Annotated in this window: 54 protein-coding genes and 1 riboswitch (1 of these 55 running past the window's edge); of the genes, 26 read left to right on the top strand and 28 right to left on the bottom strand. The window is 66.2% G+C overall.

The window, feature by feature from the left end; genetic code table 11:
• Nucleotides 1-583 carry the 5' portion of a TonB family protein gene (locus tag D7T59_RS04330; RefSeq protein ID WP_180851055.1) on the bottom strand. The gene continues 485 nt to the left of window position 1, outside the view, so 583 of the gene's 1,068 nt are visible here — the first part of the coding sequence; the start codon lies at nt 581-583; its stop codon lies beyond the left edge, outside the window.
• Nucleotides 584-682: 99 nt separating this feature from the next.
• Nucleotides 683-1,570 (bottom strand): hypothetical protein, encoded by an 888-nt coding sequence (locus D7T59_RS04325; RefSeq protein WP_106548723.1) that lies wholly within the window; start codon nt 1,568-1,570, stop codon nt 683-685.
• A 93-nt stretch (nt 1,571-1,663) separates the two neighbouring features.
• Here D7T59_RS04325 and D7T59_RS04320 point away from each other — a divergent pair, with 93 nt between their 5' ends.
• The gene (locus D7T59_RS04320; protein WP_099551602.1) at nt 1,664-2,959 is read left to right on the top strand and encodes an acetyl-CoA C-acetyltransferase; all 1,296 of its coding nucleotides are present in this window, start codon (nt 1,664-1,666) and stop codon (nt 2,957-2,959) included.
• 118 nt (nt 2,960-3,077) lie between these two features.
• Here D7T59_RS04320 and D7T59_RS04315 read toward each other — a convergent pair whose 3' ends face one another.
• From D7T59_RS04315 to D7T59_RS04305, 3 genes are all read right to left on the bottom strand, one after another.
• Nucleotides 3,078-4,373, bottom strand: a complete 1,296-nt coding sequence (locus D7T59_RS04315) for a heme biosynthesis HemY N-terminal domain-containing protein (protein ID WP_180851056.1) — start codon at nt 4,371-4,373, stop codon at nt 3,078-3,080.
• A 6-nt stretch (nt 4,374-4,379) separates the two neighbouring features.
• Nucleotides 4,380-5,357 carry a uroporphyrinogen-III C-methyltransferase gene (locus D7T59_RS04310; protein ID WP_164137342.1) on the bottom strand — a complete coding sequence of 326 codons (978 nt, stop codon included), beginning with the start codon at nt 5,355-5,357 and terminating at the stop codon, nt 4,380-4,382.
• Nucleotides 5,358-5,460: 103 nt separating this feature from the next.
• Nucleotides 5,461-6,270: a uroporphyrinogen-III synthase gene (locus D7T59_RS04305; protein WP_180851057.1), complete on the bottom strand. Its 810-nt coding sequence runs from the start codon at nt 6,268-6,270 to the stop codon at nt 5,461-5,463.
• Nucleotides 6,271-6,305: 35 nt separating this feature from the next.
• Between D7T59_RS04305 and D7T59_RS04300 the strand changes: the two genes are divergently transcribed.
• From D7T59_RS04300 to D7T59_RS04280, 5 genes are all read left to right on the top strand, one after another.
• Entirely contained in the window at nt 6,306-6,773 is a 468-nt protein-coding gene (locus tag D7T59_RS04300; RefSeq protein ID WP_008266702.1) for a YiiD C-terminal domain-containing protein, read from the top strand.
• 32 nt (nt 6,774-6,805) lie between these two features.
• The gene (locus tag D7T59_RS04295) at nt 6,806-7,231 is read left to right on the top strand and encodes a hypothetical protein (RefSeq protein ID WP_049429838.1); all 426 of its coding nucleotides are present in this window, start codon (nt 6,806-6,808) and stop codon (nt 7,229-7,231) included.
• 57 nt (nt 7,232-7,288) lie between these two features.
• Nucleotides 7,289-7,726, top strand: coding sequence for a rhodanese-like domain-containing protein (locus D7T59_RS04290; protein ID WP_004153552.1), 438 nt, complete (start codon nt 7,289-7,291; stop codon nt 7,724-7,726).
• 99 nt (nt 7,727-7,825) lie between these two features.
• Entirely contained in the window at nt 7,826-8,344 is a 519-nt protein-coding gene (secB, locus tag D7T59_RS04285) for a protein-export chaperone SecB (RefSeq protein WP_004153553.1), read from the top strand.
• A gap of 20 nt (nt 8,345-8,364) precedes the next feature.
• The gene (locus D7T59_RS04280; protein ID WP_164137340.1) at nt 8,365-9,390 is read left to right on the top strand and encodes an NAD(P)H-dependent glycerol-3-phosphate dehydrogenase; all 1,026 of its coding nucleotides are present in this window, start codon (nt 8,365-8,367) and stop codon (nt 9,388-9,390) included.
• 67 nt (nt 9,391-9,457) lie between these two features.
• On the opposite strand, the gene D7T59_RS04275 is transcribed toward D7T59_RS04280, so the two are convergent.
• Nucleotides 9,458-9,913, bottom strand: a complete 456-nt coding sequence (locus tag D7T59_RS04275) for a YybH family protein (protein WP_180851099.1) — start codon at nt 9,911-9,913, stop codon at nt 9,458-9,460.
• A gap of 135 nt (nt 9,914-10,048) precedes the next feature.
• Here D7T59_RS04275 and D7T59_RS04270 point away from each other — a divergent pair, with 135 nt between their 5' ends.
• Nucleotides 10,049-10,723, top strand: coding sequence for an Ivy family c-type lysozyme inhibitor (locus tag D7T59_RS04270; protein ID WP_180851058.1), 675 nt, complete (start codon nt 10,049-10,051; stop codon nt 10,721-10,723).
• Between the two features lie 60 nt (nt 10,724-10,783).
• On the opposite strand, the gene D7T59_RS04265 is transcribed toward D7T59_RS04270, so the two are convergent.
• A complete protein-coding gene (locus tag D7T59_RS04265) occupies nt 10,784-11,158 on the bottom strand; it encodes a hypothetical protein (protein WP_180851059.1) in 375 nt (124 codons plus the stop codon).
• Between the two features lie 1,416 nt (nt 11,159-12,574).
• On the opposite strand from D7T59_RS04265, the gene D7T59_RS21245 reads away from it, so the two are divergent.
• Nucleotides 12,575-12,826, top strand: coding sequence for a helix-turn-helix domain-containing protein (locus tag D7T59_RS21245; protein ID WP_343203072.1), 252 nt, complete (start codon nt 12,575-12,577; stop codon nt 12,824-12,826).
• Here D7T59_RS21245 and D7T59_RS04255 read toward each other — a convergent pair.
• Nucleotides 12,812-13,501, bottom strand: a complete 690-nt coding sequence (locus D7T59_RS04255; protein WP_180851060.1) for a DUF2306 domain-containing protein — start codon at nt 13,499-13,501, stop codon at nt 12,812-12,814. The genes D7T59_RS21245 and D7T59_RS04255 overlap by 15 nt on opposite strands.
• Nucleotides 13,502-13,569: 68 nt before the next feature.
• Between D7T59_RS04255 and D7T59_RS21240 the strand changes: the two genes are divergently transcribed.
• From D7T59_RS21240 to D7T59_RS04240, 4 genes are all read left to right on the top strand, one after another.
• Complete coding sequence (locus tag D7T59_RS21240; RefSeq protein ID WP_258012920.1) at nt 13,570-13,698, top strand: hypothetical protein; 129 nt, start codon at nt 13,570-13,572, stop codon at nt 13,696-13,698.
• Nucleotides 13,699-13,754: 56 nt separating this feature from the next.
• The gene (locus tag D7T59_RS04250; RefSeq protein WP_180851061.1) at nt 13,755-14,126 is read left to right on the top strand and encodes a VOC family protein; all 372 of its coding nucleotides are present in this window, start codon (nt 13,755-13,757) and stop codon (nt 14,124-14,126) included.
• 102 nt (nt 14,127-14,228) lie between these two features.
• Nucleotides 14,229-15,191 carry a GlxA family transcriptional regulator gene (locus D7T59_RS04245; protein WP_180851062.1) on the top strand — a complete coding sequence of 321 codons (963 nt, stop codon included), beginning with the start codon at nt 14,229-14,231 and terminating at the stop codon, nt 15,189-15,191.
• A 171-nt stretch (nt 15,192-15,362) separates the two neighbouring features.
• Complete coding sequence (locus D7T59_RS04240) at nt 15,363-16,541, top strand: M23 family metallopeptidase (RefSeq protein WP_180851063.1); 1,179 nt, start codon at nt 15,363-15,365, stop codon at nt 16,539-16,541.
• A gap of 115 nt (nt 16,542-16,656) precedes the next feature.
• Here the strand turns inward: D7T59_RS04240 and arsB are convergent, their stop codons facing one another.
• The 3 genes from arsB to D7T59_RS04225 are packed head-to-tail and all read right to left on the bottom strand — an operon-like array spanning nt 16,657 to nt 18,572.
• Nucleotides 16,657-17,688, bottom strand: coding sequence for an ACR3 family arsenite efflux transporter (gene arsB, locus D7T59_RS04235; RefSeq protein WP_180851064.1), 1,032 nt, complete (start codon nt 17,686-17,688; stop codon nt 16,657-16,659).
• A gap of 13 nt (nt 17,689-17,701) precedes the next feature.
• A complete protein-coding gene (locus D7T59_RS04230; RefSeq protein WP_180851065.1) occupies nt 17,702-18,205 on the bottom strand; it encodes an arsenate reductase ArsC in 504 nt (167 codons plus the stop codon).
• Nucleotides 18,206-18,242: 37 nt separating this feature from the next.
• A complete protein-coding gene (locus tag D7T59_RS04225) occupies nt 18,243-18,572 on the bottom strand; it encodes an ArsR/SmtB family transcription factor (RefSeq protein ID WP_180851066.1) in 330 nt (109 codons plus the stop codon).
• A gap of 17 nt (nt 18,573-18,589) precedes the next feature.
• Here D7T59_RS04225 and arsH point away from each other — a divergent pair, with 17 nt between their 5' ends.
• Entirely contained in the window at nt 18,590-19,318 is a 729-nt protein-coding gene (gene arsH, locus D7T59_RS04220) for an arsenical resistance protein ArsH (RefSeq protein WP_180851067.1), read from the top strand.
• A gap of 23 nt (nt 19,319-19,341) precedes the next feature.
• Here the strand turns inward: arsH and D7T59_RS04215 are convergent, their stop codons facing one another.
• The 3 genes from D7T59_RS04215 to D7T59_RS04205 form a co-directional block, all read right to left on the bottom strand.
• On the bottom strand, nt 19,342-20,028 hold the full coding sequence (locus D7T59_RS04215) for a L,D-transpeptidase family protein (RefSeq protein WP_106548737.1): 687 nt from the start codon (nt 20,026-20,028) through the stop codon (nt 19,342-19,344).
• A gap of 166 nt (nt 20,029-20,194) precedes the next feature.
• Entirely contained in the window at nt 20,195-20,467 is a 273-nt protein-coding gene (locus tag D7T59_RS04210) for a hypothetical protein (protein ID WP_010487149.1), read from the bottom strand.
• 289 nt (nt 20,468-20,756) lie between these two features.
• The gene (locus D7T59_RS04205; protein WP_258012921.1) at nt 20,757-21,827 is read right to left on the bottom strand and encodes a serine hydrolase domain-containing protein; all 1,071 of its coding nucleotides are present in this window, start codon (nt 21,825-21,827) and stop codon (nt 20,757-20,759) included.
• 200 nt (nt 21,828-22,027) lie between these two features.
• Here D7T59_RS04205 and D7T59_RS04200 point away from each other — a divergent pair, with 200 nt between their 5' ends.
• From D7T59_RS04200 to D7T59_RS04185, 4 genes are all read left to right on the top strand, one after another.
• Nucleotides 22,028-22,603 carry an OmpO family porin gene (locus D7T59_RS04200; RefSeq protein ID WP_164137333.1) on the top strand — a complete coding sequence of 192 codons (576 nt, stop codon included), beginning with the start codon at nt 22,028-22,030 and terminating at the stop codon, nt 22,601-22,603.
• A 162-nt stretch (nt 22,604-22,765) separates the two neighbouring features.
• Nucleotides 22,766-23,089, top strand: coding sequence for a hypothetical protein (locus D7T59_RS04195; protein ID WP_180851068.1), 324 nt, complete (start codon nt 22,766-22,768; stop codon nt 23,087-23,089).
• A gap of 116 nt (nt 23,090-23,205) precedes the next feature.
• Nucleotides 23,206-24,180 carry a Dyp-type peroxidase gene (locus D7T59_RS04190; protein WP_164137331.1) on the top strand — a complete coding sequence of 325 codons (975 nt, stop codon included), beginning with the start codon at nt 23,206-23,208 and terminating at the stop codon, nt 24,178-24,180.
• An 85-nt stretch (nt 24,181-24,265) separates the two neighbouring features.
• Entirely contained in the window at nt 24,266-24,682 is a 417-nt protein-coding gene (locus D7T59_RS04185; RefSeq protein WP_180851069.1) for a hypothetical protein, read from the top strand.
• A gap of 102 nt (nt 24,683-24,784) precedes the next feature.
• Here the strand turns inward: D7T59_RS04185 and pnuC are convergent, their stop codons facing one another.
• The 8 genes from pnuC to D7T59_RS04145 form a co-directional block, all read right to left on the bottom strand.
• Nucleotides 24,785-25,357, bottom strand: a complete 573-nt coding sequence (gene pnuC / locus D7T59_RS04180) for a nicotinamide riboside transporter PnuC (RefSeq protein ID WP_180851070.1) — start codon at nt 25,355-25,357, stop codon at nt 24,785-24,787.
• Between the two features lie 8 nt (nt 25,358-25,365).
• The gene (locus tag D7T59_RS04175; protein ID WP_180851071.1) at nt 25,366-27,555 is read right to left on the bottom strand and encodes a TonB-dependent siderophore receptor; all 2,190 of its coding nucleotides are present in this window, start codon (nt 27,553-27,555) and stop codon (nt 25,366-25,368) included.
• 71 nt (nt 27,556-27,626) lie between these two features.
• Nucleotides 27,627-27,722: riboswitch (TPP riboswitch) on the bottom strand.
• 119 nt (nt 27,723-27,841) lie between these two features.
• On the bottom strand, nt 27,842-28,978 hold the full coding sequence (locus D7T59_RS04170; RefSeq protein ID WP_180851072.1) for a phosphotransferase enzyme family protein: 1,137 nt from the start codon (nt 28,976-28,978) through the stop codon (nt 27,842-27,844).
• 53 nt (nt 28,979-29,031) lie between these two features.
• Nucleotides 29,032-30,324, bottom strand: coding sequence for a hypothetical protein (locus D7T59_RS04165; protein ID WP_180851073.1), 1,293 nt, complete (start codon nt 30,322-30,324; stop codon nt 29,032-29,034).
• 200 nt (nt 30,325-30,524) lie between these two features.
• On the bottom strand, nt 30,525-30,932 hold the full coding sequence (locus D7T59_RS04160) for a glycine zipper 2TM domain-containing protein (protein ID WP_180851074.1): 408 nt from the start codon (nt 30,930-30,932) through the stop codon (nt 30,525-30,527).
• Between the two features lie 246 nt (nt 30,933-31,178).
• Nucleotides 31,179-33,170: a peptidoglycan-binding protein gene (locus D7T59_RS04155; protein WP_180851075.1), complete on the bottom strand. Its 1,992-nt coding sequence runs from the start codon at nt 33,168-33,170 to the stop codon at nt 31,179-31,181.
• Between the two features lie 111 nt (nt 33,171-33,281).
• Nucleotides 33,282-34,052 carry a hypothetical protein gene (locus D7T59_RS04150; protein WP_180851076.1) on the bottom strand — a complete coding sequence of 257 codons (771 nt, stop codon included), beginning with the start codon at nt 34,050-34,052 and terminating at the stop codon, nt 33,282-33,284.
• A gap of 378 nt (nt 34,053-34,430) precedes the next feature.
• Nucleotides 34,431-35,069, bottom strand: coding sequence for a response regulator (locus D7T59_RS04145; RefSeq protein ID WP_164137324.1), 639 nt, complete (start codon nt 35,067-35,069; stop codon nt 34,431-34,433).
• A 75-nt stretch (nt 35,070-35,144) separates the two neighbouring features.
• On the opposite strand from D7T59_RS04145, the gene D7T59_RS04140 reads away from it, so the two are divergent.
• Nucleotides 35,145-38,741 carry an ATP-binding protein gene (locus D7T59_RS04140; protein ID WP_180851077.1) on the top strand — a complete coding sequence of 1,199 codons (3,597 nt, stop codon included), beginning with the start codon at nt 35,145-35,147 and terminating at the stop codon, nt 38,739-38,741.
• Here the strand turns inward: D7T59_RS04140 and D7T59_RS04135 are convergent.
• Both D7T59_RS04135 and D7T59_RS04130 read right to left on the bottom strand, forming a co-directional pair.
• Entirely contained in the window at nt 38,735-39,136 is a 402-nt protein-coding gene (locus D7T59_RS04135; protein ID WP_164139317.1) for a c-type cytochrome, read from the bottom strand. The two genes, D7T59_RS04140 and D7T59_RS04135, sit on opposite strands and share 7 nt — an antisense overlap.
• Before the next feature lie 65 nt (nt 39,137-39,201).
• Nucleotides 39,202-40,878, bottom strand: coding sequence for an electron transfer flavoprotein-ubiquinone oxidoreductase (locus D7T59_RS04130; RefSeq protein WP_180851078.1), 1,677 nt, complete (start codon nt 40,876-40,878; stop codon nt 39,202-39,204).
• Between the two features lie 302 nt (nt 40,879-41,180).
• Between D7T59_RS04130 and D7T59_RS04125 the strand changes: the two genes are divergently transcribed.
• Nucleotides 41,181-42,344 carry an acyl-CoA dehydrogenase family protein gene (locus D7T59_RS04125; protein WP_180851079.1) on the top strand — a complete coding sequence of 388 codons (1,164 nt, stop codon included), beginning with the start codon at nt 41,181-41,183 and terminating at the stop codon, nt 42,342-42,344.
• 184 nt (nt 42,345-42,528) lie between these two features.
• Here the strand turns inward: D7T59_RS04125 and D7T59_RS04120 are convergent, their stop codons facing one another.
• Nucleotides 42,529-43,008 (bottom strand): tRNA (cytidine(34)-2'-O)-methyltransferase, encoded by a 480-nt coding sequence (locus D7T59_RS04120; protein ID WP_180851080.1) that lies wholly within the window; start codon nt 43,006-43,008, stop codon nt 42,529-42,531.
• Nucleotides 43,009-43,077: 69 nt separating this feature from the next.
• Nucleotides 43,078-43,554, bottom strand: a complete 477-nt coding sequence (locus D7T59_RS04115) for an XAC0231 family protein (protein ID WP_106548748.1) — start codon at nt 43,552-43,554, stop codon at nt 43,078-43,080.
• A 416-nt stretch (nt 43,555-43,970) separates the two neighbouring features.
• On the opposite strand from D7T59_RS04115, the gene D7T59_RS04110 reads away from it, so the two are divergent.
• The 4 genes from D7T59_RS04110 to D7T59_RS04095 all read left to right on the top strand — a co-directional run bounded on the left by D7T59_RS04110 (nt 43,971) and on the right by D7T59_RS04095 (nt 49,492).
• Complete coding sequence (locus D7T59_RS04110) at nt 43,971-46,820, top strand: M16 family metallopeptidase (protein WP_180851081.1); 2,850 nt, start codon at nt 43,971-43,973, stop codon at nt 46,818-46,820.
• Nucleotides 46,821-47,022: 202 nt separating this feature from the next.
• Entirely contained in the window at nt 47,023-47,340 is a 318-nt protein-coding gene (locus D7T59_RS04105; RefSeq protein ID WP_005407628.1) for a DUF4156 domain-containing protein, read from the top strand.
• 103 nt (nt 47,341-47,443) lie between these two features.
• Nucleotides 47,444-48,460: a 3-oxoacyl-ACP synthase III gene (locus D7T59_RS04100; RefSeq protein WP_004135358.1), complete on the top strand. Its 1,017-nt coding sequence runs from the start codon at nt 47,444-47,446 to the stop codon at nt 48,458-48,460.
• 141 nt (nt 48,461-48,601) lie between these two features.
• Nucleotides 48,602-49,492 (top strand): alpha/beta fold hydrolase, encoded by an 891-nt coding sequence (locus D7T59_RS04095; protein WP_180851082.1) that lies wholly within the window; start codon nt 48,602-48,604, stop codon nt 49,490-49,492.
• Nucleotides 49,493-49,580: 88 nt separating this feature from the next.
• Here the strand turns inward: D7T59_RS04095 and D7T59_RS04090 are convergent, their stop codons facing one another.
• Entirely contained in the window at nt 49,581-50,006 is a 426-nt protein-coding gene (locus D7T59_RS04090) for a YkgJ family cysteine cluster protein (protein WP_014035561.1), read from the bottom strand.
• A gap of 104 nt (nt 50,007-50,110) precedes the next feature.
• Here D7T59_RS04090 and oleC point away from each other — a divergent pair, with 104 nt between their 5' ends.
• The 3 genes from oleC (at nt 50,111) to D7T59_RS04075 (ending at nt 52,996) form a co-directional block, all read left to right on the top strand.
• Nucleotides 50,111-51,769, top strand: a complete 1,659-nt coding sequence (gene oleC, locus D7T59_RS04085) for an olefin beta-lactone synthetase (protein ID WP_180851083.1) — start codon at nt 50,111-50,113, stop codon at nt 51,767-51,769.
• Nucleotides 51,766-52,758, top strand: a complete 993-nt coding sequence (gene oleD, locus D7T59_RS04080) for a 2-alkyl-3-oxoalkanoate reductase (RefSeq protein ID WP_164139080.1) — start codon at nt 51,766-51,768, stop codon at nt 52,756-52,758. The genes oleC and oleD overlap by 4 nt, the downstream gene beginning before the upstream one ends.
• An 82-nt stretch (nt 52,759-52,840) precedes the next feature.
• Entirely contained in the window at nt 52,841-52,996 is a 156-nt protein-coding gene (locus D7T59_RS04075) for a DUF1328 domain-containing protein (RefSeq protein WP_100441225.1), read from the top strand.
• Between the two features lie 136 nt (nt 52,997-53,132).
• Here the strand turns inward: D7T59_RS04075 and ddlA are convergent, their stop codons facing one another.
• Nucleotides 53,133-54,248: a D-alanine--D-alanine ligase gene (gene ddlA, locus D7T59_RS04070; RefSeq protein WP_180853533.1), complete on the bottom strand. Its 1,116-nt coding sequence runs from the start codon at nt 54,246-54,248 to the stop codon at nt 53,133-53,135.
• Between the last annotated feature and the right edge of the window lie 279 nt (nt 54,249-54,527).

Genomic DNA, 54,527 nt, shown 5'->3' with positions numbered 1-54,527 from the left:
GCGCGTCCGGCGGGCAGGTCAGCCGCCAGTTCCGTGCGGCGGTGAGCAGCGTGTCATCAATGCGCGCATCCCCGCTGCTCCGGCCGATCTTCACCTCCGTTCTTGCCGGATCGCCGGCCACCGGGCGCAACCAGACCTCCGCCGAGCCGCGCAAACCACTGGACCGCAGTGCGCTGGAGAACCTGGGTTCGTTGTCCGCCCAGCTCAGGCGGTCCAGCCGGCAGGCCGGTTCCGGAACAGGCACGACCGGTTGCGCGATGCCGCCCTGGCCCTGGCACTGATACTTCCAGCTGAGGGCCGCCTGCCGGGCTGCATCATCCAGCACCCGGTTGCGGGAGCCGTTCAGCACGCGCGCATCGTGGGCGCGGCCCTGCGCATCCACGTTGACCTGCACCTTGACCGTGTTGCTGAAGCGGATATGGCTGTCATAGACCGCGGGCTCCGCCACGGCAGCAGCGAAGGCCGGCGCAACTGTGCAGGTGGGTGTCGCGGCGACCGGTGTCGCTGCCTGGGCCATGATCGGAAGGCCACAGATGGCTGTGGCAAGCAGGGTCAGCCCTGCGCATTGAAGCGTATGCAGCATGCAGTTCGTCCTTGACTGCGCATGAGTGGTCCATGCACAAGCCAGCAATGGTGACACATCGCGCCGCCGAACCGGTTGGCGGCGCGTGGTGCGGCTTGATCAGCGCGCCAGCAGCTCGCGCGCGTCCTGGCCGGCCTCGCAGTGCACGAACAGCACCGGCACGCCATGCGCTTCCAGCACCGCAGCCATCTGCCGCTGGCGCATCAGGAACTGCTCGTAGATGCCCTTCAGGCGATCGCAGTCGTTGTTGCCGTGGTTGTAGTGCGCGCACCAGCCGGCCGGGTCGAACAGCGCCATGCGCGCTTCGCCATGCGTATAGCGCAGCAGCGGCTCGGGCGCGGCGTTGAGCCACTCGTCCTCGCCTGGCGCCATGATCGCGGTCTCGATCAGCGGCCACAGCGCGGCCAGGCCCTGGTTGTCGTACTGCATCGACATCATCGCGGCCAGATCATTCACGGTGAAGTAGCGCGCGTGCTCGATGCGGGCACCGAAGGTGTTCTGCGCCATCAACGCGGTATCGGCATGCGCCATGCCGTTGGCCAGCAGCGTTTCTTCCAGCGCGTTGGCGACGGCGTTGGTGGTGGCCACGTCGCTGCCGGTCAGCAGGAACGGCACCACGCGCAGGCCACCACCCACCAGGCTGGCATCGGCCTGGAACGGCAGCGGCACGTCACCCTGGGCGTCGGTACCGAAGGCGAGCAGGCGAGGGCCCTGGTTGCGGCCCGGGGCGCGCATCTGCAGTTCTTCCAGGCGGCGATGGATCGGCCAGCCCGGGCGCAGCACTTCGGCCGGGTCGAAATGGGCGGCGGCGAACACCAGGTCCAGCTCGGCCACCTGCGGCACCAGCTTGGACAGGTCGCGGCCGACGCGATCGGCCAGTTCACCGGCCTGTTCGGCGCTGAGTACCGCCTGGCGGGGGATTTCGCCGCCGGCCAGTTCCAGGGCCAGCACGCCAAGGGCATTCATCGCGGGGTCGGGTTTGCTCATGGTTCCACGGTTGGCCCATCACAGGGCGGCAGCTACACTTGGCTCCATTATGCCTGCTCCGTCGTGCAGGCCATGTTGCAGACACCCTCATCCATGCCAGGTATCTCCATGCCCAACGCTCGTCCCGTCGCCATCCTCGGTGGCGTCCGCATTCCGTTCTGCCGCCAGAACACCGCGTATTCGGATGTCGGCAACCTCGGCATGTCGGTCCGTACGCTGGGCGCGCTTGTTGAACGGTTCGGCCTGCACGGCCAGCAGCTGGGTGAAGTGGCGATGGGTGCGGTGATCAAGCACTCCAGCGACTGGAACCTGGGCCGCGAAGCCACGCTGTCCTCCGGCCTGTCGCCGCTGACCCCGGGTATCACCCTGCAGCGCGCCTGCGGTACTTCGCTGGACAGCATCATCACCGTCGCCAACAAGATCGCGCTGGGCCAGATTGAATCCGGCATCGGCGGCGGTTCCGATACCACCTCCGACGTGCCGATCGTCTACGGCAAGAAGCTGCGGGCGCGCCTGCTGGCGGCCAACCGTGCCAAGAGCACCGGCGACAAGATCCGTGCGCTCACCGCCGGCTTCAAGTTCTCCGAACTGAAGCCCGAGTTCCCGGGCGTGGCCGAGCCGCGCACCGGCAAGAGCATGGGCGACCATTGCGAGGACATGGCCAAGGAATGGAACATCTCGCGCGACTCGCAGGACGAGTGGGCGGTGTCCTCGCACAAGAAGCTGGCTGCCGCTTATGAGCGCGGCTTCTTCAACGACCTGATCGCACCGTTCCGTGGCGTCGAGCGCGACAACATCCTGCGCCCGGATACCTCGCTGGAAAAGCTGGCCACACTGAAGCCGGCCTTCGACAAGGTCTCCGGCCGTGGCACGCTCACCGCCGCCAACTCCACCCCGCTGACCGACGGTGCCGCCGCGGTGCTGCTGGCCAGTGAAGAGTGGGCGCGTGCACACGGCCATGAGCCGCAGGCCTATCTGCGCGACGCGCATGTCTCTGCGGTGGACTTCGTGCATGGCGAAGGCCTGCTGATGGCGCCGACGGTGGCCGTGCCGGAAATGCTCAAGCGCAACGGCCTGACCCTGCAGGACTTCGACATCTACGAGATCCACGAAGCCTTCGCTGCACAGGTGCTGTGCACCCTGCGCGCGTGGGAGAGCGAGGATTACTGCCGCAACCGCCTGGGCCTGGACGCGCCGCTGGGCCGCATCGACCCGGACAAGATCAACCTGCTGGGCTCGTCGCTGGCCACCGGCCATCCGTTCGCCGCCACCGGCGCCCGCGTGATCGCCACCGCGGCCAAGCAGCTGGCCGAACGCGGCGGTGGCCGCGCGCTGGTCTCGATCTGCACCGCCGGCGGCATGGGCGTGGTGGCGATCGTCGAACGCTGATCGCTGGGACCGCACGCCAACCAGGGTTGGCGACTACCGGGTTCCACAGATGAAAACGCCGCCCAGTGGGCGGCGTTTTTTCTTGCTCCGGTGGGTGCCGACCGTTGGTCGGCACGCTTCACGGCAACCGCGGGTTGCCGAATTCGTCGCGCTCTTCGTTGGCGTCATACACCGGCGGCTGCACCGCAATCGGCTGCTCTTCCACCGTGGCCCGCGACGGCGCTTCAATGCTGCGCACCAGCGCCACGCTGTCCTCGCCGCGCTGCAGGCGCAGCGCATTGGCCAGGCACTGCGCGGCCAGTGCGTGCTCGCCACGCTGCGCGAACAGTTCTCCCAGTGCTTCCCAGGCCGGAGCACCGGCGCCAGCGGCAATGGCCTCGTGCAGGAACGCATCGGCGGCATCCCACTGCTGCTGGCCCAGTGCCACGCGGCCCTGTGCCAGGCGCAGCGCGGCCGAGTCGTCATGCACGTTGCGCCAGCGCGCCAGGTTGGCTTGGCGCGTCGCCAGGCGCTCGGCGGGCAGGCGGCCATACAGCGCCACCAGTTCGTCGTCCCAGCGATGGTCCAGGGCCTGCTCCAGCGCCAGCAGCGCGGGCTCGTCCCAGTTCAGTGCCACCGCGCGGCTGGCATAGGCGCCGACCACGTCCGGAGTGGGGCGCAGCGCCTTCGGCGTGGCTTCCCACTGCGCGGCCAGCGCATTGACGTCGGCTGCTTCCAGCAGCGCCTGCGCCGCCAGGCGTGCTTCCAGTTCGCTGCTGGCATCGGCCGGCAGCACCTTGCTCTGCCGCAGTGCACCCAACTGGCCATACGCCTCGTGGGCGCGACCGGCCTGTGCCAGCGCTTCGGTGCGCAGCCACAGGCCACGCGGCGGCAGCGGCTGGATCGCCGCCACGTCCAATGCGTTGATCGCATCCACCGGCAGATCGCGCGCCAGCAGCTGTTCGGCGCGCAGCAGCGCCTGCAGGGTGGCATCGCTTTCGCCCAGACGCTGCAGCAGGGCTTCACCGGCCGGGCCGTCCGCACGTGCCTGCGCGCTGCGCACGGCATTGGCCAGCGCCACCGCACTTACCTCCGGATCCTTGGCCGCGCCATCCAGCAGCTTTTCGGCACGCTGCCACTGGCCATGTTCGTAGGCCTGCAGGCCGTCGATCAGGCGCACCCGGCCCTGCTTGCGGCGGTAGCGGCCCCAGGCCCGGAACGGTGCGGCAATCAGGCTCCACAGCAGCCACAGCACCAGCACTGCGATCACCGACAGCAGCGCCACCTTCGGCAGGTTGCTGTGGTAGTCGTAGCCGCCGTAGCGCAGTGTCACTTCGCCGAAGCGGTTGAGGTCATCGGCGCCGAGCCATTGCGCGGCGACCACGCCGATGGCCACGGCCAGCAACAGCACGACCAGGGATTGCAGGGGTTTCATGCGGGATTACCTCCGGTCGGTCTGGGTGCGCAGTTGCTGCAGGGTGCTGCCAAGAACGGCGTTGCTGGCCTGCAGCGGAAGCTCGCGCAAGGCCTTCAGTTCAGCACGTTGCGCGCGCAGGGCTGGTGAATCCGGCCAGCGTCGCTGCGCCCAGTGCTCCACGCGTGCCAATGCGGTATCGCGGCCGGCGCGGTCGCCGCGTTCGATCGCGGCGCGCGCCAGGGTCAGTTCCAGTTGCAGTGCATCGTCGGCGTTGCGGCGTTCGGCAGCGGTCAGCGGGCCGTTCTGGCGGCTCGGTGTGATGTCCACGAACGGGGCCAGCGTCGATTGCCACCACGGTTTTGCGGTGTCATTCGCAGCGTTGCCGGTTACCTGCGAGGGCAGTCCCTGCAGTGCCCTGGCCAAGGCATCCAACCGCTGCAGCGACTGCACGCGCGGGCCGGCGCCCAGCGCATCGAGCGCATCGCGCTCCTGCACCAGCGCCTGGCGCAGGTTCAGGCCCTCGCTGTCGGGCAGATCGGCCAGCGCGGTGGCCGCCTGCGCGTACAGACGGCGCGCGCCGTCCACGTCGTCGGCGAAGTTGAGGCGCTGCGCGGCCTGGGTCAGCAGCAGCTCGGCCTCATCGCGCTGTACCGCCTGGCGGCCCTGGTTGGCGCTGTCGGCCAGCTTGGCCAGGTTCTCTTCCAGCAGTGCACTGCGCTGCGAGAGGCCCAGCATCTCGTCGCGCAGCACACGGTTGGTGGCCGCCGCATCCTGCAGGCGCTGGCTGGTCGCGCGCTGGTCACGGCGCAGCGCGTCCAGCGTGGCTTCCAGGCCCTGCAGCTGCACGGCGGTGGTCTGCGCCTGTGCGTGCTGTTCTTCCTGTTGCTGCTGCCAGAAGTACCAGCCGGCATAGCCGCCCGCACCAAGCACGACCACGCCGGCCAGCGGCAGCAGCCAGCGCACGGGTCGATGGGGTGGAGCAGCGGGCGGAGTGTCGTTCATCGGGCTTCCTTGTCGGCTGTGTTGCCAGTCGGTTCCGGCAGGCCGCGTTGTGCACAGCATCACTGTTGCCGACGGCAGCGGCAAGCGTGACGCATGTCCCTGTTCAGGTCGCTGCCGGGCCGGTGAGCGTGGCGTGTGCAGCGGCGACCAATTGTTCAGTGGTCGGCCCGGCACTGCGCACGACACGGTGCAGTCCCAGGCTGCGAGCCTGTTCGCCCAGCCGATCGCTGGCGACCACGATGCTGGCGTGTGCCTGCAGACGCTGCTGCAAGGCGGCCGGGATCTGCCGCCAGAAATGCTGAAGCGCTTCGCCACTGCTGACCGCAAGCACCCAGGGGGACGCTGAACGCGCCAGCCGGGCCAGCGCACGGGGCGGCAGGCGCAGCAGACGGCGCTGATAGACGTCTGCGCGTTCGAGGGTGGCGCCAGCCGCCTGCAGCTGCGCGGCAATCACGCCGCGTCCACCTGGGGCGGTGACCAGGCCGATGCGCAAGCCCTGCACCTGCGCCAGAACCGGCAGGGCGAGCAGGCCTTCGCTGTCCATCCGTTGCGGGGCATGCACCTGGTCAAGGCCCTGCGCCCGCAACGCGCGCGCGGTGCCTTCGCCCACCGTCAGCCAGGGGCTGCGCTGGGCGTCGGCCAGCGGCAGCAGCGCGGCGGCTGCGGCCACCGCAGCCGGGCTGGTGAACACCACCCGATCGCAGTTCAGCGCGCGTTGCAGCTGGCGCACCACTGGCGTGCCCTGCAGGCGTTGCAAGCGCCAGGGCGGCAGGGCCACTACATGCCCGCCCAGCCCAGCAACGGCGCGGCGCAGCGCCGCGTTCTGGCCCCGCGGGCGCAGCGAAATGAAGGTCCAGCCCGCCTCGGAACCGGCAGCGCCAGTGGGTATCGTATGGTCGGCCATTGCCTGCATTATGCGGGCCCTTCGTTGTCGTGGTCGCTGCTCCGATGTCCGTTGATGCCCTGACTTCCTCGTTGGCCGCCCTGCAGGACGTGCTGGACTGCATGCCGGCGGTCCGCGCCATGCAGATCCAGCTCGACGGCTATGCCGACGGCGTGCTGCGCATCACCGCGCCGCTGGCCGCCAACGTCAACGACAAGGGCAACGCCTTCGGTGGCAGCCTCGCCTCGGTGCTGACCCTGTCGGGCTGGGCACTGGTCAGCCTGCGACTGCGCCTGGCCGGCCACGATGCCGAGGTCTACGTGGCCGACAGCAACCTGCGCTACCTGGCCCCGGTCTACGAAGACCTGCATGCCCACGCCGAAGCGGCCGAAGCCAGCGGCTGGGACGCCTTCCTGAATACCTTCCGCCAGCGCCGCAAGGCCCGCATCAGCATCATCGCCACCCAGCCCGGCGCCGACGGCAAGCCCGCCGCCGAGTTCAGCGGTCGCTTTGTTGCCTTCGCCAAAGGGTAGGATGGCAGGCTGACGTTCTGGGGAAACCACCGATGCGCCGCCTGATCCAGTTCCTGATCTGCTCCCTGCTGCTGGCCAGCGCCGCAGCCTCGGCCGACGACCTCAGCCGCAAGCAGCGCAAGCTGCTGGAAGAGACCCAGATTGCTTACGGGGCGACCATCCGCTGGGGCAGCATGGACGATGCCATCGGCTATCTGGACCCCAAGCAGCGCAAGGAAAAGCCGCCCACCGAGTTCGAGCTCAACCGCTACGCGCAGCTGCGCGTGTCGTCCTACCGCGAGCGCAGCAGCGCCGCGCTGGAAGGCGGCCTGGTCGAGCGCCGGGTCGAAATCGGGGTGATCAACCAGAACACCCAGGCCGAGCGCACCGTGATGGTGGTCGAGCGCTGGCGCTGGGATCCGGAGGCCAAGCGCTGGTGGCAGACCGCCGGCCTGCCGGACCTGTGGAAGGGGCAGTGACGGGCCGCGTCCGGCTTGTGCGACAATCGGCGCCCGCTTAATCGACCCGTGACCTGAGTGAATTACGAAGAGTTGCTGGCCTTTGCAGGCCGAAACCCGATGCTGTCCGCGGCCCTGGTCGGCCTGACCGTGGCCATCATCGTCACCGAGATCCGCCGCCTGTTCCGGGGCTTCAAGGGCATCAAGCCCGCCGAACTGACCCAGCTGATGAACGCGGGCGGCACGGTGGTGGTCGACCTGTCGGCCAGCGGTGACTTCGAGAAGGGCCACATTGCCGGCAGCCGCAACGCCCAGGCCAGTGCCTTCGGCCCGGACAACAAGCTGGTGGCCAACGCCAAGCAGTCGCCGGTGGTGCTGGTGTGCCGCAGCGGCAACGCCTCGGAAACCGCCGCCAAGGCACTGAAGAAGGCCGGCTTCGAGAAGGTCTACGTGCTCGACGGCGGCATTCCCGCCTGGCAGCAGGCCGAGCTGCCGCTGGTCAAGGGCCGCAACTGATTGCCGCAGGTGGCGGATCCGGCCTTGTATGGGCCTGATGCCGCCCCCATCGCAGTAATTCGACCATCGTTTTCATTGCATTCATTGGAGTTACTGGAAATGTCCGAAGAGATCACCAACGGCGCCGCTGCGCCGGTCGATGCCGCCACCGGCCCCGCTTTCACCGTCGAGAAGATCTACGTCAAGGACGTCTCCTTCGAGTCGCCGAACGCTCCGACCATCTTCAATGACCAGGTGCAGCCGGAGCTGCAGCTGAACCTGAACCAGCAGGTGCAGCGACTGGGTGAGAATGCCTTCGAAGTCGTGCTGGCCGTCACCCTGACCTGCCAGGCCGGTGAGCGCACCGCCTACGTGGCCGAAGTGAAGCAGGCCGGCGTGTTCGGTCTGGTCGGCCTGGACCCGCAGTCGATCGACGTGCTGCTCGGCACCCAGTGCCCGAACATCCTGTTCCCATACGTGCGCCAGCTGGTCAGCGACCTGATCCAGGCCGGCGGCTTCCCGCCGTTCTTCCTGCAGCCGATCAACTTCGAAGGCCTGTACGCAGAAACCCTGCGCCAGCGCCAGGAGCAGGGCGACGCACCGTCGCTGGCTGACTCCGAGCCGGCCGGCAACGCCTGATTCCGGCTGCGACGTCACGGATGAGCACTACCGCTGACAAGATCGCCGTGCTGGGCGCCGGTTCCTGGGGAACCGCGCTGGCCAGCCTGCTCGCACGGCACGGTCACCCGACCGTGCTGTGGGGGCGCGACGCTGCCGTGGTCGAAGCCATCGACCAGCGCCACGAGAACCCGCGTTACCTGCCGGGCATCCCGCTGCCGGACAGCCTGCGTGCCACCACCAACCTGGCGTCGGCGGTGGAGGGCGCGGCCTGGATCCTGGTGGTGACACCGTCGCACGCCTTCGGTGAAACCGTGCGTGCGCTGGCACCGCTGCGTCCGGCCGGTGCCGGCGTGGCGTGGGCCACCAAGGGCTTCGAACCCGGTTCGGGCCGCTTCCTGCATGAAGTGGCGCGCGAAGTGCTGGGCGAGGACGTGCCGCTGGCCGTTGTCACCGGGCCGTCGTTCGCCAAGGAAGTCACCCAGGGCCTGCCGACCGCGATCACCGTGCACGGCGACGTGCCCGAGTTCGCGCAGACGGTGGCCGAGGCCATGCACGGCCCGGCGTTCCGCGCCTATACCGGCGACGACATGGTCGGTGCCGAGCTGGGCGGTGCGATGAAGAACGTGCTGGCCGTGGCTACCGGCGTGGCCGATGGCATGCAGCTGGGCCTCAATGCCCGAGCCGGCCTGATCACCCGTGGCCTCAACGAGATGCTGCGCCTGGCCGCTGCGATCGGCGCCAAGCCGGAAACGCTGATGGGCCTGGCCGGCCTGGGCGATCTGGTGCTGACCTGCACCGGCGACCTGTCGCGCAACCGCCGCCTGGGCCTGGCCCTGGGCCGGGGCCAGACGCTGCAGGATGCCGTGCGCGAGATCGGCCAGGTGGTCGAGTCGGTGCAGACCGCCGACGAAGTGATGCGACAGGCACGCCGCCATGGCATCGACCTGCCGATCTCCGATCGCGTGCGTGCCGTGCTGCACGGCGAGCAGACGCCGGAAGAAGGCCTGCGCGCATTGCTGGCGCGGGAACAGAAACCGGAATACCCGGACACGCTGTTCAAGTGAATCGAAAACCCCGGCCACGCGCCGGGGTTTTTTTTCGGTAGCGCCGGGCCATGCCCGGCGGAAACCATCACCGCGCGCGCGGCGGTGCGTTGCCGTTGTCCATGTCCGAGAAGATCAACCACGGCCCTTCGCCCACGCGCTTCAGCGTCAGCGTGAATTTGCCGGTATCCCCCACGTTGTTGCCGTAGCCGTAGGCACCGATGATGTAACCCGTGTTCCCTTCCATCGCATACGCCAAGGCACGCAACCGCAACGGGCTGCTGCCCTGGCCGGCATACGCGGCCTCGATCGCGCTGCGCCCGCGCACCGGTGGCTGGTTGCTCTGCAGCACAAAGCCATCCTCGGCGAACAGCGCGGCCAGTGCCTTGGCATCACCCGTGCGCCAGGCCTGCTCGTAGTCGCGCAGCACGCGATCCAGCGGTGCGGGCAGGTCTGCGTCGGGCAGGCGCGGCGCAGGCGTCGTGCCTTCAGCCCCGAACGCCATTGCCGGCGTTGTCAGCAGCAGGGCATTGCAGAAGATCATGGCGAGTCGTTTACGGCGCATGCGTCCGGCTCCAGGCGATGACGGGAAGCTACGGACGCATCCTAGCGCGGTGCTGGTTAGAATCACGCGGCCGCCGATTCGGCGGATGCAGCGCAGATCAGACAAGGACACGCGATGAAGATGCGAATGACAGGGATGGCGATGATGGCCGCGCTGCTGGCAGCCTGCGGGCAGGCACCGGAGAAGACTGGCGAGACTGCACCTGCTGCGGCGCCAGTGCCGACCACCGAAGCACCGGCCGCCACGGCCACAGTGATCGAGAAGGAACCGTCCATCGAAGACGGCGTGGATCCCGCGGTGTGGGACAACGAAGGCGAACCGGAAGACCCGAGCGCCGGCGGCGAACTGACCTGCGCGGACAACCCGCTGGCGACCCACTTCTTTACTCTGGTGGGCGGCAACAGCGTCGACGACTGCGGCCGCAAGGACCCGAAGGTGCTGGCCGCGTTCGATGCGCTGATGAAAGGCACGCAGGACGCCGAATCCACCGACAAGGACATCCCGTCGCTGCGCAAGCGCCTGTTGAGCGGCCCCAGCGGCCCTGGCGAGCTGGTCGTGCTGCAGGGCGAGCCGTGGTGGTTCTACACCGCCTGCCAGGCCCACGACTGCCCCGGCACCGCGTTGGCGATGTTGTATTCGCCCGACCAGTCGAAGATGGTCGGCCGTCTTACCGCGCGCTGCCGTGTGTGGTGGCTGGGCGAGCCGACGGCGGAACAACGTGCGCTGATTGAACGCGAGCGCCCGCTGGACGAAGCGCTGCTGAAGAACGAGGGCGATGCCTGCGAGTAATGCAGAGCCCGCGGTAGCGCCGGGCCATGCCCGGCGGAACAGCAGGCGACACTACCCGTATCACTCCTCCGGCCGCATGCGCATGCCGATCTGCGCGTTCAGGGCCAGCGAGACCATGGCCAGCCCCTCCAGCACGCGATCACCCACATACTCGGCGTCTGCGCCGTTCTGACGCACGCGCTCAGCGGCCAGCAGCAGTTCCAGCGTCACGCGCTGGCCGGCCAGTGCACAGTCCGCATCGCCCAAGGCCATGCGGCGGCCGGGCATCTGGTGACGCTCGGGCCACGGCTGGCCATCGGCGGCGGCACCCTTGCCGATGCGGTCGAGCGTGGTGATGAAACCGAGGGGATCGCGTGCGTCCGGTGCTTCCGAAGGTGCGTCGGCGTTGGCGAGTACGCACTGCGTGCGCAGGCGGGAGGAGTCGGGTGTGCTCATGGCAGGTGCTCCGTGCAGGACAGACGGCAGCCGCCACGCAAAGGTGGCGGGCGGAGACGTGGTTCGAAAACCGGGCGCTTGTTGAAACCGGCAGGCACAAGGCCTCCACGCTCCGCCCGCCATAACCGGCAGACGGATTGCCCGCCGACGCCACGAGGAGTGACGCCGACGGGCAAGCGTTGTCAAACAAGCGCACGGGTTTTCGAAGCCCGGCCACCCTTTTCCGGTGGCCCGCCATCTGTACCGCCGCCGCTGCGCAACGCCAATCAGAAGTGTTGCAAACAGCGTTTGATCGAAGACGCTTTCAGCATTCTTGCATGCTGTTAAGTGGCCGCAGACCGGGGCGCCGCAATGGCCGCAGCCGCTTGGGCAATATGCGACACGGATCGAACTTGGCTTCCTGGCGTGCGGTGCACGCAGCGGGATGAATGCGACAAGGCGCGCCCATCGAAGGCACGGCCTATGCCGTTTGTCCTGTTCTTCCCCCCCGAAATGGACTGCTAAGCTGCGGCCCATCCCACCGCCAACCGCCCCCTTACATGGCTTTCTGGATCGTCGTCTTCGCCATTGGCGCCGCACAGGCCGCGCTGCTGGCGTTGGCCCTGTGGCGCCGCCCGGTCAACGCCGGGGCGAACCGGGTGCTGGCGGTGTGGATCGCACTGATCGGCATCGATCTGGCGGTGAAGGCGGTTTACTGGAACCCGTCCTACCCCACGGCCGGCAAGGCGCTGCGCTTCGTCGGCCTGTTCCCGTTCCTGTACGGCAGCCTGTTCTATGTCTACGTCAGGGTCCTCACCGAAGCGCGGGCCGCGCGCTGGCGCGACAGTGTGCATTTGTCCGGGTTCATCATCGTGCTGGCCCTGCATGCAGGTTTCTTCCTGCGTGGGTGGGTACCGCCCGAAGGTATCCACGCGCGTCTGCTGACGGGCATTGATGAACTGGAATGGATGCGGTTGAACATCGTGCTGTACGCGTACAGCCTCAGCTATGTGATCGCTGGCCTGCTGCGGGTCTGGCGTTACCGGCGCGGGCTGCTGCAACGACGTTCGGATGCCGATCGGATGTCGTTGCACTGGATCGATGCGATGGCGATCTCGCAGATTGCCATCTGGTTCGTTGCCACCCTGCAGTGGCTGGTCCGGATTCCCTGGATCGACTATCCGTTGATCTACGGCCTGGTCGCGGCCTGGGTTTTCCTGATGGGCTATTTCAGCCTCACCCAGGTGGCCGTGGTGGTGGAACCGGCCATTGAACCCCCGCCAGCCGAGCCCGACACGGCGTCGAGTGCTGAGGATCCGCGCTTTGCCGATGTCGAGACACGTCTGTCGCAACTGATGACCGATCAGCAGCTGTACCGCGAACCGGCGCTCACCATCGGCCAGCTGGCCAAACGTTCCCGCTACCCCCGAATACCTGGTGTCGGCGGTGATCAACCGCCGCTTCGGCGAGAACTTCTGGGACTACATCAACCGCCAGCGGATCGAAGCCGCCGCTGCCCATCTGGCCGACGGTGCCGACACCCGGACCATTCTCGATATCGCCTATGCCTGCGGCTTCACGTCGAAATCGACGTTCAACGCGGCGTTCAAGCGCCAGTTGGGTGAAACGCCCAGCGTCTTCCGCAAACGCCATGCGATGGCTGACGCCCCGGAATCACCGAGCCGCTGACAACGCCGTGGCCGGTGGCCGTCGGGGCCAACGCAACACCAGTTCACAGACGGCCAGGTTGAACACCCAGCATCCCCAGGCGGCGGCCAGGTAAACCGTGGGGAAGGGCAGGTGCAGGACACCCAGCCCGATGCCCAGGATCAACCGGAACGATACTGCCGACGCGGTGAGGGCGATGCTGCGCCACATCCATTGCCGGTGCCTGGCGAGGTTGCCAGCCAGCGCGTGGCCGATGCCGATACCGGTTGTGGCCAGCCATGCCACGGCCAGCAGGCCAAAGGCGATGCCGGTGGGCGCACCGCCTTCGGCATGCAGTGCCAGGGAGAGTCCGGCCAGCCCGGCAATCAGCACCCCGCCTGTGTACAACCCGCCACTCAGCCGGTGCAGTCGGGGGGCGCGCCGCTGGATCCATCCGTTCATCTGCAACGGCGCCAGCAACAAGGCCAGCCCGCCGCCGAAGAGGTGGGCGGGAACATCCAGGCCGGATGCTGCGAACTTCATCTGCAGGGGATTGCCCGCGTGCGGCTGGCCGTACAGCACGGTGAAGGCGTAGGCCGCCACGGCGGCGCAGAGCAGGGTGAATACCAGCCCGGCCGTCCAGCGGACGGCCTTCGGAAAGCGGTGTGGCATCTCGGAACCTCGGTGTTGGCGGAGGTTCGAGCGTGGGTGCGGCATGCTGAAAAAGCGTCCGGATCGGCGGAGTCGTACCTGGAAGCCGCGAAGAGACAGGACCAGGACCGCCGATGAACAACGCCGGCGATGGCTTCCAGGTTCGCATGCTGCTTCAGCAGACGGTCGGGATCCTTGCCGGTCCCGACAACACGAACCGGGTGGCGGCGGTGGCACCCCGGGAGCCTGGCACGCAGCCCTGAGCCTGGCCGGACGCTATCATCGACCAGCACCTGGGCATGAAAGGGATCCCAAGCCTATGAAGATCGAGTCCATCTCTCCGATCCTTTCAGTAGACCACCTTGCAGAATCGATGGACTTCTACCGCAACGTACTGGGGTTCGATCTGGCATGGTCGTGGGGCGATCCGCCCGACATGGCCGCGGTTTGCCGGGATGGTGTGGAGATCGCCCTCACGCAGCGGGCCGGCAGCAAGCCTGCAGGTGCTGCACATATCCATCTGCGCGTATCAGGCATAGACGACTATTACGAAACCCTTGTGGGCCTGGGAGTCACGGTCATCGTCCCCATCGGAGACAGACCCTACGGCATGCGTGATTTCCGGATAGCAGACCCAAGCGGCAACGAACTCAGCATTGGCCAGGACATCTGCAACAGGGACAGCGCCTGACAGCTATCAGGTGATGACCGCTTCGCGGATATGCTGTCAGCCTTGCTGCCAACTCCCGAAGGACGACCTGTCATGGAGCGGGTTCCCACCCGAAAGGTCTGCATGCTTGCCTACGCCGGTGCCCAGTCACTGGATATCAGTGGGCCGATGGAGGTGTTCGCGCTGGCAAGTCGCCAGGCCCAGGAGGACCGTCCTGGCAGTGGTCCGATCTACGCGGTAAAGCTGCTTGCCATGGACGCACAGCCCATCGTGATGTCTTCCGGCATTCGCCTGCTGCCCGATCTGGTGTATGCGGATATGCCTGATGACACCGATACCCTGCTGGTCTGTGGAGGCATGGGAAACTCGCTGGATATCGTCAGGGCTGATCGGATGCTGGTTGCATGGCTGGGCTCGGTTGCATCACGTGTGCGGCGGGTTGCATCGGTGTGCAGTGGTGCGCTCCTGCTGGCAGAAGCAGGCGTGCTTGATGGACGCCAGGCCACCACACACTGGAGCGATGCAAGCGAATTGCGTGAGCGTTACCCGAAGGTAAGGGTGCAGGCCGACGCGATCTATACCAGGGACGGCCCCGTGTGGGCGTCGGCCGGAATCACCGCAGGAATGGATATGGCCCTGGCCATGGTCGCGGAGGATCACGGCCCCTCGCTTGCGCTCAAAGTGGCAAAGCGCATGGTCATGGCCAGCAGGCGCTCAGGCGGGCACAGCCAGATCAGCCGCCAGTTGCAGTCCCTGGACCTGCCCGACGCGTTCCAGAAACTGGAGCAGTGGATGCGGGAGAACCTGCATCTTCGTTTGGGCGTGGACGAGCTCGCGCAGCGTTCCCACATGAGCCCCAGGCACTTCAATCGCCGGTTCGTTGCTGCGTTCCGTCTCACTCCCCGGAAGTATGTCGAGCAGCTGCGCGTCGATGCAGCCAGACTGTTGCTGGAAGCTACCCGGAAGGACGTGGGGTGGATTGCCACTGAATGCGGATATGGATCGGCCGATGCACTGCGGAGGGCCTTCCTCCGCCAGATGGGCCAAACACCCAGCGCGTACAGGACAGGGTTTGGTTCCCGGTGATATGTCTCGATTCGTCGGGTTCATGTCCGCATCTGCCCGTGGACATCAGCTACGTTACCGGCCTTGCATCACGGAGGCACGTTCCAGCATGAAGAGGCGCGTTGGGTCCACTTCTGATGTGAGCCGTTCCCACAGTGTTTCTGTGCTCATTCCCCTCCAGGACAACATGTGATGAGCTCCACGTTGCGTTGCCTCGGTCTTCTTGCGGGTCTCAGCCTCGCCATGCCCGCCCGTGCATCATCCGTCGAGCAGCTTCCGCTTCCGGTGGGGTGCCAGGTCGTCCAGCGAACCGATGCGGCGGGCCGAGCGGTAGATGTGGCCGAGCCCGCATTTCCTCCGGTCCAGCTCGAGGTCCGTACGCCTTTCGCACCCAGCGCCTTCAGTGCGGGCGGCTATCGCTATCTTGTCTACGAACTGCAGCTGCAGAACCGATCCGAAGACGCGTTGCACATCAACGCGCTGGATATTCTGGCGTCCGCGCCAGACGGCGGTGATCGCCTGCTCACTGTTTCCGGAAACACCCTGCGTGACCAGATGACCCTTGTCGGCGGCGGCTCCATCGATGCCGCGCATACGTTGCAGGCGGGGCGAGCCGCAACGGTTTTCCTCTGCATCGCCTTCAATGAAGCATCGCCTGTGCCGGAGCGGCTTGTGCATCGCATTGCCCTGGATGGAGCGGCAGCCGAAGGCCTCGAGCTGGCGACACGGCATGGCGTCGTGAAGGTGTTGTCCAGTCCCGTCCGCGGCAGTCACTGGCTGGCCGACAACGGTCTGGCACTGGACCGCCACCATCGGCCGGGCGTGTTCGTCGCTGGTGGCGTCGCGCAGATCTCGCGCCGATATGCCATCGACTGGAAGCGCCGTATCGATGGCGACCTTTTGAAGGGTGATCCGCGGGATGTGCGGAGCTACCACGCCTACGGGCAGCCGGTGTTCGCAGTCGCCGATGCCACGGTCGTCGAAGCCAGGGGCGGGTTCCCGGACAACATACCCAGGACATCGGCAGGATTCACCCCTGCAGTGCCGTTGAGCATGGAGTCGTTGGCAGGCAACTCGGTGGTGCTTGACCTGGGTGAAGGCCAGTTTGCGCACTATGCACACCTTCAACCTGGAAGTGTCACCGTCAAGGCCGGCCAGCACGTTCGGCGCGGAGAACCATTGGCAAACATCGGCAATTCGGGTGATGCACGCTGGCCTCACCTGCATTTCCAGGTGACCACCGGGCCCGGAATCATGAGCAGCGAAGGGATTCCCTTCGTGCTTGATCACTTCCGCATCAGGGAGCCCTCTGGCAAGTGGGACGCGAGGCGCAGCGAGTTTCCGCTGCCCGAGCATGAGCTGGATTTCTGATACCGAAGGCGAGCAAAGGCACCGCCGTCTGGCGGCTCACAACCGTGGTCAGATGGTCCGGGGAGAAGATCTGCTGCCGGCCAGCAGCAGACCTGCCTGGCAGCGTCCTGCGCTGTCAGCGCTCCGCACGCTTTTCATACCAGCCCTGGGTACGATTCACGATCCGCACCACGGACAGCATCACTGGCACTTCGATCAGCACGCCGACGACCGTGGCCAGCGCCGCCCCTGACTGCACGCCGAACAGCCCCACCGCTGTCGCCACCGCCAGTTCGAAGAAATTGCTGGCGCCAATCAACGCCGAAGGGCCGGCCACGCAATGGGCCACGCCCAGGCGACGATTGAGCAGGTAAGCGAGGCCGGAAGTGAAATAGACCTGGATCAGGATCGGCACGGCAATCAGCGCGATCACCAGCGGTTGCTCCACGATCTGTCGGCCCTGGAAGCCGAACAGCAGCACCAGTGTGAGCAGCAGCGCGCACAGCGAGACGGGCCCCAGCTTGCGAAGCACCCGCAGCAACGCTGCCTCGCCACTCCGCATCAGGATCCAGCGCCGCAGCAACGCAGCCGCCAGCACCGGCGCCACGATGTAGAGGCCCACCGACAGCAGCAGCGTGTCCCACGGCACGGTGATCGCCGACAGGCCGAGCAGCAATGCAACCACCGGTGCGTAGGCAACCACCATGATCGCGTCGTTCAACGCCACCTGGCTCAGGGTGAAATTCGCCTCGCCACGGCACAGGTTGCTCCAGACGAACACCATCGCGGTGCAGGGCGCGGCTGCCAGCAGGATCAGCCCGGCGATGTAGCTGTCGATCTGTGCTGCTGGCAACCAGTCGGCGAAGGCATGGCGCAGGAACAGCCAGCCCAGCAACGCCATCGAGAATGGCTTCACCGCCCAGTTGATGAACAGCGTTACGCCGATGCCCTTCCAGTGCTGCTGCAGCTGGTGCATCGCAGTGAAGTCGACCTTCAGCAACATCGGGATGATCATCAGCCAGATCAGCACCGCAACCGGCAGGTTGACCTTGGCGATCTCTGCGGATGCCAGCGCGGCAAAAGCGCCGGGCAGGAAGTGACCCAGCAGGGTGCCAGCCGCAATGCACAGCACAACCCATAGGGTCAGGTGTCGCTCGAACAGGCCCATGGCAATGGCACCGTCACGGCGTGCCGTCGGCCGGCAGCAGCTGGCCGATCCGGTCCAGTGCGTGCTGCATTGCCTCGCGGTCAGCCCACACCGATTCGGGCAGCGCGAGCAATGCACGCAGGCGCAGCTTCACGATGGCATGGGCCAGCGCGAAGGCTGCGGCCTTGTCGGCATCGTTGCCCGCTGCGGCCGCCGGATCGGGCAGGCCCCAGTGGCTGCGGATGAAGTCACCGAACACCACCGGGCAGGCTTCGGCGGCTGCCGAATCGCACACGGTGATCACCAGGTCCATCGGGGCCGCGTCCACGAACACATCCCACGATTTGCTGTGCAGGCCATCGATCGGCATGCCTTCGGCCTGCAGCTGCGCCAGCGCGAACGGATTGACCTGGCCGGTGGGCTGGCTGCCGGCACTGAAGGCGGTGAAGCGATCGCCGCCCCAGGCGCGCAGGGTGGCTTCGGCAAGCACGCTGCGGGCGCTGTTGCCGGTACAGAGGAAGAGGACAGAACGGGTCATGGGGCAATCGCCTCGATGGGGCAGGTCGTGTGCGGTGTCAGCACTTGCACGCGGGAGCTGCGGGCACGCACTCCTCGCTGGGTGAACCCGCGCAGCAGTTGTGCGTGAGGTACTCGATCAAGCCGTTCATGGCATCGAAGTTGGCCCGATAGCAGACATGGCGGCCCTGGCTTTCACTCTCCACCAGCCCGGCCTGCACCAGCTCCTTCAGGTGGAAGCTGAGCGTGGCTGGGGGCACCTGCAGGGCCGTGGCGATGTCGCCTGCCATGCGTCCTGCCGGGCCGGCCTCCACCAGCAGGCGGAAAGCGGCCAGGCGGGTGGCGTGACCCAAGGCAGTCAGGGCAGCGATTGCATTCAATGTTTCCATATTTCTAGAATAATCGAATGAATAAGCCAATCACAAGTGCCCATCTGCCGAACCTGGTGGACGGCTCGCTGCCCCAGCCCGATCACCACCAGCTCGCCGCGGCAGATCCGGGACCGCCACGCATCCTCCTGCTCTACGGCTCGCTGCGGCCGCAGTCGTTCAGCCGCAAGCTTGCGCTGGAAGCCGAGCGATTGCTGCGCCATCTGGGGTGCGAAACCCGCGTGTTCGATCCGCATGCGCTGCCCATGCTGGACAGCGTGGATACGAGTCATCCCGAAGTGCAGCGGCTGCGCGCCTGGTCGCAGTGGTCGGAAGGCCAGGTCTGGGTCAGCCCCGAGCGGCATGGCACGGTCACCGGCGTATTCAAGAACCAGATCGACTGGTTGCCGCTGGAAGATGGCAGCGTGCGACCCACGCAGGGCAGGACGCTGGCGGTGATGCAGGTGAGCGGTGGCTCGCAGTCGTTCAACACGGTCAACACGCTGCGCGTACTTGGACGTTGGATGCGCATGCTGACCATCCCCAACCAGTCATCGGTGGCCAAGGCCTGGCAGGAATTCGATGACGACGGGCGCATGAAACCCTCGCCGTACTACGACCGCGTGGTGGATGTGATGGAGGAACTGATGAAGTTCACGCTGCTGACGCGAGGGCGGTCGGACTACCTGGTGGACCGCTACAGCGAGCGCAAGGGCGACGCGCACGCCGCAGCATTGGCGCGGGCCGCAGGGGCTGCGGCTTCCTGAATTCCAATCTGCCGACGAGCGTATTACTTGCTTGCGCGCCGTGCGCCCTTCTCGTCTTCGTCCTTCGCATCTCCGCGACTCTGCGCGAATTCCGGGAACGTCTTCGCGATCGAATCCTTGTCCGGCAGGATGTAGAACACGCCGCCCTTCTCGAACATGGGTTGCACGATCTGCCCATAGAACGCCGGCGAGACGTTGATGCAGCCGTGGGTGACGCGGTTGTCGTCCGGTGTGGGCGATGCCAAGCGCTCGGCGCGCTTTTCCTTCGGGCTGCCCGGCGGCAGCGGATGCATTGAAACGGCGGAATCGTAGTCCACCCACAGCACGCGCCCGGCATCGTCGGAGGGGCCGTAGCCACCAATGAAGCGGCCGGCCGGCGTGGTGCGGTCGTGGCCGGGAATCGCGCTCAGTGCGAGCTTGGCGACGCCGGGTGCGGAATGATCGCCGATGGCCGAACCGAACAGCGCCGGTGCCGCGCCACGCAGCTTGCCGTCGCCGCTGAAGATCAGAACCTGCGCCGCCGCCTTGTCCATGACCGCAAACGGATAGCCCTGGTTGTCCTTGCTGGCGACCACCCAGCCGGCCAGTTCGATCACCGTTTCGGACACGCTCTGGTCAGGCGGAAGTTCATCAACGGCGGCCACTGGTGGTGCAGGTGCGTCCTTGTCCCTGGCGTTGGCTACGCCGCTGCACGCAACGGCCAGTGCCATGGCCAGTGCGGCATGCAGGGCGCGACGTGCAGGGGAGGAGTAGGTACGAATGGCACGGCTCCTTGCAATGCAATCTCGGGTGGAAGGACGCCAGTGGCCGGCGAAGGCCACTGGTTCCCGATACAGAGGTACGAAATCAGATGCGATTCAAACAGTGAGGGAGCGATTACCCGCGCGGCTTGCGGCCGGCAGGTGCCCTTTCAAGCTGCTGCACGCGACCTTCGATCTGGTCCAGACGCTGGTTGGCCTGCTGTGCGGACTGGTTGGCGGACTCCGCACTCTGCGCGGCACCCTGCACCTTCACGTCGAGCTGATCGAGACGCGAGTTGATGGTTGCAAACTCGTTCTTGTAAGAGGCGCAGGCGCCGAGGCTGACGGTGGCGATGAGCGCTACAGCAAGTGCGCGGGCCGTCTTCATGTGTTGCGGGTTCAGGTTCATTGCACTCCCTCCTTCGTCTGGGGAAGCTGGAATATAGCGGCGTTTGTTCCCGTCGCTGACAAGCGCTTTCAGCTGGAATTTGAATACGTGGATGGGCTGTGAAGCCTGCCTGTGACCCCACATTAACAAGCGGGATCAGGCGAGCTGATGCACGTCGGCCGATCGCCTTGCGCCTGTTCAGAACAGCCAATTCATCTGTATGAAGCCGATGTCTGTCTGAGAGGCGTGCGCGTGTTCATAAAGGCTGCAAACGCCGATTGCCTGTTGCCCGTTGCAGCGGCGCGTACGGCTACTTCAACGCAGGCAGCGTGAAGCCACTGCCATAGACAATGCCCACGAGGGTCCGCAGGAAATCAGCGGTTGGAATGCGCTCGCCGTTGGTGGAGTACGCGATCGACACATCATCGGCAGGGTTGTAGATGACGCGCGAATGAGAGCCCAGTACATCGCCGCCGTGGCCGAGGAAGCGCCGCTCGCCGAACGGGAACTCGGCCAGTCCTTTTCCCCAGCCGGCACCGACAGCCGGCGTCATCTGGTCGAGGCTTTCCCCGCGCAGCAGCCGGTAGTGGAACAGCGCATTGATCAGCACGTTCAGTTCGCGCGTGGTGCTGGCGATGTCGCCCACGCCGATCACGTTGGTGTACGCGATGTCCTTGATCTCGTTCCACTGCCCTGCATATGCATAGGACTTGAAGGTGTTGGCGTCGTGCGACGGTGCTGCGGCGAAGTGCTGCAACGCCAGCGGTTGTGCAATCTGCTGTTCGACGATGTGCTGGTAGTCGGTGCCATAGCGCTGCTCCAGGATCATCCGCAGCAGCAGGTAGGCAGAGTTGGAGTAGGCCACGCGCGTCCCCGGCCTGAACGCAGTGCCCTGCCTTCGTATCTCGTCAAGAATCTTCGCCTGGCTCACCCCGTCCACCACCCAGACCGAGCCGTCCTTTATCGCGAAGTTGCCCAGGCCACTGGAATGCGCCAGCAGATGGCCAACGGTGATCCGCTGCGCCGACGGCATATCGGGGAAGAAGTCCGACAGGTGATCGTCCAGGCTCAGCCGCCCTTCTTCGATCAGCTTGAACGCCAGGATGGCGGTGACCATCTTGGTCACCGAAGCGATCTGGTAGCGGGTGCTGTCGTCGTGCGCGACAGGCGGCAGGTTCTTCTGCCCGAAACTCCTGTTGTAGACCTCCCGCCCGTTTCTGAAGACGGACACGCTGCCGACGCCGGCGTTGTTCTTCTCGACCTGATCGAGGAAGTCATCCAGCGTGCCCGCATTGACCCCCACCGCAGAAGAGGCCGCATTCGCGACGTGCGCAAGCATCGACACCGTGAGCAGCAGAAGCAGGCAAGCCAGTCTCTTCATCGTGCAACCCTGGGTTGGAATGATGTGTACGCAGCACCGACGGAGTTCCCTGAACGGGAGCCTTATTTATACACCAGTCAGTTCAATATTCAGGGTCGATTAGACCCCCTAACGGATAATTCACACCTGTCGACCGCCTCCTCTCTCTCCCCCTCCCGGGAGGCGGTCGACGAAACCAAAATAATTAAAGGTGTGTCCCGATGAACAAGAATTCGCTGCTTGCCCTGGGTCTTCTGGCTGCCCTGCCGTTCGCTGCATCGGCAACCGACGGCCTGTCGTACAACTACGTTGAAGGCGGCTACGTGAACACCGATGCCAAGGGCGGCGACGCCGACGGCTGGAAGGTGAAGGGTTCCGTGGCGGTGCACCCGAACTTCCACATCTTCGGCGACTACAGCGCGCAGGAGACCGACAAGTTCAAGAACGACGTCGACCAGTGGCGCATCGGCGCCGGCTACAACTACGGCATCGCACCGAATACCGACCTGGTGGCTCGCGTTGCGTACCAGAAGTACGACATGAAGCATGGCCTGGACTTCAACGGCTACTCCACCGAGGTTGGCGTGCGCACCGCGTTCAATCCGTACGTGGAAGGCTACGTGATGGCCGGCTACGAGGACTACACCAAGAAGCACGGCATCAACCCGGACGGCGAGTTCTACGGCCGTGTCGGCGCCACGGCCAAGTTCAACCAGAACTGGGGCCTGAGTGGCGAAGTGAAGCTGGCCAAGGCCGGCGACCGCGAGTGGTTCGTGGGCCCGCGCTTCAGCTGGTAACAAACGCCTGTCGTTAGTGCGTGTTGTGCTGGCGTGTGACTCTCTCTCTCTCCCACACGCCAACCGAAGCCCGGCCTCGCGCCGGGCTTCACTTTTTCCGGGACCCCTGAGGCATCGGTAATGCGCGGGCATACTTTCAGCCCACCGGATAGCGGATTCCGCATGCAGACCTCCCTTTGCGCATACGTGCAGCAGGCCGATGGCAACACCGTGCAGGTGGTGCTTGTGGATACCACCGCGCAGCCGGCGCTGGGTGCGCTTGGTTTTCAGGGCATGCCGCCGATCCTGCATGCCTGTGTCGCCGACGATGCCGCCAAGGCCCGCATGTTCGTCGCATTGCGCGATCTGGGCGTGGCCTTCTCGGCAGGGCGCGAGTGGTGCCCGGCCGAGGTGTTCGCCTGGCTGCGCGAGCGCGGCCTGCTGGAAGGCGCGTACCTGCGCATCGCCTGGACTGGCCCGCAGCAGTTCCAGTTGACCCGGGCGTAGTGCGGCGCTGCTGGCAGCGGAACGAGAACCGCTCCGGCCGTGCGCGGGTGGTTCGGCTATGATCGCCCGCACATCGCCACGCGCGATGCGCCCGCCTCAAGCCAGCAGGAACCGCCGTGAACTCCCAGCCCGCACCGATCACCGCCCTCAACCACACGCTCGACAACGAGCCGCAGCAGATCACCGCGCCGCTCACTCATTCGGCGGCGTTCCTGGTGCTGAAGGTGAAGGATGACGAGGCGTCGATCGCCAAGGCACGCGAGGTGCTGGCCAGCACCGACGATCTGATCAAGAACACTGCCATCCGCGAGATCGAGCGCACCTTCACCTGCAACGTGGCCATCGGCCACCGCGTATGGCAATCGCTGGTCGGTACCACGCCGCCGCGCGAGCTCCAGCCGTTCCGCGAGATCAAGGGTGCGACCCACACCGCCGTGTCCACACCCGGTGACCTGCTGTACCACATCCGTGCACGCACCATGGACCTGATCGTGGCGTTCGAGCGCAACCTGCTGATGGCCTTTGGTGATGCGGTGGAAACGGTCGATGACGTGGCCGGCTTCCGCTACTTCGATGGCCGCGACCTGCTCGATTTCGTCGATGGCACCGCCAATCCGGAAGGGCTGTCGCTGCCGGAAGCCACGATCGTGGGCGATGAAGACCCGGAGCATGCCGGTGGCAGCTACGTGGTGGTGCAGAAGTACCTGCACAACCTCGATGCCTGGCGCGCGCAGAAGACCGAGGCGCAGGAAGCGATCATCGGCCGCACCAAGCACGACAACATCGAACTGGACGATGCACCGGCCGACGCGCAGAAATCGCACAAGACGCTGTGCACCATTGAAGACGCCGACGGCGAGCATGAGATCCTGCGCGACAACATGCCGTTCGCCAACCCGGGCCGTGGCGAGTACGGCACCTACTTCATTGGTTATACCCGCCGCCTGTGGGTGATCGAGAAGATGCTCGAGCGCATGTTCATCGGCAATCCTGCGCCCCTGCACGACCGCATCCTCGATTTCTCCACCGCCACCACCGGCGTGACCTTCTTCGCGCCCTCGCGCAAGGTGCTGGCCGACCTGGGCGAGTGATCGCGCCGGGCATGACCCTCCGCCATCTGCCTGTCATCTATGGCGCCGACCATGGCGCGCTGGGTGGGAGCGCAGGAGGCTGGCGATGGCCAGGGCAGGGAACAGAACCGGCGCACGCCGCTGGTGGAAGCGGCTGGCCGCGTTGTTCGGCGCGCTGGCACTGGGTAGCGTCAGCGTGTCCGCGCAGGAGGCCCCTGCGCACTGGATGGCCTATGCCGCTACGGTGGGGAGCCAGCTGCAGCAGCGCCTGCAGCAGGAGCAGGACCCGCAGGCGCAGCGCGTGCTGGAATGGCTGCAGGCACATCCGGATGCGCCGGCGCCGCTGCCGGTGAGCGTATGGATCGCGGCGGATGGCCGCATCTCGAAGCTGGAGTTCGACAGCCTGGGTGACGCCCAGGTCGACGCCGACCTGCGCGCGACGCTGCAGGCCGCGCCCTTGCAGGCGGCCCCGCCGGCCGACATGCGCCAGCCGCTGCGGTTGGGTTTGGCCCTGACCCCGTAGATCCACGCCACGCGTGGATATGCCTGGTAGATGCCGACCCTGGTCGGCAGGCGCGCGCCAACCAAGGTTGGCGACTACCGGCACGCAGCCCGGCCATCCGCATCAACGCACCGGCGCCACCTGCGGTTCACGCGCGGCCGCACTCCATGCGCGCAGGCCGAACACGGCCAGCCCCAGGAAGAACACATACAGCGCGGCAGTCACGTGCAGCGACTTGAACAGGTACGCGCCCACGTAGACCACGTCCACCGCGATCCACACCCACCAGCAGGCCACGTGGCGGCGCGCCTGCCACCACTGGCCGACCAGGCTCAGCGCAGTCAGCATCGCGTCCAGCCACGGCAGTGCCGCATCGGTGAAGGTGTGCATGGCCGCACCCAACGCCACGCCACCGCACAGGCCGATGGCCAGGTCGCGCAGCAGCTTGCCGCGCGCCAGCGGCACGATGCGGATGCTGCCCTCATCGGCGGCGTGCTGCCGCCAGTTGAGCCAGCCATAGACCAGGAAGCCACCGAAGGCGACCTGCAGCAGGGTGTCCGAGTACAGCTTGGCCTCGGCGAACACCAGCCCGTACAGCGTCACCGACAGCAGGCCCACCGGCCATGCCGACAGCCGGCGCTTGGCCATCAGCCAGACGCCGAGAATGCTGCACAGCGCGGCGGTCCACTCGAGCATCACGCCGCTCACAGCGCGAACGTCACCGACAGGCGGGCCTGTCGCGGCGCGCCGGGGAACAGGTAGTAGTCACCGCCGCTGCTGCCGGTATCACGCCAGTAGAAGCGGTTGAACACATTGTCCACCGACAGGTTCCAGGTCACCGCGCGTTCGTGCAGGCGATGCTGGAAACGCAGGCCCGCGTCGAACACCGAGTAGTCGGGCGCGCGCACGCCGCCATCGGCACGGGCCACGTTGGCACCGGCATAGCGCCAGCCGCCGGTCACATCCAGGCCCTGCACGAACGGCAGCGCATAGGCCACGTGCACGCTGGCCCGCAGCTTCGGCACGTTCACCAGCTGATGGCCTTCATAAGCCGGCGTGCCGGTGTCGCGCGCACGCGCCTGCAGCACGCTGGCACTGGCCACGATCTGCAGCGCATCGGTCAGCTGGCCGTTGGCGGTCAGTTCCAGGCCGGTATGCGTCTGCGTGCCTTCCTCGACGAAGGTGTAGCCCACGTCGCTGTTGTCCGGCTTGGCGTACTGGTACGGCTGCGAAATGCGGAACACGGCCGCACCCAGGGTCAGCGCCTCGACCGGCACGTACTTCACGCCCACTTCCAGCTGCCGCGACTGCACCGATGGCAGGAAGGTATCGGCGTTGCTGGTCCAGAACGGCGCTTCCTGGCCCAGCGAAATGCCGCGCACGTAGCTGGCATAGGCGTTGAGCTGGTCGGTGGCCTTCCACACCACGGCGGTCTGCGGCAGGAAGCGCGACAGGCGGCTGTGGCGCTGCGGGGTGCCACGCTTGTCGTAGGCGCGCTCGTCCAGGCGCACGAAGCGGCCGCCGGCCAGCCACTGCCAGTCGTCACCGAAGCTCATCCGGTCCAGCGCGAAGAACGCGGTCTGGCGGCTGTCCAGGCGCCGTGCGGACGGGCCCGGCATCTTCGGCGACGGCTCGAATACCGGCACCGGTGCGTCGTGGATGTTGCTGGTGCCGACGTACTCGTTGACGCTTGGGCGCTTGTCCACGGTGCGGCGGAAATAGTCGGCACCCACGGTCAGCTGGTGGCCGATGCTGCCGGTCTCGAAGCGGCCGCGCAGCTCGGCACGCGCCTGCTGGTTGCGGCGGGTATCGTCCGGGCTGCGGTAGTCGTAGATGTCGTAGTCACCGTTCGGCGCGAAGTAGTTGCCCGGCACGCTGCCATCGGCGCACTGCGCGGCGTAGTAGCAGCCGTAGGCGAAGGCGACGTTGTCATCGATCACCGACCGGCTGTGGCCCACCGACACGCGCGACTGCCAGGCCTCGTTGAAATCATAGGTGTGCAGGGCGGTGAAGTTGGTGCTGGCGATGTCCACCGGGCGCTGCCACGGCTGGTAGCCGAGCAGGAATTCGCGATCCACGCCATGCGGGAGCTCGCGCGCGCCCAGCAGCTGGTAACCCGATACCGAACGCTGCGAGCTGGTCTGGTAGTTGGCGTCCACTTCCAGCTTGCCGCGCTCGCCGATCAGCCAGTCGGCGGCCAGCGAGTAGAAATTGCGGCGGCCATCGGCGTGCTCGACATAGGAGTTGCTGGAATCCCACGCGGCATTCAGGCGCAGGCCGAAACGCGGGGTGATCCAGTGGCCGACATCGACGGCGACGTAGCGCGAACCTTCCGAATCGGTGCCGAGCGTGGCAGTGCGCACCTCGGCCGGACGCTTGCCGATGTAGTTGATGATGCCACCCGGCGCCATCACGCCTGCGGCCAGGCCGGCTTCGCCCTTGAGGATTTCCACCGACTGCACGTTCTCCAGCGCCAGGCGCTGTTCGCCGGCGATGGACAGGCCGTTGAAGCGGTAGCCGGTGGCGGCGTCCAGCGCGAAGCCGCGGATGGCGATGTTCTGGTAGTAGCCCACCGGCGCATACGCATCACCCAGCGAGGCATCGTTGCTGGCCAGCTCGGACAGCGAACGCACCTGGCGGCGGTCGAGGTAGTCACGCTCGAGCACGTTCACCGAGGTCGGCGTGTCCTTCCAGGAACCACCACCGAAGGCGTTCACGCGCGAGGTATCGGCCTTCGGTTTGCCGGCCTGCACGCGCACTGCTGCCAGTTCGGTCGGCGAGCGTTCGGCGCCGGTGGCAGCCGCATCGGGGGACGCCTCGGCCTCGCCGGCGTGCAGCGGCAGCGCGGCGCAGAGGGCGAGGGAGAGCAGGGTGGGGCGCAGGCAGCGGTTCATTCGGTTCGTCTTCGGACAACAAGGGAGACGAAGCGACGGCGCGCAGGTGCAACCGGCCCATGACGGGGGTGTGACTGCGGCTCAAAGCTCCCTACGCCGGTGCAAACCGGATCAGGTTCCAAGGGACTCTCTCAGCCTGGCAGATCCAGGCACCCCCGCTTCAGGTGACCATTTCACTACAAATGGTACGGATTTGCGAGCCGGTGCCCTTCAGGCAGCGGGGCGGTGCGGGGTCAGATCCCTTTCCGAGGKAAAGGGATCTGACCCCAACGGTGTACCAACCGGGTCACGCCGCCGCGTGCAGGGCCTGCAGCAGCGTCTGCCCCGGGGCGGTGCGGAACCATGCCGGGTGCCCCAGCATGAAGGGCTGCCAGGCCACGTCGGCATTCGCGGTCGAGCCGGTGATGCCTTCGAAGTACTCCACTTCGGACAGTGCGAAGTCGAAATGGACCATCGGCAGCAGGTCAGCCAGCAGGTGCACGCGTGCCGCCGACAGCGGCAGCACCTGGCGGTAGCCCTCGAGCAGCGCCAGCGCGATATCGATGCGCACCGCATCCACGCCGCGTTCGAGTTCCAGCCACGCCACTGCATTGCGCTCGATCGCGGTGGCGAGGTCGAACAACGCGCTGGTGGGCGAAGCCAGGCCGAAATCCAGCACGGTGCTGACCTGCCCGTCGCGCCATAGCAGGTTGGAGACATGCCAGTCGTTGTGCGCCCACAGCCGGGGCTCGTCGCGCAGGCGCTCGGCCAGCCCGGCGTGCCACGGCAGCACCTCGCGCTGCAGCTGCGCTTCCCATGGAAGGCGCGCGAGATAGCGTGCCAGCCCGGGGCGCTCGTGCAGCTCCGCCTTGATCGCTGCGATCGGATCGTCGGCACGGATCAGATCATCGCGCGCGACCAGCACATGGGTGCTGCGCTGGGGCGCGTGGTAGCTGGCGGCGGCACGGTGCAGCTGTGCGAGTGCGCGACCGGCTTCGCGGGCCTGCGCGACATCGGTCAGCAGCGACCACGACACGGCGTCGCGGTAGACGTCTTCGCCCACGCCGACGGCATGCAGCTCGAAGGTCCATTCGCCGTGTTCGACGGCAGTGCGGCCATCGGCCGCTGCCAGGACCTGCACCACCGGCACGCCCGCTGCGGCCAGATGTGAGATGAAGCGGTGCTCTTCTTCCAGGCAGACCGCGCTGCGCACGCTGTGGTGATGGCGCTTGACGAACACCGCACCGTCCACGCTGTCGACGATGGCCGCGGCCGACAGCGGTCGTGGGCTGTGCCAGCGTGGTTGGCTGTGCTCGCCCAGCTGCGGGTAACGCGCACTCAGCCACGCGATGTCCGCGGCACTGATGGGTGGCCAGTCGGCAGCGACTTCGTCGTTGTTGAGGCCCTGCACGAGGTGGGAGAAACAGTTCTCGGGTTCCTTCATTTTCGTCACGATGCTAAGTGGCGTCTTGACCTTATGGCGCGATCAATTGAATTCTAATCCTTGGGTGTGGTTGATGCTGATCGCATTGCCTCTGCTGCAATCTTCATTTTCTCATGAAGGCTCTTGGCGGATATATTGCTGTTATAGATAACTTCCTTGCCTCGGCCATAGTTAAGGGTTTGAATGTTCATAAAGCAAACGCACCCCGCGCTCAAGAATCTAAATGCGGAGACCCATGGTTCGGAGCGTGGGGGCTGAATGGAGGTGTCGCTGTGATTATGGTCGTCATCTTCATCGTCATACTTGAACCTGTAGACCTCTTTTTCGTTCCACTCGTATGTGTTGCTTTTGATGAATCTGATGCCTTCCTGTGTGGAGTGACCTTTGAACTCGGAAATAATCGAATTTTCCTTTTCTGTTTCTATTTTCTTTCCGTAAAGAAAGATCATTGGCGATGAATTTCCTGCAATCGTTGGAATGAAGGCGACTAAAGATTCGAATTCGAAGTGATATTCTGTATTTATGTCCTCGGCGTGAATAAATAAGGACTTATTGTCATTTGATTTATGTACTATTGCCTGGCCTGAGCAGTGCATGTTTATCAAGTCTGCGCCATACGAAATTCCATCGCCTTGCATGTAGGAAAGTATTGTAAATGCTTTATCAAGATCATCCGTATAGATTGATCCTGGTGCTCCTGTAGCGATTCCTGATGCGGATAGTGCATTGATCAGGCGCTGTACAATCTTTGATTTTGTGTCACTTTCATGGGGTCCATTGAATTCCAGATACTTTTGAAATTCAATTTCAAGATCTATTTTCCCCCTTCCTTTTAGGTATTCTTCTCCAAGTATTGGTCCAAAGTAATTATCAATGCTGTAGAGCAGCTTCGACATGATGGCTGAAATTTCATTCTCATTTAAGAAAACTGCCGAATGAGTTATGGAATTTCTCCATTTCTCGAGTTTCTCAAGCTGGGACTTGAACTTTTCGTCAATTACATGGCCGCAGATATCGCTTGCTCTAAGCATCGCCTCCTTGTGAGTAACGGTGTGAACACCTTTCCCTTCAAATAAGGTGGATATTTCTCCTGCGCGCCTCTGTTTATATGCGTTTCTGATTTTATCGTTTATTTCGGAGAATAATAGAATTTCATTCGTTTTGAGAAGTGTGCATTTGAATAAGATTTCCACGCCGTGCTGAAGTGAAAGAATTGCATCCTTTAGCACCGAGAATCTCTTGGGGTTATCGCTGCTGTGTGATGATTTTGAGGATTCGTATTCTTTTAGGTATGAGTACCCCTTTTTGATGGAATCAAGGCCGTTGTCGATAAGTGATATCTTCAACTAGATATTCCTCGTTGTTTGATATTGGGAAATCAACTGCGCGATTCGGTGGGGAGCTGCTGGGCACTTAGATCCTCTTGTTTTATCCTAGGGGCCAGTGCTTATTTCGAATTTACGAATTCATCTGTTATACCCAAAAAAAAGCCCCGCTAGAAGAGCGGGGCTTTTTGCGCATTGTCTGCGTCTGCGATCAGCTGTTCCTACCAGCCGCGATGGCGGCCGCGGTCGTTGTAGTAGCGGTTGTCGTAGTAGCGCTGGCGCTGCCAGCGACGGCCGTCGCCACGGTCGTAGTAGCCGCTGCGGTAATAGCCACGATCGTAGCGGCGGTCGTAGCGGTTGTCGTAGTAACGGTTGTCGTAATAGCGACGGTCGCGGCGGTCGGACGTGGTCAGGTTGCCGATCGCGCCGCCGGCCACGGCACCGCCGACAGTGGCAGCGGGATCACCGTTGGAGAGCAGGTTGCCGGCCACGCCACCGACCACGGCTCCGACCAGGGTGCGCTTGTCCTTCCTCGACATCGCGCTGGCATCGCTGACCACGGCAACACCGGCCACCAGTGCCAGGGCCATCGCCAGACCACGGAAGCTGAGTGTGGAAGTACTGAGCATGTTCGTTCTCCTGTGAGGTGCATGCCACGCTGGGCAGGGAGGGCGCGGGCGCCCCGGCTGCCGTGGAGACCACGCTGACGTTCCAACATTGCCGGAACATTGCCTGGTCCACCCTGCGGCTTGCGCATTCATCTAGCGGCAGGCGGCATGAAGCAAGGCTGAAAGCGGCCTCGGCTGCTCAGCTGGCAGAAAGGGAAAGGGCCGCGCATGGCGCGGCCCCTCCCTGGTCTGCAAGGCGCTGCGGGCTCAGACGCCCATGGCCTTCTGCGCCTGGCGGGTCTGTTCCTGCTGTGCGTCCTGCTGCTGGTGCAGCACGTTCGGCGCGCCCTGCACGGCACCGCTGCTGAGCGCGATGCTCTGCTCGCTGGCGGCGCGGGTCTCCACCGCGATACGGCTGGCCGCCGGGTCACCGATCGTGCCCTGCACGGCAAACAGGCGTTCACCGTTCGGGCTGGGCACCACCGAGTCGATGCGCTGCAGGCCGGCGGCGTGGGCTTCCCTGGTCAGGGCCGCTGCGGCGCTTTCCAGCGCGTGGCGATCCTTGAAGGTACCGGCCGGCAGCCGCTCCAGCCCTTCGGTGGCCTGGATGAACAGCGGATTGCGCGGGTGCCGCTCGTCGTTCAGCAGCGGGCGCTCGCGGGCCTCCCTGATCGCGTCCAGGGTCTTCGCGCCGACGATGCCGTCAGCGACCAGTCCGTTGTCCTTCTGCAGCTGGCGCACCGCCGCATCGGTGTTGCGGCCGAAGCGACCGTCTTCGACCAGCGGCTTGCCGTCGGCCCCGACGTAGCCCAGGTGGCCCAGCTGTTCCTGCACCGTGCGCACGCCGTCGCTGTGCACGCCCTGCTTGTACGGTCCGGCCTGCGGCGCGGCGGCAGCCTTGTGCTCGGCGGCCGGCTTGCCCTGGGTCTGCTCGTGCGACTGGCTGCGGTTTTCCAGCAGGTCGCGCGCCTTGGACAGCGGGTCGGTGGCGTACAGCTTCCAGTTCGGGTGGTCCTTCACCTGCTTGAGGTAATCCTCGATGGGCATGGTGTGCACGCCCTTGCTGCCGGTGGACTGGCTGATCAGCAGCTTGTCGGTGTTGGGGTCGCGCACCACCATCACGATGTGGTCGATGCCCTTCCAATGCTCGTGGCGGGTCTTGGCCGTATCCAGGCCGATGATCATGCCTTCCTTCAGCGCATCAGGCTTCAGGATCGCGTCGCGGTCAAGCAGCACGCCGGACTGGTCGAATGCCTTGCGCACGATGCCGCCGGAACCCAGGTTGCCCAGGTCGATGCGATCGGCCTTGCTGAAGACCGCATGCCCGGCCTTCTGGTTGATCTCGTCCATGGTCCGGTTCTGCAGCGTACCGACCCAACCGGAACAGTCGATGTAACCCTGCTCCACGTTCTTGCCGGTCTTGCCCGGCACATGCAGCGCATGGCCCGGGATGTTGATGGCGTACTTGACGTGGTCGTACTTCACGCCGGCCTCGTAGGCAGCCTGCAGTTCGATGCCCGGCTTCGGCGCGGCTGCGGCCGAAGCGGTCGCCGCCAGCGCGGCTGCACCGGCCGCTACGGCGGCGCTGGCCTGTGCCGGCGCTGCCGGGGTCTGGCTCTGGCCTGTGGCTACCGTCTGCGGGGCTATGTTCTTTTCCGGAATGCTGATCGCCGCGTACTTGTGGATGTAGTAGCTGGAGAAGGTGCGCGCCAGGTCGCCATCGTTCATGCCGCGCATCTCGGCCAGGGTGTGGCCGGTGAGCGCTTTGGCATCGGAGCCGATCTGGTTGAGCACGTTGCGGCGCATGTTGATCTCTTCACCATGGCCGTTGCGGACCACGCCGAAGGTGCCGGTGGCGATCGCGGTCTGCACCGAACCATAGCCGGCGCTGCCCTGCTGGTGGGCCAGGTACAGGTCCAGGCCGCTCGGCGTACTGCCGCCGGACAGGTAGGGGTGGCCGGTGCGTTCGTTGCGGCGTGCCATCGAGTCCAGGTTGTCCTGGTACATCTGTGCGGCCGCTTCGGTGTTGCGGGTCGGGTCGAACTCGTGGCCGGTCAGGTGGTACTGGCGCGCGGAGCCGGGCACGAACTGGAACAGGCCCTTGGCGCCGGACGAGGTGTTGTGGGCGCGCTCGTTGAAGGTGCCGCCGGTCTCGATGTGCGCGAAGCGCATGAAGTCATCGACCGGAATGCCCTTCTGCTTGGCGACCTGCTCGACGATGTCCAGGACTTCCTTTCTGCTGTAGTCATGCTGTGCCATGACGTTTTCCTCGGGGTTGATGGAGCGGCCGATGCCGCGAATCGCCAACCGGACTCATCCATGAGTCAAGAACATGTCGGTCAACAGGTAACCCGCGTGTGCGGGTGGCAATCAGGGCGCGACGTACTGCTGGGTCGCGCTGTCGAAGGTGTAGTGCACGGCGTCGCCGGCGGCCAGCGCGCGGGTCTTGCCCGGGGCGTCGATGGTGGTGCCCTTGAAGGTCACGGTCAGTCGCGGCAGGCCGTTGTCGTCGGCAGCGAACGCCAGTTCGCCGTCGCTGTCGGTGCAGGGCATCACGTTGCCTTCGTCGCAGGCCGCGCTGTTGTCCTGGCCGGTGCGCACCGAGCCGACATAGCGCCAGACCTTGCTGTCCACGTCGTCTTCGCTGCGCCTGGGGTTGAACAGCAGCAGCGCATAGCCGGTGCTGCTGATGCCACGGTCGAAGCTGCTGGTCGGCACCGCCAGCAGCAGGCGGCCGTCGGCGGTGCGATGTTCAAGCGGCTTGCGCCGGGTATCGACATCGTCAGCCTTGTCATAGGCGCCGAGTGCGCCGATGGTCCATTCCTGGCCACGGAACTTCCAGGGCTTGTTCGCGTCGCTGCCGGCCAGCACGAAGGTGGCCTCGGCGAGGTTGGCGCGATCATCCGGGCCAGCCGGCGACTGCTCGCCCGGCTTGCCGTAGTGCTCGCGGGTATCCCAGGAAAAACCCGTGTAATACGTGGTGCCGTCGAGGGTGAAGGTGTGGCCGAACCAGAAGGTCGCCACGCTGCCGTTCTGGACCTCGTAGGAGGTCGCGCCATCGCCGTCCACCTGGTAGGTGAAATACATCACGGTCGGCGCGTCGGGCGGGGTGACGGCGGTGTCGGGAGAGGTGTTCTGCATCGGGGCAACATCCTGTCGGGGCGCATCGGCAGCCTGCACGGGGGCACCAGGCTGGGAGGACGAGGGGGCCGGATCGGCGGCGCTGCAGGCCGCAGCGGAAAGAGAGACGAGCAGGCACGCCGCGAATGCGCGCAGGGGCCGCAACGGCAGGGTCCAACGTAGCTCGGGGGGGTGATGCATGCGCCTCTCCATGGTCAGCGTTGCCGGGCCAGACGGCCGGCAGGAAACCGCACCCCATCCACCAGGGACGGGAGCGAGGACATGAGCCGGTCGATTCCTTCGACCTCGCATTGAAAACCCATGCCCGGTCATCTTGGCACAGAACGGCGGCCGGTCAAAGAGGGCGGTGACAGATGCCTTTGCAGTGTGATCTGGCTCTCAGATCTTGCCGTCGCGCAGGTAGTCGAACAGTTCGGCGTCGCCCTTCAGGCCCAGCTTGAGCATGGCGTCGCCCTTCTGCCGGCTGATGGTGCTGACGCTCTTGTGCAGCTGCAGCGAGATCTCCTTCACCGTCATGCCGGTGCCGAGCAGCCGCAACACTTCCACCTCGCGTGGCGACAACGGCTTGCCGTCGCCCTCGCGCATGCGCCAGCTGCCCGCAGCCTCGACCCGCTCACGCAGGCTCCGGCTGATGTAGAGCTGGCCCCGATAGACCGCCTGGATGGCCTGCGGCAGTTCATCCATCGACGAACTCTTGTCGACCAGGCCGAGCACGCCGCTGTCGAGCACCATGCGCAGGATCGCCAGGTTGTTGGACACGCTGAGCATCAGCACCGGCAGGTCGGGGAAGCGGCGGCGGATCATGCCGATCATGGCGAAGCCGTCGGCCTGTGGGCTGCCCGGCATGGAGTAGTCGGTCACCAGCAGGTCGCAGGCTTGGCTGCCGAGCAGGGCCATCAGCGCCTGTGCGCTGTCGGCTTCACCGACCACGCGGCCGACCCCGCTCGACTCGATGACGGCGCGGGTACCGATACGGACCACCGGGTGGTCGTCTGCGATGATGATGCGCAAGCTCATGCTCTAGTATGGCCACCGGGCAGGCCGGACCGCGACCATCGCGGACCCTGGCAGGATTCTAGGAGATCGACGCAGATGCGTAGCTGGGCTGTTCGCGGGCTGGTCCTGCTGCTGGCCGCACTGGTGCTGCCGGTGGCCTCGGCGCAGGCCGTTCCAGGGCTGCTGCCGCTCAGCCCCCTGCAGCGCGAGTACCTCGCCGCCCATCCGAGCATCGTCGTGGGCCAGTATGACAGCGGCTGGCCCCCATTTGAGTCCCTGCGTGACGGCCAGCAGGTCGGGCTGGGCCCGGATTACCTGTCGCTTCTTGCCCGTCAGCTGGGTCTCAAGGTTGAAGCGCGACGCTACCCCGACTGGACGTCCGTGCTGGATGCGGCATGTCGTGGCGAAATCGATGTGGTGATGAACGTCGGTCTGAGCGCCGACCGCACCCGTTGCATGGTCTACACCGCCGCCTATGGCGAGTCTTCGCTGGCTCTGGTGGGCCGGCCGGGCGACCTGCGTACCTCCGACAACCCCGATCTGGGCGGCCTGCGGGTGGTGATCGAGCAGGACTTCCTTACCGGCCCCCAGGTGCGGGCGCGTTTTCCCCGCGCTCGACAGCTTGTCGCAAACAGCTCGCTTGAAGCGCTGCAGATGGTCAGAGACGACAAAGCTGACGTCTACATAGGCAACGCCTACGTTGCCACCGAACTGATCGCACGCGAGCGCCTGCAGGGTGTGGTGCTGCTGAGGCCCAGTGACCTGCCCCCCGAACGCCTGCACTTCGGCGTTCCCAACAGCAAGCAACCACTGGCCGAAGCGCTGGACCTGGCGCTGGCCGCGACCAGCCAGGCCCAGCGCGATGCACTGGCGCAACGCTGGCTGCCCCCACCGCAGTGGTCGGCGTCGGCACAGCTGGCGCTGAGCCAGGCCGAGAAGCGGGTCCTGGAGCAGCCGTTGAAGATCGGCTTCGCGCCGAACGCCGCCCCACTGTCGTTCGCCGGCGAGGATGGAAAACCCAGCGGCCTGGCCAGCGAGTACCTGGGGCGGCTGATGCAGGCTGGCGCCAACCTGCAGGCGCAGGACAGCCATGACTGGTACGAGGTGCGCGAGAAGGCACGTCGCGGTGAGCTGCAGGCGGTGATGGGCATTCCGGTCGATTCGCGCTACCTGGGCCCCGACTGGGTGTTCAGCCAGCCCTTCATCAGCGTGCCGAACGTGATCGTCAGCCGCCACGACAGCCCGGCTTTGCTTGGCCTGCCGGACCTGCAGGGCAAGCGTGTACTGCTGTCCGATCCCGAACGCGTGCGTGGCTACGTGCTGCAACAGGCGCCACAGGCCAGGATCATCGCCGCGCGCAGTGCCGAACAGGCCCTGCAACGCCTGATCAATGGCGAGGCCGACGCCTACGTGGGCAATCTGGCTTTGGTCGACTACCTGCTGCGCACGCGTTTCCCGGGGCGCCTGCAGGTTGCCGCGCCGGCGGGCTTCAATGACCAGCTGGCACTGGCCGTGGAGCGCCGGTATGCGGCCCTCGCCACGACCTTCGATCGTCTGCTGCTGCAGATGACGCCACGCGAGCGCGAAGCGCTGCGCGGCGACTGGCTGGCGGTGGAATACCGCAACGGCATCGACTGGCGAAGCATGCTGCGCTGGGGTGTACCGCTGCTGCTGGTGCTGCTGACCGCGCTGCTGGTGCATGGCATCGGCTACTGGCGCCTGCGCCGTGAGGTGGCCGGGCGACGCCAGCTTGAGCAGCGCCTGGCCGAGGTGACCGACAACCTGCCTGCCGTTGTTTACCAGGCCCGCCGCGAGGTCAATGGCAGGCTCAGCTTCCCGTTCATTGCCGGGGACCTGCAGGCGTTGTTCGGGATCACCCGGCAGCAGGCTGAGCAGGACGCCATGATGTTGCTGGAACGCGTCGAAGAGGACGATCGCGCGCGCATCCTGCAGGCGGTCGAACAGGCCGCGCACCAGTTTGCACCGCTCATGCTGGAATTCCGCCTGCGTGGCGAGGGAGCAGGCCCGCGCTGGGTGCGTACCCAGGCGCAACCTTATGCCGCCGAGGCTGGCGTGGTGACCTGGAGTGGATACTGGGTGGATGCCAGCGAGGCCCGTGCGCAGGCGGATGCCCTGACCGCAGCCAAGGCCGAGGCCGAGCAGGCGGCCGAGGCCAAATCCCGCTTCCTGGCCACCATGAGCCATGAGATCCGCACGCCGATGAGTGGCGTGCTGGGCATGCTGGAAGTGCTGGCGCATTCGCCGCTGGATGCCGAGCAGCAGCGCATTCTCGGGGTGATCGAGGATGCGGCGCAGATGCTGCGGCAGATCCTCGACGACATCCTCGACTACTCGCGGCTGGAGGCCGGCGCGCTGCGCCTGGAACCGGTGCCGCAGCCGCTGCGGCCATTGCTGGAAAGCGTGTGCCGGTTGTTGTCGGCGCAGGCCAGTGCACGTGGACTGGACCTGCAGGTGCAGATCGACCCGCAACTGGCGGCGGCGCACGAAGTGGATGGCGTGCGCCTGCGCCAGATCGTGTTCAACCTGCTCAGCAACGCCATCAAGTTCACCGTGCGCGGCGAAGTGCGGCTGCAGCTGGAGGTACTGGGGCCGACAGCCGAAGACGGCAGCCAACCGCTTCGCCTGAGCGTCACCGATACCGGCATGGGTATTGCGCCCGAACAGCTGCAGCACCTGTTCGCGCCGTTCACCCAGGCCGGTGCCTACATCCAGCGTGACCGCGGCGGCACCGGCCTCGGTCTGAGCATCTGCCATCGCCTCGTGCAGATGATGGAGGGCGAGCTGGAGCTGCACAGCACGCTGGGCGAGGGCACCTGTGCCCAGGTGCGGCTATCGCTGGTGGAAGCGGGCATTGCCGATGCTGAAGCGCTGGTTGCCGAACAGGAACAGGCCGCTCTGCTGCCGTCGGCGCTGCGACAGGCACGCGTGCTGGTGATCGAGGATCATCCGACCAACCAGGCGATGATGGCCTGGCGGCTGCAGCAGCTGGGCGTGCCGCATGTGCTGGTCGGTGATGGCCAGCAGGGCCTGGACCACCTGGCATCAAAGCACTTCGATCTGGTCATTACCGATTGCCGGATGCCGGTGCTGGATGGTTTCGCCTTCACCCGCCTTCTGCGTGAGCGCGAGGGACGTACCGGGCAACCCCGGCTGGCCGTGCTGGCGCTGACCGCCAGCGTGCTGGACGACGATGCGCGTCGTTGCCGTGAAGCCGGGATGGACGAGGTGCTGGCCAAGCCATTGTCATTGGCGACGTTGCGCACGGCACTGCTGCGCTGGTTGCCGCAGGCGCAGGGGCAGCGGTTCGAGGAGCCGGTGCTGGAGTCCGCCGCCGACGGTGCGATGCTGCCCGATCTGGCCACGCTGCGACAGCGTTTCGGTTCGCAGGCCGTGGCCGAGCAGTTGCGCGACAGCCTGCTGCAGGCCAGTGAAGGTGACCTGGCCGCTGTGCAGCGCGCGCTGGAGGCCGGCGACCGTGAAGCTGCCGCGCTGCACCTGCATCGCCAGGCGGGAGGATTGGGTGCGGTGGGGGCGACGTCACTGGCCGGGCAGGCCAATGCACTGGTCGAGCGACTGCAGGATGCGGCCGAGACCGATCCGGTGCCGTTGTTCGCCGCGGTGTCGGCATTCGTGGCGCGGCTGCAACAGCAGTTGCAGCGCCTGGCTCACTGAGCCGACTGCTGCTGCAGGTAGGCGATCACCAGGGCACGGCGTTCGGCGCTGGGGAAGGCGTTGTACATGCGTGTGCCCGGTACCACATGGGTGGGTGACTGCAGGAACGCATCCAGGGTCTGTGCGGACCAGGTGATGTCGGCGCGGCGCATGCCGTCGGAATAGCCGTAGTCGGGCAGGCTGCCGGCGCGGCGGCCGATCACGCCGTGCAGGTTCGGTCCGAAGCGGTGGATGCCGCCGGGCTGCACGGTGTGGCAGCCGGCACACAACTCGAACGCGCGCTGCATGGCCTGTTGGCGCGCCTGTTCCGGCGTGGCAGGTGCTGCAGGCGGGCGCTGGCAGGCCGTGGCGACCAGCGCCGCGGCAACAGCGATGAGCAGGAGTGAAGCACGCATGGGCGGGCAGGATAGCGGTGCACGGCAACCGACGGGCTGCGACGCGCGGTCGCAGCCCGTGGCGATCACATGCCCGAGTAGTTCGGGCCGCCGCCGCCCTGCGGGGTCACCCAGACAATGTTCTGGGTGGGGTCCTTGATGTCGCAGGTCTTGCAGTGCACGCAGTTCTGCGCGTTGATCTGCAGCCGCGCGTTGTCGGCTTCGCCGACGAACTCGTACACGCCGGCCGGGCAGTAACGCGCTTCCGGACCTGCGTACTCGGCCAGGTTCACCTTCACCGGAATGCTCGGGTCCTTCAGCGTCAGGTGGCTGGGTTGGTTCTCGTCGTGGTTGGTGCTGCTCAGGAACACCGAACTGAGGCGATCGAAGGTCAGCACGCCATCCGGCTTGGGGTAGGCGATGCGGGTGTGCTTGGACGCCGGTTCCAGGCAGACGTGGTCGGGCTGGGTGCGGTGCAGGGTCCACGGCGGGTTGCGCACACCCAGCTTGGGCAGCAGCCACTGCTCCACGCCGGTCATCAGGGTGGCCACGGTCTGGCCCTTCTTGAACCACTGCTTGAAGTTCTTGGCCTGCTGCAGTTCGGTGAACAGCCAGCTGGCTTCGAACGCCTTCGGGTACTCGCTCAGCTCATCATGCTGGCGGTCGGCGGCCAGCGCGTCGAAGGCGGCGTCGGCGCACAGCATGCCGGTCTTGATCGCCGCGTGGCTGCCCTTGATGCGGCTGGCGTTGAGGTAGCCGGCCTCGCAGCCGACCAGCGCGCCACCCGGGAAGACCGTCTTCGGCAGCGACAGCAGGCCACCGGCGGTGATCGCGCGCGCGCCGTAGCCGATGCGGGTGCCGCCTTCCAGGTGCTTGCGGATCTGCGGATGGGTCTTGAAGCGCTGGAATTCCTCGAACGGGCTCAGCCACGGGTTCTTGTAATCCAGGCCGACCACGTAGCCGATGGCGACCTTGCCGCCGTCGGCGTGATACAGGAACGCGCCGCCGTAGGTGTCGCTGTCCAGCGGCCAGCCGGCGGCATGCACCACCAGGCCCGGCTCATGCTTGGCCGGGTCGATCTGCCACAGTTCCTTGATGCCGATGCCGTAGGCCTGCGGGTCCTTGCCCTCGTCCAGCCTGTAGCGGGCGATCAGCTGGCGGCCCAGGTGGCCGCGCGCGCCTTCGGCGAAGATCGTGTACCTGGCCTGCAGCGCCATGCCGCGCTCGAAGGCCGGGCCGATGCTGCCGTCCTTCTCGATGCCCATGTCGCCGGTGGCCACGCCGATCACTTCACCGTTGTCGCCGTACAGCACCTCGGCGGCGGCGAAGCCCGGGAAGATCGCCACTTCCAGCGCCTCGGCCTGCTGCGCCAGCCAGCGGGTCACTTCACCCAGGCTGATGATGTAGTTGCCTTCGTTGTGGAAGCACTCCGGCAGCAGCGCGTTGGGCGTGCTGCGCGAACCGGTCTCGCTGAGGAACAGGAATTCGTCGCGGGTGACCTTCTGCTTCAGCGGTGCGCCGCGCTCGGCCCAGTCCGGGAACAGTTCGGTCAGCGCGCGCGGGTCCATCACCGCACCGGACAGCACGTGCGCGCCCGGCTCGGACCCCTTCTCCAGCACGCACACCGACAGTTCGCGGCCGGCTTCGATCGCGCGCTGGCGCAGGCGGATCGCAGTGGCCAGGCCGGCGGGGCCGGCACCGACGATCACCACGTCGAATTCCATTACTTCACGCGGGGGCAGGGCGTTGGCTTCAGCGCTCATCGATTGCATGACTCGTGGGTAGGGCCGGCATCGGGGCCACCGGCGGTGCCTGGGAATCGCGCGTGCGGCCACGGGCGAAACGGTTGTTTGAATGTGTCAGGGTACCGGGACGCGCCGGATCCAGCTAGATCGGCGCCGTTCACACCACGATTGCTGCATTGCAGCGAACGATGACTTCGGTAGCCGCCAACCGTGGCTGGCGCTGGCAGAAATACCAGCGCCGACCAAGGTCGGCCTCTACCCGTGCACCAACCCCGCCCGGATGACCGACAATGGCCCGGTCCTGACTGCGTGTGAGTGCCATGGCTTTGCATCCGTACGATCTGTTCGATGTCCGTTCCCTGCTCAACGAGGAAGAGCGCGCCGTACAGGAGAGCGTCGCCCGCTTCACCAACGATCGCGTGCTGCCGATCATCGGCGATGCCTTCGACCAGGCCCGCTTCCCCGATGAACTGGTGCCGGAGATCGCGTCACTGGGCCTGCTCGGTGCGACCCTGCCGACCGAATACGGCGGCGGTGGCCTCGGTGCGGTCAGCTACGGCCTGATCTGCCAGGAGCTGGAGCGCGGCGATTCGGGCCTGCGCAGCTTCGTGTCGGTGCAGAGCTCGCTGTGCATGTACCCGATCCATGCCTACGGCAGCGAGGAACAGCGCCAGCAGTGGCTGCCGGCGATGGCGCGCGGCGAACTGATCGGCTGCTTCGGCCTGACCGAGGCGCATGGCGGTTCCGATCCGGCCAGCATGAAGACCCGCGCCGTGCGCGATGGCGGCGACTGGCGCATCAGCGGCAGCAAGATGTGGATCACCAGCGGCCCGGTGGCCGATCTGGCCATCGTCTGGGCGCAGACCGAGGACGGCATCCAGGGCTTCGTGCTGGAAAAGGGCATGGCCGGCTTCACCACGCAGGAGATCAAGCACAAGATGAGCCTGCGGGCGTCGCTGACCGGTGCGCTGTTCTTCGATGACGTGCGTGTGCCCGACAGCCATCGCCTGCCGAACGTAAAGGGCCTGAAGGGCCCGCTGGGCTGCCTGACCCAGGCCCGCTATGGCATCAGCTGGGGCCCGATCGGGGCGGCGATTGCCTGCCTGGATGAAGCGCTGGGCTATGCGAAGGAGCGCGTGCTGTTTGGCCGCCCGCTGGCCGCCACCCAGAGCGCGCAGATCAAGCTGGCCGAAATGGCCCGCCGCATCACCACCGCGCAGCTGCTGGCGTTGCAGCTGGGCCGCCTGAAGGAAGCCGGCCAGTTGCAGCCGCAGCAGGTCAGCCTGGCCAAGTGGAACAACTGCCGCATGGCGATTGATATCGCCCGCGAATGTCGCGATCTGCTGGGTGGGGCCGGCATCACCACCGAGCACGTGGCGATCCGCCACGCGCTGAACCTGGAATCGGTGATCACCTATGAGGGCACCGAGACCGTGCACCAGCTGGTGATCGGCCGCGAGCTGACCGGCATCAACGCGTTCTGAGTGGTGCGGGGAACACCATCCACGCATGGCGTGGATCTACTGCATATGGCACCTGCCACGGCCACCTGGGATGTGCTTTGGTAGGTGCAACCTTGGTCGGCACATTCCTTCAGCGCGCGACCAGGCATCGGTGCGGACCAAGGTCCGCACCCACCAGAAGCAGGTCACACCCACCTGAGGCGGTTCACGCGCCGCCGGCAAACCCATGCTGCCGCCACGCTTCGTACATCACCACGGCGACGGTGTTGGAAAGATTGAGGCTGCGGTTGTCCGGCCGCATCGGCAGGCGCAGGCGGCAGCCATCCGGCAATGCGTCGAGCACGTCCTGCGGCAGGCCGCGGCTCTCCGGGCCGAACAGGAATGCATCGCCATCTTCAAAGGCCACGCTGTCGTAGCGCACGCTGGCCCGGGTACTGAGTGCGAACAAGCGCTTCGGTGCGATCCGCGCCAGCGCGGTGTCCAGGTCGGGGTGCACCTGCAGGCGCGAATACTCGTGGTAGTCCAGGCCGGCGCGCTTGAGCTGCTTGTCTTCCAGTGCGAAGCCGAGCGGCTCGACCAGGTGCAGCTGCGCGCCGGTGTTGGCGCAGAGCCGGATCACATTGCCCGTGTTGGGCGGGATTTCCGGTTGGAACAGGATCACGTGGAACTGGGGCGCGGCATTCATCGGCGCAGTGTACCTGCCACGGCCGCCGCCTTTACGGCGCACGCCCTGCGCGAGGCAGGGCGGCACCGCTTACGGGCGCAGCAGGACCTGGGCGGTTTCGGTGGCCAGGGCCTGCAGGTCGGCAGCGCTCGGACGCACCTGCAGGGCCGGCAGGTTGACGATCACCTGGTTGGCGACGCTGGTGGCGGCCGCAGCCAGGGTGGCGGCGTAGCGCTGGGCTTCCAGTTCGGCGGCCAGGGCGACGCGCTGTTCCAGGCTCGGGCGCACTTCCACCGAGGCCAGGGTGGTGACCGGCATCGCGGCGGCGACCGGGGCGGCGACGTAGCCGCTGCGTTCGGCCAGCTGGTCGGCGCTCGGGCGCACTTCCACGGTGGCCAGGGTCGGAATGCCGCTGGCCTGTTCCCAGGCCTGCTGGGCCAGCTGGTCGGCGGCCGGGCGGACCTGCACGGTGGACAGGGTCTTGATGGATTCGGAGGCCTGCACCGACGAAACAACCGCGGTGCCGGCGATCAGGGCGATGGCGATGGCAATGGTCTTGGCGTTCATGACGGGGCCTGTTTAGTGTTGGTGATCAGTGGTGTGGTAGTAAGGTAGTACACCAATTCTGGGCTTGCAAGGAAAATTTTCGATTTCCTGCATTTGTTCAGTCTTCAGTCAGCTTTTGTCTGAAGCCCTTCCTGGCGCAGGAAGTACCAAGCAATCCCCGTGCCAACTTTTACTTATTGATTTACAAGGATTTTGTTCGGGTCGGAAAGTGTCCGGTGGGCGGACACCTGTCCATTCGATGCGCCGCGGACACTGTCCGGACGCCTGCTGCGGGCGCATGTGACTTCCCACGCTGGCCTGCGAGGGCCGGGTGGATGGCGCACAGGGGCAAACACCCCCAGTGACTGGCGACCGATTCCTGCCATTGCGTGCGCACGCTAGGATCGGGGTTCACCTATGTGACCAAGGATCCGGATATGTCTCTCGCCCTTCGCCCGCGCGCTGCACTGCTGGCCGTCGCCCTCAGCACCGCCCTGGGCACGCTTGTGCCTTCCCATGCGTTGGCGGCAAAGCCGGCCGCACCGGCCAGGGTCGATATCCCGTATGAGCAGTTCACCCTGCCCAACGGCCTGCGCGTGATCGTGCATACCGATCGCAAGGCGCCGATCGTCGCGGTCAACGTCTGGTATCACGTCGGCAGCAAGGACGAACCGGCCGGCCGCACCGGCTTCGCGCACCTGTTCGAACACCTGATGTTCCAGGGCAGCGAAAACCACAGCGGCGAATTCTTCGAGCCGTTCAAGCAGGTGGGTGCCACCAACCAGAACGGCACCACCAATACCGACCGCACCAACTACTTCGAGAACGTGCCGACCACCGCGCTGGACATGGCGCTGTGGATGGAATCGGACCGCATGGGCCATCTGGTCGGCGCGATCGACCAGGCGGCGCTGGACGAGCAGCGCGGCGTGGTGCAGAACGAGAAGCGCCAGGGCGAAAACCAGCCCTACGGACAGGCCTGGGACCAGCTCAACAAGGCGATGTACCCGGTGGGCCATCCGTACCACCACGGCGTGATCGGTTCGATGAACGATCTGAACGCCGCATCGCTGGATGACGTGAAAACCTGGTTCCGCACCTGGTACGGCCCGAACAACGCGGTGCTGGTGCTGGCCGGCGACATCGACCTGGCCACCGCCAAGGAAAAGGTCGGCAAGTACTTCGGCAGCATCCCGGCCGGCCCGACCATGGCGCAGCCAGCAGTGAACGTGGCCAAGCGCAGCGCCGACACGCGCGAGACGATGACCGACAAGGTGCCGCAGGCGCGCATCTACCGCGCCTGGAACGTGCCGCAGGTCGGTACCACCGAGGTCGATCAGCTGCAGCTGTTCGCGCAGGTACTGGGCGGTGCCAAGTCCTCGCGCCTGAGCCAGCGCCTGCAGCACCAGGACAAGCTGGTGGACAGCATCGCCTCGGGCCTGTCGACGTCGCAGCTGGGTTCGAACTTCGTGATCATGGCCACGGTCAAGCAGGGCCAGGACCCGGCCAAGGTCGAGAAGATCATCGACGAAGAACTGGACCGGCTGATCAAGCAGGGCCCTACCGCAGCCGAACTGGAGCGTGCCAAGACCGGTGCCCGCGCCGGCTTCATCCGCGGCATCGAGCGCATCGGCGGCTTCGGTGGCAAGGCCGACGCGCTGGCCGAGTGCGCGGTGTTCACCGGCGACCCGGGCTGCTTCCGCACCTCGCTGGCCAACATCGAGAAGGCCAGTGCCGCCGATCTGAGCCGGCTGGGCGCGCAGTGGCTGGACAAGGGCAGCCACACCCTGGTGATCGCACCGGGTGAGCGTGTGGCGCTGAAGGAAGACCCGAGCCAGGCGCCGAAGCCGTTCACCGTGCCGGCGGTGGACCCGAAGTACAGCACCCTGCCGGAGCAGGTGGACCGCAAGGCCGGCGTGCCGCAGACCCGCGAGTTCCCGCAGCTGAAGTTCCCGGCGTTGCAGCGCGCCACGCTGAAGAACGGCACCCAGGTGATCCTGGCCGAACGCCATGAGATTCCGGTGGTGCAGTTCAGCTACCAGTTCCCGGGCGGCTTCAGTGCCGACCAGGGCCGCAAGCCGGGCACCGCCAACTTCACCATGAGCCTGATGACCGAAGGCGCCGGCAAGCTCGGTTCGCTGGCCTTCGCCGATGCCGCCGACGCACTGGGCGCCAGCCTGGATGCCTCGGCCGGCCTGGATTCGATGAGCGTGGACCTGTCGGCGCTGAAGGAGAACCTGGCGCCATCGCTGGCGCTGTACCGCGACCTGCTGCGCGAACCGCGCTTCGAGCAGGGCGAGATCGACCGGGTCAAGGCGAGCTGGATCGCCGGCATCCAGCAGGAGAAGGTCAACCCGGGCGCGGTGGCGATGCGCGTGCTGCCTCCGCTGCTGTACGGCAAGGGCCACCCGTATGCCATTCCGTTCACCGGCAGCGGTGACGAAGCAGCGATCAACGGCCTGACCCGAGAAGACCTGGTCGACTTCCACCACGACTGGCTGCGCCCGCAGAACGGCACCCTGATCGTGGTCGGTGACACCACCCTGGCCGAGATCGTGCCGCTGCTGGACAAGCAGCTGGGCGACTGGAAGGCCAGTGGCGACGCTCCGCAGGTGAAGGCGGCCACCGACGTGGCGCTGCCGAAGGGCCCGCGCGTGTTCCTGATCGACCAGCCGGGCGCCGTGCAGGCCAACCTGTTCGCCGGCCAGGTGGTGGCGCCCTCCAGCGCTGCCAGCTCGACCCGCTTCGACATCGCCAACGGCGTGATCGGCGGCGACTTCACCTCGCGCCTGAACATGAACCTGCGTGAAGACAAGCACTGGTCGTACGGTGCACGCAGCAGCGCGGTCAATTCGGTCGGCCAGCGTCCGTGGATGGCCAGCGCGCCGGTACAGATCGACAAGACCGGCCCGGCGATGGCGGAAATGCGCAAGGAGATCGCCGCGTTCGCCGATGGCAGCAAGCCGGCCTCCGCCGCCGAGGTCAACCGCATCCGCAACATCCAGACGTTGAGCCTGCCCGGTGCCTACGAGACCGCCAGCGCAGTGGCGTCGACCATTGGTTCGATCGTGCAGTTCAAGCGCCCGGACGATTACGTGCTGCGTCGCAAGGCCGAGATCGAGGCGATGACCCCGGCGCAGGTGCAGCAGGCCGCCGCCGAGATCAAGCCGCAGGCGCTGACCTGGGTGGTGGTGGGTGACCTCAAGCAGACCGAAGCGGCCGTGCGCGCGCTGAACCTGGGCGAGGTGACGGTGATCGACGCCGAAGGCAACCCGGTGAAGAAATAAGGCACCGCGTCGGGTAGTGCCGGCCGCTGGCCGGCAACCCTGAAGGGGTCGGATCCCTCCTCCGGGAGGGCTCCGACCCCCACCGTGCATTCCGGGTCTGCATTCGGGGTCAGAGCCCTTGCGCGGGATCCGACCCCTGCCCGGCTACCCCCGATTCAGGCTGTTCAGGCAGAATCCCCCCATACCCTTCCAGGATCTGCCCATGCGCGTTCTGCTGCTTTCCTCCCTGCTGCTCACCGTCACCGCCTGTACCTGGGTGCCGATCGAACCGGCCGGCAAGGCGACCCGCGTGCTGCCGGCAGGTCCGGTTCCGGCCGGCTGCATCGCCAAGGGCGAGGTGGTGGTGACCGTGAAGAGCAAGGTCGGTTTCTACAACCGCAACCCGCTGCGCGTGCAGGAAGAGCTGGAAACCCTGGCCCGCAACGAGGCCCCGAGTGCCGGCGCCAATGCCGTGCAGGCCGCTGCAGCCCCCGCCGATGGCAGCCAGCGCTTCGCCGCGTTCCAGTGCCCGCCGCGCTGAACGCTTCACCATACGGCCAAGGCTGAATTCGTAAAGATGCGGTGAAGGCCCCGGGGGTTATAGAATAGCGCCCCCTTTTGCCTGAGCCTTGGCGCTAACCTCGATGCTCTTCAAGAATGTCTCGATCGCCGGCCTGGCACACGTCGACGCGCCGCACACGCTGACGACCAAGGAAATCAACGAGCGGCTGCAGCCGACGTTGGACCGTCTCGGCATCCGCACCGACGTGCTCGGCGACATCGCCGGCATCCACGCGCGCCGCCTGTGGGACAACGGCGTGCTGGCGTCCGATGCCGCCACCATGGCAGGCCGCAAGGCACTGGAAGACGCAGGCATCAATGCGACGCAGGTCGGCCTGCTGGTCAACACCTCGGTCAGCCGCGACTACCTGGAGCCGTCCACCGCCTCCATCGTGTCGGGCAACCTCGGCGTCAGCGACGAGTGCATGACCTTCGACGTCGCCAACGCCTGCCTGGCCTTCATCAACGGCATGGATATCGCTGCGCGCATGATCGAGCGCGGTGACATCGACTACGCGCTGGTGGTGGACGGCGAGACCGCCAACCTGGTGTACGAGAAGACCCTGGAGCGCATGACCGCCCCGGACGTCACCGCCGACGACTTCCGCAACGAGCTGGCGGCGCTGACCACCGGTTCGGGCGCTGCGGCGATGGTGATGGCGCGCTCGGAGCTGGTGCCCGACGCGCCGCGCTACAAGGGCGGCGTGACCCGCTCGGCCACCGAGTGGAACCAGCTGTGTCTGGGCAACCTGGACCGCATGGTCACCGACACCCGCCTGCTGCTGATCGAAGGCATCAAGCTGGCACAGAAGACCTTCACCGCCGCCAAGATCGCCCTGGGCTGGGCCGTGGAAGAGCTGGACCAGTTCGTGATCCACCAGGTCAGCCAGCCGCACACCGCCGCGTTCATCAAGAACTTCGGCATCGACCCGAAGAAGGTCATGACCATCTTCGGTGAGCACGGCAACATCGGCCCGGCCTCGGTGCCGATCGTGCTGAGCAAGCTCAAGCAGCTGGGCAAGCTGAAGAAGGGCGATCGCATCGCGCTGCTCGGCATCGGCTCGGGCCTGAACTGTTCGATGGCTGAAGTGGTCTGGTAAGAGCTTCCTGCCAGACTCCCTGTAGAGCCGAGCCCAAGCTCGGCTCACGCGCACAGCGCGGTCCTTCTGCGGCCTGACCGGAGAGCCGCCGGGCATCGGCTCGGCGCTACACCGCGCCGCGATTCTCCCTAGGTGCTCCGCATGCGCGATCTTCCCGGTTACCCCGCCCACCCGCAGCGCTTCGAGGTCCGCCCCGGCCTGTCGATGAACTATCTCGACGAAGGCCCGCGCGACGGCGACGTGGTGGTGATGGTGCACGGCAACCCATCGTGGAGCTATTACTGGCGCACGCTGGTGGCTGGCCTGTCGGACACGTACCGCTGCATCGTGCCGGATCACATCGGCATGGGCCTGTCGGACAAGCCGGACGACAGCCGCTACGAATACACGCTGCAGTCGCGCGTGGATGATCTTGATGCGCTGCTCAAGCACCTGGGCATCACCGGCCCGGTGACCTTGGCCGTGCACGACTGGGGCGGCATGATCGGCTTCGGCTGGGCGCTGTCGCACCACGACCAGGTGAAGCGCCTGGTAGTGCTCAACACCGCTGCATTCCCGATGCCGGCAGCGAAGAAGATGCCGTGGCAGATCGCGCTGGGGCGCCACTGGAAGATCGGCGAGTGGATCATCCGCACCTTCAATGCCTTCTCCTCCGGTGCCTCGTGGCTGGGCGTGGAGCGGAAGATGCCGGCCGATGTGCGCCGCGCCTACGTGTCGCCGTACAACAGCTACGCCAATCGCATCAGCACCATCCGCTTCATGCAGGACATCCCGCTGTCGCCGGACGACAAGGCCTGGTCGCTGCTGGAACGTGCCGGCAAGGCGCTGCCGTCGTTCGCCGACCGCCCGGCCTTCCTCGGCTGGGGCCTGCGCGACTTCGTGTTCGACCATCATTTCCTGAAGGGCTTCCAGGCCGCGCTGCCGCAGGCCCAGGTACATGCCTTCGAGGACGCCGGTCATTACGTGCTGGAAGACAAGCACGAAGTGCTGGTGCCGGAGATCCGCGCGTTCCTGGACAAGAACCCGATCTGATCGGATCCCGGTAGTGCCGGCCGCTGGCCGGCAAGCGCGCAATGCGCGCCGGGTTCATGAGGTTGCCGGCCAGCGGCCGGCACTACCCCTACGCGGCGACCGGCGCCTGCGGCGACGGGCTGTTGCCGTTGTCGTCCGGATGATCGTCGTCATTGTCGGCGTCATCGCGCCAGCGCCAGTCGGCCAGCGTCAACGGATCCAGGCCATAGGCGATGCGCGCCTTGTCGCACTGCGGGCTGGCCTTGCCGTACTCCCACGACGCATCCACCTCACGGCACACGCTGGGCCGGTTGGGGTGGATGGTGCAGCGTGAATACACGCCGATCTGCGCATCCAGCGCCACGCAGCGCACCGGCTTGGAGTGCGTACCGCGCATGCACAGGCGATGCGGGTCGAGCACCTCGGTCAGCTGGTGCGGAACACCGCCGGGGGTGACCTCGTCCGATTCCATCCAGTGGAAGGCCACGCGGTACTGGGTGCAGCAGGCGCCGCAGGTCATGCACGGATGTTGCATGGGCAAGCCGCCCCGGGCGGCAGTCGGAATCAGGAACGAGGGTGCGGATTTTCCACGAAGTGGGCCGCCGCGCAAGAAATTCCGTAAGCGGCGACAATGAACGGATGAACCGACCCTGCAATATTGCCGCCCGCTTGCCTGAACTGGCGCGTGAACGGCCTGACCAGATCGCCATCCGTTGCCCCGGCCGCAGGGGCGCCGGCAACGGCATGGCCGCCTACGACGTGACCCTGGATTACCGCCAGCTGGACGCCCGCAGCGACGCCATGGCGGCCGGCCTGGCCGGCTACGGGATCGGCCGTGGGGTGCGGACGGTGGTGATGGTGCGGCCGTCGCCGGAGTTCTTCCTGCTGATGTTTGCCCTGTTCAAGCTGGGCGCGGTGCCGGTGCTGGTCGACCCGGGCATCGACAAACGCGCGCTGAAGCAGTGCCTGGACGAGGCGCAGCCGGAGGCCTTCATCGGCATTCCGCTGGCGCATGTGGCGCGGCTGGTGCTGCGCTGGGCACCGTCGGCCACCCGCCTGGTCACCGTCGGCCGCCGCGTCGGCTGGGGCGGGACCACGCTGGCCGCGCTGGAGCGCGCCGGTGCCAACGGTGGGCCGATGCTGGCCGCCACTGACGGTGAGGACATGGCCGCGATCCTGTTCACCAGCGGCTCCACCGGCGTGCCCAAGGGCGTGGTCTACCGCCATCGCCACTTCGTCGGCCAGATCCAGCTGCTGGGCAGCGCCTTCGGCATGGAAGCGGGCGGGGTGGACCTGCCGACCTTCCCGCCGTTCGCCCTGTTCGATCCTGCGCTGGGCCTGACCTCGGTCATCCCGGACATGGACCCGACCCGGCCGGCGCAGGCCGACCCGGCGCGACTGCACGATGCCATCCAGCGCTTCGGGGTGACCCAGCTGTTCGGTTCTCCGGCGTTGATGCGGGTGCTGGCGAAGCATGGCCGTCCGTTGCCGACGGTGACCCGGGTGACCTCGGCGGGGGCACCGGTGCCCCCGGACGTGGTCGCCACCATCCGTAGCCTGTTGCCCGCCGATGCGCAGTTCTGGACGCCGTATGGCGCCACCGAGTGCCTGCCGGTGGCGGTGGTCGAGGGCCGCGAGCTGGAACGCACCCGCGCCGCCACCGAGGCCGGTGCCGGTACCTGCGTGGGCAGCGTGGTGGCGCCGAACGAGGTGCGCATCATCGCCATCGATGACGCACCGTTGCCGGACTGGTCGCAGGCACGCGTGTTGGCCGTTGGCGAAGTGGGAGAAATCACGGTGGCTGGCCCGACCGCCACCGACAGTTACTTCAACCGCCCGCAGGCCACGGCCGCAGCGAAGATCCGCGAGACGCTGGCCGATGGCAGCACCCGCATCGTCCATCGCATGGGCGACGTGGGTTACTTCGATGCGCAGGGCCGCCTGTGGTTCTGCGGCCGCAAGACCCAGCGCGTGGAAACCGCGCGCGGGCCGCTGTACACCGAACAGGTCGAGCCGGTGTTCAACACCGTGGCCGGCGTGGCGCGTACTGCACTGGTCGGCGTCGGCAACCCGGGTGCGCAGGTGCCCGTGCTGTGCGTGGAACTGCAGCGTGGCCAGTCCGACAGCCCGGCGCTGCAGGAGGCGCTGCGTGCGCACGCAGCAGCCCGCGTGGCAGAGGCCGGCCTGCAGCACTTCCTCGTGCATCCGGCCTTCCCCGTCGATATCCGTCACAACGCCAAGATCGGCCGCGAGAAGCTCGCCGTCTGGGCCAGCGCCGAACTGGAGAAGCGCGCATGAAGATCCTGGTCACCGGTGGTGGTGGTTTCCTTGGCCAGGCGCTGTGCCGCGGGCTGGTCGAACGTGGCCACCAGGTGCTGGCGTTCAACCGCAGCCACTACCCGGAACTGCAGGCGATGGGCGTGGGCCAGATCCGCGGCGACCTGGCCGATCCGCAGGCGGTGCTGCACGCGGTGGCCGGCGTCGACGCGGTATTCCACAACGGCGCCAAGGCTGGCGCCTGGGGCAGCTATGACAGCTACCACCAGGCCAACGTGGTCGGCACTGACAACGTGATCGCCGCCTGCCGCGCGCACGGCATCAGCCGGCTGGTCTACACCTCCACGCCCAGCGTGACCCACCGCGCGACCCACCCGGTGGAAGGCCTCGGTGCCGACGAAGTGCCTTACGGCGAGGATTTCCAGGCACCGTATGCGGCGACCAAGGCGATTGCCGAACAGCGCGTGCTGGCGGCCAATGACGCCTCGTTGGCGACGGTGGCGCTGCGCCCGCGGCTGATCTGGGGCCCGGGCGACCAGCAGCTGGTGCCGCGCCTGGCCGAACGTGCGCGGCAGGGCCGCCTGCGCCTGGTGGGCGATGGCAACAACAAGGTCGATACCACCTACATCGACAACGCCGCGCTCGCGCATTTCCTCGCCTTCGAGGCATTGGCTCCGGGCGCTGCATGTGCAGGCAAGGCCTACTTCATTTCCAACGGCGAACCACTGCCGATGCGCGAACTGGTCAACAAGCTGCTGGCCGCCGTGGGTGCACCGACGGTGGACAAGGCGATCAGCTTCAAGACCGCCTATCGCATCGGTGCGGTCTGCGAGCGGCTGTGGCCGCTGCTGCGCCTGCGTGGCGAGCCGCCGTTGACCCGCTTCCTGGCCGAGCAGCTGTGCACGCCGCACTGGTACAGCATGGAACCGGCGCGCCGCGACTTCGGCTACGTGCCGCAGGTCAGCATCGAGGAAGGGCTGCGCAGGCTGAAGGCTTCATCTGCTGCATAGATCGCCGTCACTGGTTGCACACCGCAGGATCGGGAGGATGGACCCACGCCATCCAACGGCCCGGACATCTGCGAGGAGCGCCATGCTGCATTACGCCGTCATCTTTTTCGTCATCGCCATCATCGCCGCCGTGCTCGGCTTCTCCGGCATCGCCGGTGCCGCCAGCAACATCGCCTGGATCCTGTTCGTGATCTTCCTGGTGCTGGCGGTGGTCTCGATGTTCCGCAAGCGCGGATAGAAGACCGCAGGGTAGTGCCGGCCGCDGGCCGGCACGCCTCTTCCCGGTGGGTGCCGACGGTTGGTCGGCACGCCATCGTCTGGTAGGTGCCTACCTTGGTCGGCACGCCTTCTGTGGAGTCGAGCATGGCTCGACTCTACAGAGACAGCGAGAGCTCCTGCACGGCGCTGTGCAATCCACGATCCGCCGCATGGCGCTCCTGCGCCAGCTCGATCAGGCGCGTGATCAGCGTGGTGTAGTCCACGCCGCTGGCACCCCAGAGCTTCGGATACATGCTGATGCGGGTGAAGCCCGGCAGCGTGTTGATCTCGTTGATGATGATCCCGCCCTCTGCGGTGAGGAACACATCGACCCGCGCCATGCCCGCGCATTCCAGTGCCTGGTAGGCCTGCAGCGCGATCTGCTGGATGCGCGACTGTGTGGCGGCGTCGATGTCGGCTGGCACCACCACGTCAGCGCCATTGGCATTGATGTACTTGGTGTCGTAGGCGTAGAACTCGTCGTGCACCACCACCTCGCCGCATACGCTGGCCTGCGGCTGCTCGTTGCCCAGCACCGCGCATTCGATCTCTCGTCCGACCACCGCCGATTCCACCAGCACCTTGTGGTCGTAGCGCAGCGCCAATGCCAGTGCCTCGGCGAAGCCCGCCGCGTCCTTGACCTTGCTCACGCCCACCGACGAGCCCTGGTTGGCGGGTTTCACGAACAACGGCAGGCCGAGCTGAGCGATCACCGCCTCGACATCCACGTCCGCCGCCTGGTGGCGACGGATGCACAGCCACGGCGCAACCTGCAGCCCGGCATCGCGCAGCAGGCGCTTGGTCACGTCCTTGTCCATCGCTGCGGCCGAGCCCAGCACCGGTGAACCGACGAAGGGCAGGTTGGCCATGCGCAGCAGGCCCTGCAGCGCACCGTCCTCGCCCAGCGGCCCATGCACGATCGGCAGCACGACGTCGATCTGGCCCAGCGCACTGGCCGGATCGGACGGCTGCAGCTGCGCCTGCTCGGCACCGGGAAGGACTGCCAGCGACTGGCCCGAACGATGCAGCGCGATGCGTGCCGGATCATCGGCATTGAGCAGGAAGGTCGCAGGCTCGCTCAGATGCCACTGGCCCTGCTTGTCGATGCCGACCAGCACCGGCTCGAAGCGCTCGCGATCAAGCGCATCAAGGATGTTCTTCGCCGACTGCAGCGAAACTTCGTGCTCGGAAGACTTTCCACCGAAGATGATGCCGACCCGGGTCCGTGCCATGGGGAATGCGATGTCCTGTGCGTTGCGTGGCCGTACAGCATGAACCTTCCGTTGCCGCTCAGGTGAGGCGCGGATGAACCGGCCATCCATCCACGCATGGCGTGGATCTACCGTCCTCATGGCCCATCAACAGGGGTCAGAGCCCGTTGCGCAGCAACGGGATCCGACCCCTGTCGCCCCACAGATCGCGGGAACCTGTCGAAGGCGGGGTGGGTCCGGTTGCGGGGGACGCCGTRAACCCGTCCHTGGGGGCTTGGCCGCGGCATCCATGCCGCGGAC

The sequence above is a fragment of the Stenotrophomonas maltophilia genome, assembly GCF_013464915.1.
GTDB lineage: Bacteria > Pseudomonadota > Gammaproteobacteria > Xanthomonadales > Xanthomonadaceae > Stenotrophomonas > Stenotrophomonas maltophilia_AT.
Note: the sequence above shows the minus strand (reverse complement) of the source record. Positions and strands in the feature narration are given on the sequence as shown.

Excerpts from the sequence above, each read along its gene's own strand:
- D7T59_RS04325 (WP_106548723.1), bottom strand. The coding sequence starts at position 1,570 with ATGAGCAAACCCGACCCCGCGATGAATGCCCTTGGCGTGCTGGCCCTG.
- D7T59_RS04320 (WP_099551602.1), top strand. The coding sequence starts at position 1,664 with ATGCCAGGTATCTCCATGCCCAACGCTCGTCCCGTCGCCATCCTCGGT.
- D7T59_RS04315 (WP_180851056.1), bottom strand. The coding sequence starts at position 4,373 with ATGAAACCCCTGCAATCCCTGGTCGTGCTGTTGCTGGCCGTGGCCATC.
- D7T59_RS04310 (WP_164137342.1), bottom strand. The coding sequence starts at position 5,357 with ATGAACGACACTCCGCCCGCTGCTCCACCCCATCGACCCGTGCGCTGG.
- D7T59_RS04305 (WP_180851057.1), bottom strand. The coding sequence starts at position 6,270 with ATGCAGGCAATGGCCGACCATACGATACCCACTGGCGCTGCCGGTTCC.
- D7T59_RS04300 (WP_008266702.1), top strand. The coding sequence starts at position 6,306 with ATGTCCGTTGATGCCCTGACTTCCTCGTTGGCCGCCCTGCAGGACGTG.
- D7T59_RS04295 (WP_049429838.1), top strand. The coding sequence starts at position 6,806 with ATGCGCCGCCTGATCCAGTTCCTGATCTGCTCCCTGCTGCTGGCCAGC.
- secB (WP_004153553.1), top strand. The coding sequence starts at position 7,826 with ATGTCCGAAGAGATCACCAACGGCGCCGCTGCGCCGGTCGATGCCGCC.
- D7T59_RS04280 (WP_164137340.1), top strand. The coding sequence starts at position 8,365 with ATGAGCACTACCGCTGACAAGATCGCCGTGCTGGGCGCCGGTTCCTGG.
- D7T59_RS04275 (WP_180851099.1), bottom strand. The coding sequence starts at position 9,913 with ATGATCTTCTGCAATGCCCTGCTGCTGACAACGCCGGCAATGGCGTTC.
- D7T59_RS04270 (WP_180851058.1), top strand. The coding sequence starts at position 10,049 with ATGAAGATGCGAATGACAGGGATGGCGATGATGGCCGCGCTGCTGGCA.
- D7T59_RS04265 (WP_180851059.1), bottom strand. The coding sequence starts at position 11,158 with ATGAGCACACCCGACTCCTCCCGCCTGCGCACGCAGTGCGTACTCGCC.
- D7T59_RS04255 (WP_180851060.1), bottom strand. The coding sequence starts at position 13,501 with ATGCCGCACCCACGCTCGAACCTCCGCCAACACCGAGGTTCCGAGATG.
- D7T59_RS21240 (WP_258012920.1), top strand. The coding sequence starts at position 13,570 with ATGAACAACGCCGGCGATGGCTTCCAGGTTCGCATGCTGCTTCAGCAG.
- D7T59_RS04250 (WP_180851061.1), top strand. The coding sequence starts at position 13,755 with ATGAAGATCGAGTCCATCTCTCCGATCCTTTCAGTAGACCACCTTGCA.
- D7T59_RS04245 (WP_180851062.1), top strand. The coding sequence starts at position 14,229 with ATGCTTGCCTACGCCGGTGCCCAGTCACTGGATATCAGTGGGCCGATG.
- D7T59_RS04240 (WP_180851063.1), top strand. The coding sequence starts at position 15,363 with ATGAGCTCCACGTTGCGTTGCCTCGGTCTTCTTGCGGGTCTCAGCCTC.
- arsB (WP_180851064.1), bottom strand. The coding sequence starts at position 17,688 with ATGGGCCTGTTCGAGCGACACCTGACCCTATGGGTTGTGCTGTGCATT.
- D7T59_RS04230 (WP_180851065.1), bottom strand. The coding sequence starts at position 18,205 with ATGACCCGTTCTGTCCTCTTCCTCTGTACCGGCAACAGCGCCCGCAGC.
- D7T59_RS04225 (WP_180851066.1), bottom strand. The coding sequence starts at position 18,572 with ATGGAAACATTGAATGCAATCGCTGCCCTGACTGCCTTGGGTCACGCC.
- arsH (WP_180851067.1), top strand. The coding sequence starts at position 18,590 with ATGAATAAGCCAATCACAAGTGCCCATCTGCCGAACCTGGTGGACGGC.
- D7T59_RS04215 (WP_106548737.1), bottom strand. The coding sequence starts at position 20,028 with ATGGCACTGGCCGTTGCGTGCAGCGGCGTAGCCAACGCCAGGGACAAG.
- D7T59_RS04210 (WP_010487149.1), bottom strand. The coding sequence starts at position 20,467 with ATGAACCTGAACCCGCAACACATGAAGACGGCCCGCGCACTTGCTGTA.
- D7T59_RS04205 (WP_258012921.1), bottom strand. The coding sequence starts at position 21,827 with ATGAAGAGACTGGCTTGCCTGCTTCTGCTGCTCACGGTGTCGATGCTT.
- D7T59_RS04200 (WP_164137333.1), top strand. The coding sequence starts at position 22,028 with ATGAACAAGAATTCGCTGCTTGCCCTGGGTCTTCTGGCTGCCCTGCCG.
- D7T59_RS04195 (WP_180851068.1), top strand. The coding sequence starts at position 22,766 with ATGCAGACCTCCCTTTGCGCATACGTGCAGCAGGCCGATGGCAACACC.
- D7T59_RS04185 (WP_180851069.1), top strand. The coding sequence starts at position 24,266 with ATGGCCAGGGCAGGGAACAGAACCGGCGCACGCCGCTGGTGGAAGCGG.
- pnuC (WP_180851070.1), bottom strand. The coding sequence starts at position 25,357 with ATGCTCGAGTGGACCGCCGCGCTGTGCAGCATTCTCGGCGTCTGGCTG.
- D7T59_RS04175 (WP_180851071.1), bottom strand. The coding sequence starts at position 27,555 with ATGAACCGCTGCCTGCGCCCCACCCTGCTCTCCCTCGCCCTCTGCGCC.
- D7T59_RS04170 (WP_180851072.1), bottom strand. The coding sequence starts at position 28,978 with ATGAAGGAACCCGAGAACTGTTTCTCCCACCTCGTGCAGGGCCTCAAC.
- D7T59_RS04160 (WP_180851074.1), bottom strand. The coding sequence starts at position 30,932 with ATGCTCAGTACTTCCACACTCAGCTTCCGTGGTCTGGCGATGGCCCTG.
- D7T59_RS04155 (WP_180851075.1), bottom strand. The coding sequence starts at position 33,170 with ATGGCACAGCATGACTACAGCAGAAAGGAAGTCCTGGACATCGTCGAG.
- D7T59_RS04150 (WP_180851076.1), bottom strand. The coding sequence starts at position 34,052 with ATGCAGAACACCTCTCCCGACACCGCCGTCACCCCGCCCGACGCGCCG.
- D7T59_RS04145 (WP_164137324.1), bottom strand. The coding sequence starts at position 35,069 with ATGAGCTTGCGCATCATCATCGCAGACGACCACCCGGTGGTCCGTATC.
- D7T59_RS04140 (WP_180851077.1), top strand. The coding sequence starts at position 35,145 with ATGCGTAGCTGGGCTGTTCGCGGGCTGGTCCTGCTGCTGGCCGCACTG.
- D7T59_RS04135 (WP_164139317.1), bottom strand. The coding sequence starts at position 39,136 with ATGCGTGCTTCACTCCTGCTCATCGCTGTTGCCGCGGCGCTGGTCGCC.
- D7T59_RS04130 (WP_180851078.1), bottom strand. The coding sequence starts at position 40,878 with ATGAGCGCTGAAGCCAACGCCCTGCCCCCGCGTGAAGTAATGGAATTC.
- D7T59_RS04125 (WP_180851079.1), top strand. The coding sequence starts at position 41,181 with ATGGCTTTGCATCCGTACGATCTGTTCGATGTCCGTTCCCTGCTCAAC.
- D7T59_RS04120 (WP_180851080.1), bottom strand. The coding sequence starts at position 43,008 with ATGAATGCCGCGCCCCAGTTCCACGTGATCCTGTTCCAACCGGAAATC.
- D7T59_RS04115 (WP_106548748.1), bottom strand. The coding sequence starts at position 43,554 with ATGAACGCCAAGACCATTGCCATCGCCATCGCCCTGATCGCCGGCACC.
- D7T59_RS04110 (WP_180851081.1), top strand. The coding sequence starts at position 43,971 with ATGTCTCTCGCCCTTCGCCCGCGCGCTGCACTGCTGGCCGTCGCCCTC.
- D7T59_RS04105 (WP_005407628.1), top strand. The coding sequence starts at position 47,023 with ATGCGCGTTCTGCTGCTTTCCTCCCTGCTGCTCACCGTCACCGCCTGT.
- D7T59_RS04100 (WP_004135358.1), top strand. The coding sequence starts at position 47,444 with ATGCTCTTCAAGAATGTCTCGATCGCCGGCCTGGCACACGTCGACGCG.
- D7T59_RS04095 (WP_180851082.1), top strand. The coding sequence starts at position 48,602 with ATGCGCGATCTTCCCGGTTACCCCGCCCACCCGCAGCGCTTCGAGGTC.
- D7T59_RS04090 (WP_014035561.1), bottom strand. The coding sequence starts at position 50,006 with ATGCAACATCCGTGCATGACCTGCGGCGCCTGCTGCACCCAGTACCGC.
- oleC (WP_180851083.1), top strand. The coding sequence starts at position 50,111 with ATGAACCGACCCTGCAATATTGCCGCCCGCTTGCCTGAACTGGCGCGT.
- oleD (WP_164139080.1), top strand. The coding sequence starts at position 51,766 with ATGAAGATCCTGGTCACCGGTGGTGGTGGTTTCCTTGGCCAGGCGCTG.
- D7T59_RS04075 (WP_100441225.1), top strand. The coding sequence starts at position 52,841 with ATGCTGCATTACGCCGTCATCTTTTTCGTCATCGCCATCATCGCCGCC.
- ddlA (WP_180853533.1), bottom strand. The coding sequence starts at position 54,248 with ATGGCACGGACCCGGGTCGGCATCATCTTCGGTGGAAAGTCTTCCGAG.